This is a genomic window from Streptomyces sp. NPDC008139, assembly GCF_042957025.1.
Classification (GTDB): Bacteria; Actinomycetota; Actinomycetes; order Streptomycetales; family Streptomycetaceae; genus Actinacidiphila.
Genome location: NZ_JBIBHM010000001.1, coordinates 339,104 through 396,774, shown reverse-complemented (window position 1 = coordinate 396,774; position 57,671 = coordinate 339,104). Strand labels below are relative to the sequence as shown.

Below are 57,671 nucleotides of genomic sequence, written 5' to 3'. Positions count from 1 at the left end.
GGACGGGGTGATGGCGACGAGACCGGCGACCGCGCCGGACGCGGCGCCCAGGGTGGTGGCGTGCCCGTCCCTGCGCTTCTCGACCAGCAGCCAGCCGAGCAGCCCGGCGCAGCCCGCCGCCTGGGTGTTGACGAAGGCGGCGGCGGCCAGGCCGTTGGCGCCGAGCGCGGACCCGGCGTTGAAGCCGAACCAGCCGAACCAGAGCAGACCCGCGCCGAGCAGCACCAACGGCAGATTGTGCGGGCGCATCGAGTCCTTGCGGAAGCCGAGCCGGGGCCCGAGCACGATCGCCAGCGCGAGCCCGGAGGAGCCCGAGCACACTTCCACGACGGTGCCGCCCGCGAAGTCGAGCGCGCCCAGTTCGCCGACGATCCACCCGCCGGTGCCGAACACCCAGTGCGCGACGGGTACGTATACGGCCAGCGTCCACACCACGACGAACACCACCCACGCGCCGAACCGCGCGCGGTCCGCGACCGCGCCGCTGATCAGCGCGGCGGTGACGATCGCGAAGGTGAGCTCGAAGGCGGCGAAGAGCAGGGTCGGCACATGGCCGGTGACGGTCGTCGGGGTGATGCCGTGCATCCCGAGGTGGTCCAGGCCGCCGATCAGGCCGAGGCCGCCCGCGTCGGGGCCGAAGGCGAGGGTGTAACCGGCGGTCAGCCAGACCACGGTGACCAGCGCGATCGACACGAAGCTCATCATGAACATGTTGAGGACGCTCTTGCTGCGGACCATGCCGCCGTAGAAGAGCGCGAGGCCGGGGGTCATCAGCAGGACCAGCGCGGTGGCGGCCAGCAGCCAGGCGGTGTCGCCCGCGTCGACCGCGGGTTGACCGGCGGACAGGAGCAGCACGGGGGAGTCCCTTCCATGGACGGCTGGGGAAGAGCGTCACGGGCGCGTATTTCCGGTCGTGGGCATACGTGTTTCCGCCGTGTTTCGTGTTGCGCGAGGGTTTCCGGCAGATCACCGTGCCGTCACCCGCGGGCCGCCGGAGAAGGGCCCCGGCGGGTGCCGTACGGGCGGCGGCGGGCTCAGGCACCCCCGTCTTCGGGGAGAATGGGCGCATGAGCGCTCGTACCCAGCCCGCAGACACCCCGCACCGGTCCGGTTTCGCCTGTTTCGTCGGCCGCCCCAACGCCGGGAAGTCCACCCTCACGAACGCTCTGGTCGGCCAGAAGGTGGCGATCACCTCCAACCGGCCGCAGACCACCCGGCACACCGTGCGCGGCATCGTGCACCGGCCGGACGCCCAGCTCGTGCTGGTCGACACCCCGGGGCTGCACAAGCCGCGCACGCTGCTCGGCGAGCGGCTCAACGACGTGGTGCGCACCACCTGGTCGGAGGTCGACGTGATCGGCTTCTGCCTGCCCGCCGACCAGAAGCTCGGCCCCGGCGACACCTTCATCGCGCGCGAGCTGGCCGGGATCAAGAAGACGCCGAAGGTCGCCATCGTCACCAAGACCGACCTGGTCGACGGACAGACGCTGCGCGAGCAGCTGCTCGCCGTGGACAAGCTCGGCCGCGACATCGGCATCGAGTGGGCCGAGATCGTGCCGGTCTCCGCGACCGGCGGCGACCAGGTCGAGCTGCTGGCCGACCTGCTGGTGCCGCTGCTGCCCGAGGGCCCGCTGCTCTACCCCGAGGGCGACCTCACCGACGAGCCCGAGCAGGTCATGGTCGCCGAGCTGATCCGCGAGGCCGCGCTCGAAGGGGTACGCGACGAACTGCCGCACTCCATCGCGGTCGTCGTCGAGGAGATGCTGCCGCGCGAGGGCCGCCCCGAGAACCGGCCGCTGCTCGACATCCACGCCAACCTCTACATCGAGCGGCCCAGCCAGAAGGGCATCATCATCGGCCCCAAGGGCGCCCGCCTGAAGGAGGTCGGCATGAAGTCCCGCACCCAGATCGAGGCCCTGCTGGGCACCCCGGTCTTCCTCGACCTCCACGTGAAGGTCGCCAAGGACTGGCAGCGCGACCCGAAGCAGCTCCGCAAGCTCGGCTTCTGACCCGCGGCCGGATCGCGGTTCGCCGACGGTACGCCGCCCGCGGCGGTCAGGTGCGGTCGGCGTCTGCCAGGCGGGTCCGGGCGCTGGGGGCGGGCAGGGGGCTCGCGCCCTTGATCGTGCGGTGCAGGGGCGAGGTCTCGGTGCGCCGGATGCCGGGCAGCTCGGCGACGGGCCCGGTCAGATAGCGGTAGAGCGCGCTGGCGTCCTGGCAGTTCACGGAGGCGTAGACGTTGGCCGTGCCGGTGGTCGCCGCCGCGAAGGCGATCTCGTGGTGGCCGGCGAGCGCCGCCCCCACCTCGGCCAGACGGGCGGGCTCGACCTCCAGCCACAGCCCCGTCCGCAGTGCGGGCTGGAGCGCGCGCCGGTCGAAGTCCAGGTCGTAGTAGAGGACCCCGGCCGCCCGCAGCTCCGACATGCGCCGCCGTACCGTCGTCTGCGACCAGCCGGTGACCTCGGCCAGTTCGGCGGCGGGCGTCCGGCCGTCCACCGCGAGCGCGTCGAGCAGCGGCTGGTCGTCGGGGGCCAGCGGATACGGCGCCGTGCTCTCCGGGGCCGGGGCCTGCGCGTCCGCCACGACCAGCGCCCGCGCCTCGTCCGCGCTCAGCCAGCCCGCCTTGGTCACCGGGCTCAGATCCTGCCCGAAGAAGACGTGCAGCATCGCCTGCGCGGTCACCTGCACCACGCGCGGTGTGCGCGGCAGCTTCTGGAGCAGCAGCGAGTCGTCCCCCTGGGGGAGCGCGGCCTGCACCAGGCAGAAGATCTCGGTGCCGCCCGAGATGAGGCTGACCCAGCGGGTGTCCGTACGCCGGGCCAGCGCCTCGCTGACCGAGGCCGCCGCGTCCGGCGTGCAGCGCACCCGTACGAACCACGGCGTCACACCGATCCGGTGCGGGTCGGTCAGGCCCACCACCCGCAGCAGTCCGCTGGTGCGGAGCCGGCCGTAGCGGCGGGCCACGGTCTGGTCGGAGACGCCGAGCACCTCGCCGATCCGGCGGAACGGCGCCCGGCCGTCGATCTGGAGGGCGTGCACGACCCGGTGGTCCAGCTCGTCGAGTCCCTCCAGCATGTCCCATGTCGTGTCGGATTCCATCGGCCAAGGCTAGAGGATGTCGGATTCCACCGCCAAGGCGTCGCTGACTGTGGCGCGGACCGGCCGTCACGGATCGTGGGAACCGCTGCACCCCACGATCCGCACGATCCGCCGGACTCGCGGACCCCATGAGGTCCGCCAGGCCCGCGAGGTCCGCTCCCGAACGGAGTTCCACCCATGCGCAAATGGCTGCCCCTCGTGGCGATCTGCCTGGGCGCCTTCATCCTGCTGGTCGACGTCACCATCGTGAACGTCGCCCTGCCGAGCATGGCGTCCGACCTCGACGCGTCCTTCACCTCCTTGCAGTGGGTGATGGACATCTACGCGCTCGCCCTCGCCGCCCTGCTGATGGTGGCGGGCTCGCTCGCCGACCTCTTCGGACACCGGCGGATCTACGCGGCCGGGCTCGTCGTCTTCGCCCTCGCCTCGCTGGCGGCGGCCCTGTCGCCGAACACCGCCGCGCTGATCACCGCGCGGGCCGTGCAGGGCGTGGGCGGCGCCGCGATGTTCGCCACCTCGGCCGCGCTGGTGTCCGCGACCTACCACGGCCGCGACCGCGGCACCGCCTTCGGCGTCTGGGGCGCGGTCAACGGCGCCGCTGCCGCTGCCGGGCCCATCCTCGGCGGCCTGCTCACCCAGGGCTTCGGCTGGCAGGCGATCTTCCTGGTCAACCTGCCGATCGCGGTCGTCGCCGTCGCCCTCACCCTGAAGGTGCTGCCCGCCGGGCGGCGCGGCGCCGGACGCCTGGACCTGCCGGGCGCCGCCGCCTTCACCCTCGCCGCGGCCTCGCTCACGTACGCGCTGATCCGCGGCGGCGAGCACGGCTGGACCGAGGCGCTGACCCTGACCGCCTTCGCGGTCGCCGCCCTGGCCGTCGTCGGCTTCGTCGTCGCCGAGGCCAGGTCCGCGCATCCCATGCTCGACCTGGCGCTGCTGCGCCGCGCCAGCTTCTCCGGCCTGCTCGGCGGCGCCCTGCTCTACCAGGCGGCGGCCTTCAGCGGCCTGGTCTACCTCTCGCTGTGGCTCCAGAACGTCCTCGGCCTCAGCCCGATCCGCGGCGGTCTGGCCCTGATGCCGCTGGCCGGGGCGTCCTTCCTGGCCGCCGCCGTCGCGGGCCGGCACATGCACCGCGTCGCGCCCCGGCTGCCGATCGCCGGCGGTCTCGTCCTGATCGCGGCGGGCTGCGCGGTGCTGTGCCTGTCCGTGCACGCCTCGTCCGGGCAGTCCGCCCTCTTCGCGGGCCTGGCGATCGTCGGCGTGGGCGCGGGGCTGGCCACCCCGGTCCTGGTCTCGGCCGCCGTGGAGGCCGTGCCCCCGCAGCGCGCGGGCATGGCGGGCGCCGCCGTCAACACCTTCCGCCAGCTCGGAATGACGCTCGGCATCGCGGTCTTCGGCGCCGTCTTCACCTCGCGGCTGCGCGATACGACCGCGGGCGGCGGCTCGCTGCGGGCCGGATACGCCTCGGGCCTGGACCGCATTTCCCTTTACGCGGCGGTCGCCGCTCTGGCCGGAGCCGTGGTCGTCCTGGCCACGCTCCGCCCCGCCGCTGCCGTCTCTGCTCCCGCTCCGGCCGCTGTCGGTGACGCCTCGGTCGAGGCTGAGGGGAAGTCGCAGGTCAGCACGGTGGAGGAGGCCACAACCGGCCTGAAATGACGGCCACCGACCGCTTCATCCGATTCACCCGCTTTTGAGTGACCGGCGCCACATATGGCAGACACACAAAGTGCCCCCTCTTTCACGCACCGCGACAGAGGGGGCACCCCTTTGTGATCCCCTCGATAGGGCGCAGGTCACATACGAAGCCGCTTAGTACGCCGCGCCTCCCGTATTGACGGGAAAACGCCTCCTCCCGACCCCGTCTACGAATGCAATCCGTAGACGGGGTCTTTGACCTCTGAATTGCCCGCCTCTAACAATTCACTGGTCCGCTACGGAGGAAGAGGTAATTCCCGAATGCAGCTCCCCACGATCCCGAAGAAGCTCCCTACGTTCACCGCGTTCAACCGGCTGCCGAAGAAGCACAAGATCACGGCCGCCGGCGCTGTCGCGGCTGCTGCGGTCGTGCTGACCGTGACCGGTCTGGAAGCGACCGCAGGTGCCGGTTCGGCGACCGCGGCGAGCAACCCGGCCGGGTTCTCGGTCTCCACCGGTACGCAGGTCAAGGACCTGAACGCGCAGACCGGCCTCGCGTCGCAGAAGTCCATCAGGGACGCCGCGCAGAAGAAGACCGACCAGGCCAACGCGGCGAAGAAGGCCGAGGCCGCCAAGCAGGCCGACGCCGCGAAGAAGAAGGCGGACGCCGAGGCGGCCAAGAAGAAGGCCGCGGCCGACGCCGCCGACCGCGCGAAGCAGAAGTCCGCCGCGAACCGCTCGACCAAGCGCGCCCCCGTCGCCGCGCCGAAGAAGGCCGCCGCCGCCACGCCCGTGAAGGCCGCCGCCAAGTCCTACTCGAACAACCTCGACGGCTGGATCAAGCAGTCGCTGGACATCCTGCACTCCAAGGGAATTCCCGCCAGCTACAACGGGATTCACAAGAACATCATCCGCGAGTCCAGCGGTAACCCGAAGGCCATCAACAACTGGGACATCAATGCCCGGAACGGCATTCCCTCCAAGGGTCTGCTCCAGGTGATCGACCCGACCTTCAAGACCTACCACGTGTCCGGTACTTCGTGGGACATCTACGACCCGGTAGCCAACATCACCGCCGCCTGCAACTACGCGGCCGACCGCTACGGCTCGATGGACAACGTGAATTCCGCGTACTGATCGCGCACTTCACCCCCACCGCACCCCGGAAGGGCGGCGAGGCCCCACGGCCCCGCCGCCCTTCCGGCGTCCTCAGCCGAGCACCGTGGCGAGCGCGATCCGCTCGGTCCAGCCGATGACATCCGTGACACTCGACTCGGTCACTTCGGCGTCGCGTGGTGGAGTTCTTTGATCGTCACGCTCGTGGCGAATCCGAGAACCGGGTCAGGGGACGGGGAGATGAGACTCTCGTAGAGCGGACGGTAGTGCGCGATCTTCCTTGGCGTCCGGCCGTCGTTGCCGTGCGAGGCGATCAACTCGCCGCCCAGGGCTGCGAAGCCGGTCATCGCGGTGTGGTCGATCCACAGTTCCACACCGGACTCGGCGAACGTCAGGACCGTCTCCTTGCTGCTTGACCCCGTACGCCAGTCGCTGCGCAGCCGGGCCATCCCTGTCGTCCCTCGGGAGTTGTACGAGACGGTGTGCCAGGCGCTGACACCGCCCTCCGACTCCTGGGCGGACGTCAGCGATCCGAGATCGACGAGACGTGCGAGCACGCTCAGTTGGTTGACCCCTGAGTCCATCCAACTGGTCCCGTACGAGTCGAAGGCGTGCTGCCCGAGCAGGATGTACGGGTCGTAGAAGGCCATCGTGACGCCGGTGGCCGGACCCCATTCGGGATGTGCCGTGATCTGACCGGCCGCCCAACGCACCTCGGGGGAGAAGGCGAAGTGGTGCGCGGTGAACACCCGGCCCCGCACATCCACCGTGCCGTCGAGAGCCCGCAGCCGGGCCAGCGAGTCGAGATCGTGTACGAGCGGCTTCTCGACCAGCACGCGGGCCGAAGACCGGGAGAGAGCCTCGATGGCCAGCGCACCATGGGTATGGGTGGGCGTCGCGATCACTGCGAGGTCCGGATCATGCCTCTCCATTGCCGCACTGAGCGTCTCGTAGTGCGGCGGCTGCGCACCCCGGAAGTCGACAGGCTTGCCTGGGTTCGGGTCGACGGTGAACTCCAGGGTGAACCGGTCGTCGTCGGCGAGGACCTGGAGATGCGTCTGCGCGATGACCCCCACACCGACGAGCCCGACCCGTACGCGTTCGCTCACAGTGCACTCCTCACGAGTTGCTCCCAACGCCCCAAGGAAGCCGCGGAGCCGTCGACCCAGTCGACCGCCGGGCGTCGGGCGACGGCCGACTCGGTCCCTTCGATCCACGTGGTGACAATGGGTACCCAGTATGTGTTGCCGCCTGAAGTGCGTGTGCGCTCGTCAAGATCGGTGCGCGTACGGCGTGCGCCGACCGCGTCGCCCGTCAGTGTGCTGATCAGGATCTGTGCCACGTCAGCCAGATTGTGGCCGCCTTTGTAGCCGATGCCGTCCGCCAGTTCCCGTGTGTGCGTTACCGCCGCTCGCGCGGCAGCGGAGTCCCCCGCCATCGCGTGGCAGACGGCCTCGGCGGACCGGATTTTGACCAACTCCACCGGATTGGGCACGACATCGAGCAACTCCCGTCCTTGGGCAGCAGCTTCGGCCACGGTTTCCAGATTCCCCGACCAGCAGGCCGTCTGTGCCAGATTGGCCAGGGCCTTCGCCTCAGCGGCGGCGAGCCCCTCAGCTCTGGCCAGGGCAACGGCCTCCGCGTATGCCTCTGTGGCCTTGTCGAAGCGGGCGCTCACTCGCCAGATGTGCCCGATCAGCCGTAGCCGCTCACCCTCTTCGGCGGCGTCTCGGCCGGGATGCGTCTCCAACGTGGTCAGGGCCGTGGCGAACCGGCCGTTGAGGTAGTCGTAGTCCGCCAGCCAGTATCGTGCGGCGCTGTCGAATTCCCCGCCGAGCAGGTCGCGGTAGATCTCCGCTGCCCTGGTGTAGTCGCCGTGGTTCCGGAGCGCGTGCGCGAGATGCAGCCGTACCATCTGAGCCGTGAGGCTGCCCGGTGCGACAAGGGCGGCCGCGCTGTCCAGGACGGTGATGGCCTGGCGGGCGTGGCCGGTCCTGCGGAGTCGTACTCCCTGTATGGCGGCACGGATCGCACGGAATTCGGCGGTACCGGACTCGTCCAGAGCAGGACCGGCTCCGAGTTCCATCCACTGCCCGGCTTCTGTCAGTCGCTGTGCGGCCCGTGTCATCCAGTCGCCGAAGACGCCGTATTCGCCGGAGAGTTTGAGGCCGGATTCGAGGGCCCGCGCGGTTGCCGTCCGCCCGGCGGACTCCCCGAGCCTTTCACCCAATCGGTGCAGGAGCCGGGCGGCGACCTCCGCACGGTCCCGGTCCGACCAGCCGTCCGGCAGGGCCCGGTCCGCCTCTCGGATGGCGCGGCGGAGTGCGAGATGCAGCGAATAAGGACGGTCGTACGCGTCGTCGTGTGTCAGGAAGGGACGCCGCAGGAATCGCGCCACAAGGCCGTCCGGGAGCGAGGGCTGTCCCGCCCGGAGCAACTCCGCGTCGACACGGTCGATGAGCGCGGCCGTACGGACCAGATCGCGCTCCTCGCGTGGGAGATCCCTGATCGACCGTGTGGCGACCGCGGTGAATGATCCGCCGAAGTCTTCGACGACGGGTTGCCGCCCCCGCGCCAGCAGTTCGGCGAAGTGCGAAACAGACAGGTCCAGGTACAACGGGAGTCCTTGGCCGCCGGAGACGATGCGCTCGCGTACCGCCATCGACATCGCCGGGTCACCGTCTCGGGTGAGGGCTTCTCGCAGATAGCTGTCGGCGTCGGAGTCCGACAGGTAGCCCACGAGGTGCTGGCGCGGCTCGAACGTGTTGTTGCTGAAGTGCAGGTTGGGCCAGCACTCGGCTCCGGTGAAGTCGAGTTCGTCGCCCGTAGCGGTGTCCGCCCAGTCAACTCGGTTACGGCCGGTGAGAACGAACAGAACGTTAGGCATCAGGTATACGCAGCGCTGCAGGAACCGTGCGGCGGAGCGATCAGCACGACTGTCGATCACCTCGAAGGTATCGAGGAACACGCAGATCCGTGGTCGCTCCGCGTGTCGCCGTTGTCGTTCCAAGTCCCAGGCCAGGAGGTACGGGAAGAACGACAGTGTCTCGTAGTCGGGGTCCGCCTCGATCAGTTCGGCGAACAACTCGCACTCGGCCAGGAGCCGGCCCTCACGCACGCGGTCGCGGATCGCCCGGTAGGTCAGCAGCGCGGCACGCTGCGCCAGCCCGGTCAAGCCGCCGAGGTCCGGGACGACCGCACCGACGTTCTCGGTGATCTGGTCGCCGAGACCGATGCTCCGCGATGCCCGGCGGATTGCGGGTGACGAGTCGAGGAACTCCTGCAGCGACTCACCGGGATGAGCACGCGCCCAGTACGATGCCAGCGCCAGATCGAACGCTGGCCAGCGGCTTCCGAGCCGACCGAGCCCAGCGCGCAGTCTCAGCAGCAGGCTCTCGATGTCGCAGGCGCCGTCCTCCGACAGGTCGACTCGTACGGACAGGGCATCGCTGTCGGCTAGAAAGCGTCGCTCCAACTCATGCGAGAGCGTGGTCTTCCCTATGCCGCCGACACCGTAGAACGTCAGAACGTTCCGCCGACCCTGCGCCCGATCCGCTACCGGTGAGATCTCCGCCGCGTCGAGCGACGCGTGTAAGCCCTCTAACGATCGGGTGAACGCGGCCATCTCGTCCGACCGATTGGTGAACACCTGCTGTGCGGCCACGGTTGAGGCCACGCCGCTCATGAACGCGGCGCGTAAGTTGATGCGGGCCATCAGTCTCCTCAGGCGACGTCCGAGGGTCCTCCGGCACCCGCCCGGACCCGGCCGTATAGACCGTAGCGTGATCGCGGTTTATCCCGGAACAGGGCGCTTCAGGCCAGGGCGGAGCCGCCCCTGTTCCGGTGGCCGCTCTTGCCGCGTCCGGCCAGTCATACCCAACCCCGGTGTGGGGCACGCGCGTTGCCGCCGGGTGCACCAGCACGGAAGGGGGATGCCGACCTAGGCGAGAACGGTTGCGATGGCCAGCGCGATCCGCTCGGTCCAGTCAATGGCGTCGGTGACGTCCGCGTCGGTGATTGGGCGGCGCTGCTTGAGGCTGCCATCCACGAGGTCCGCCTCGTGGGCGATCTTGTTGCGGCGGTCGGTGATCGTCAGGTGCTGCTTCTTCACGCTCTGGGCGGTCATCGCGGTACGGCCGTGGTTCCAGGCGTTGATCTGGACGGCCGCCTTGGCCCAGACGTCCTCCTCGGTCACCAGCTTCAGCGCTTCACTGATCTTGCGGGGGTTCTGGAGTGAGGCGTTGGCCCACTTCGCCCTCACATGTTCCGAGACCGCGTCGGCGAGGGTCGTCGTACCCCGCCGCACCTCCTCGACCTTCTCCAGAGGCAGTTCGAACTTCGTGAGCTGATACGGCATCCCAGGACTGTCCTGTCCGGACAGCTCCGCTACCCGCCGGTACAACTCCTCGTGGAACCAGTGGTCGATGGCGCTGACTGCCTGCACCCACGCGGCGCGGTAGAAGTCCCCGATGTCGAACAGCGGCGACTGGAAGGCGGCCAGGCTCTTCCCGGCCACCACCATCTTCCGGGCGTACTCGATGTTGGTCCTGAACGCCTGGAACTCGCGCGTCTGTGGATACGGAACTGCCACGGGCCTTCGCTCCCCCTGCCTCACCAAGATCTGCGCATCAAGGTTCCTGGTGGGAGCCAGGCCAAGTCAACCTGATTGGGGAATGGGCCGTCCCGATCAAGCTGACTCTTGCTCCGCAGGGCGAGGCAATCCAGGTCATCAGGACGTTGGGCCATTACAGCAAGTGGTCGGCCTTGCCCGCTTTGACGTCGCGGATGAGGGTGCGCAGGGCCTCTATGGAGTCCGTGAGGTAACGGTCCTCGTCGCCGGCGACGGCGATGTACGCGTTCCCGTCGGAGTCGGTGCCGAGGCGGAAGCAGTTGTTGCCCTCCGCACAGAAGGGGTCTTCCCAGGTGATGTCGGACATGGGGTTCCTTAGAGTTGACGCGCGATGGCGTGGATGAAGTCACGCGACTTCTCGGGGCTCAGCGAGGCCCCATCCATCCAGTCGAGGTGGGCGCGGTACTTGGCGAGTTGGGTTTCGGCGTAAGTGAACTCGGGTCCGTGTGCGGAGTCGAGTTGCACGGTGTCGAGCTGCGGTACTGGTCCTTCGGCGTAGAGCAGGGCGTGGCCCGCGCCGGGGAAGCCGCCATAGCTCACCGGGATGACTCGCACCGTGATGTGCTCGGACTCGGACACGGCGCAGAGGTGGTCGAGTTGGGTCTGCGTGACCTTGGGACCCCCGAACTGCATGCGAAGGGCGGCCTCGTGGACGTATCCCGTGTAGGGGAGGGGGGTCGGCGCATCGAGGACGCGCTGCCGCTCCAGTCGGTGCTTCACGCGGAGTTCGATCTCCAGCCGGGACATGGGTGGAAGCCCGGCGCTGAACACCGCACGGGCATAGTCCTCAGTGTGGAGCAGCCCCGGCAGGTGCACGATTTGACCGGTGAGCAGGCGTACGGCGTGCCATTCGAGTTCCGCGATGTCGAGGAGGCCTGGTGGGAGGGTGCCTCGGTACTCCTCCCACCAGCCGGTTTCACGCTCGGCGGCCATGGCTGAGAGGGCTTCGATGTAGGCGGGGTCGGTGCAGTCGTAGTTGCTAGCCAGTGTCCGTACCCGCTCCGGGCTGGCGACGCGCGTGCCCGCCTCCATGTTGGAGATCTTCGCGCGGTCCAGCCCCAGCAGTCGGGCCGCGTATTCCGTGGTCTGCCCGGCCGCGATACGGAGCTTGCGCAACTCGGCGCCGAGCCGTTGCTGTCGCGCGGTGGGTTCGCGCATCGGTGTGCCGTCCTTTCTGGCTGATCGAACCCAGTCTGCCGTGTCCCCGTGATCGCGGTCCAACCCTATTGAGGCAACTTGCCAATGAAGTGGTGGCGACGCGCCGCATATGCCGCTAGCTTGAAGTAGCGCGTAGTTCGCATGCGTCAATGTCGGAAGCGCACCGCGCGAGCATGCCCGCCTGCCCTGGGACGGGTGTGCCCGCGACCAGGGCGGTAGGCCACCGGCGCGGCCTCAGCGGCTCGCCACCAACACCCAAACGCTCACAGAGGAGTCAGCCATGCCCGGATTCCCGTATCAGCCGCTGCCGGCCTCCGCCTTACCGTCCATTCCCCCCGTACCGGCCCTGTGGCGGTTTCCTGCGGAAGCCGGCTCCGTACGTCGCGCCCGACATGCCGTGGCCGAAGCTCTGCCCGGTGGCCTGCGGTCCCAACTCGGCCACGACTTGGGGCTGGTGACCAGCGAACTCGTCACCAACGCCCTGCGCTACGGGGCTCGGTCCGAGGACGAGGAACTTGTCGAACTCGTCCTCTGGACAGCCGACAACCACTACTGGATTGCGGTATCGGACCCAGGCGCTGGAACGCCCGCGCTCTCGCCGCCAGGGCCCGACTCCTGCGGGGGAAGGGGCCTGGTGCTTGTCGATGCCCTGACCGCCGCGTGGGCGGTGGTCCCGCGCTCCGCCCAGGGCAAGTCCGTCGTCGCGGGTCTCCCGATCTACGGCGATTGACGAGTCGACTCGCTGAATGGATCAGTCCGGGACGCCGGGCTCGATCACATCGGCATCGGCCAGGACCTCACCGCCGAGAGCCTCCGCGATGGCGGCGAACTCGCTCAGCGCCGCCTGAAGATCCTCGACGATCTCCTTGGCGATCACCTCGGGCGGCAGCAGGCTGTCGGTGTCGTCGAGGGACGGGTCCTTCATCCACGTGATGTCGAGGTTCACCTTGTCGCGGGCGATCAGCTCGTCGTAGGTGAAGGATCTGAACGGGCCGTCCGGCTCGGACTCCTCGCGCTCGACGCGTGGTCGGCCAGGTGCGTACGCCTGGACGAACTCCTCCAAGTCCGCACGGCGGAGCGGATTCTGCTTGAGCGTGAAGTGCTTGCCGGTGCGGAAGTCGTAGACCCAGGTCTTGGTGGTGTTGTGGCCGCCGTCGACCTTCGGGGGCTTCTTCTCGAAGAACAGGACATTGGCCTTGACCCCGCCCGCGTAGAAGATGCCGGTCGGCAGGCGCAGGATCGTGTGCAGGTCGAACTCGTCCAGCAGGCGGCGGCGGATCTTCTCGCCGGCGCCGCCCTCGAACAGGACGTTGTCGGGCAGTACGACGGCAGCGCGGCCGTTCATCTCCAGCGTCGACATGATGTGCTGAAGGAAGTTGAGCTGCTTGTTGGTCGTCGTCGCGCGGAAGTCGTCCCGCTCGTAAGAGATGTCCTCGCGCTCGGCCTTCCCGTCGGTGCCGACGACCGTGATCGCGGACTTCTTGCCGAACGGCGGGTTTGCCAGAACGAGGGAGGCATGCCGGGCGGGCTTGTCGGCGAGGGCGTCGCCGACCGTGATCAGGGAGTCCCCGTCGGCGTCGCCGATGCCGTGCAGCAGCATGTTCATCGCGGCGAGCCGGGCGGTGCCGGTGACCAGTTCGTTGCCCCAGATGCTGCCCGCGCCGAGGCCGAGCCGCTGCTCGCGGGACATCCGCTTGTGGTTCTCACGGATGTAGCTTTGCGCGGCGATCAGGAACCCGCCCGTCCCGCAGGCAGGGTCGGTGATGGTGTCGTCGGGGCCCGGCTGCATCACGTCCACCATCGCGTCGATCAGCGCACGTGGGGTGAAGTACTGACCGGCGCCCGTCTTGGTGTCCTCGGCACCCTTCGCCAACAGGCCCTCGTACGCGTCGCCCTTGAGGTCCGTTCCCTGGATCGTCCAGTCCTCTTTACCGATCAGATCCACGACCAGCTTTTCCAGCAGCGCGGGCTCGGTGATGCGGTTCTGCGACTTCGCGAAGATCGTGCCGAGCGTGGTGCCGGGGTTCTGCGCGAGTGCGCTCAGCGTGTTGCGGTAGTGGACCTCAAGCTCGATGCCCTTCTTCGTGACAAGCGACTGCCAGTCGTACGCGGCCGGTACGACGGCCTTCGCCTCCTCCTCCGTGAAGGGGTCGCTGGCGATCTCGTCTGCCATCTTCAGGAAGAGGAGATACGAAAGCTGCTCGACGTACTCGATCGTCGACAGGCCGTTGTCCCGCAGGACGTTGCAGTAGTTCCAGAGCTTGGCGACCAGGCTGTTCGTGTGAGCAGTTGCCTGATCGTTTGCCTGCGTGGCGGCCTGTTCGGGGGCTTCGGCGGTCACCTAGAACTCCAGCTGTACGGCGTCGGTGGGAATGGGGTTCGCCTTCGCGGCGGGCGCCGGGCCGACGGCGGCCTGCTTCGGTACGGCCCGGCGGGTGCGCTTCGGCTTGCCGCCTTGGGTCTCACGCTCGGCCCGAATCCGGTCGAGAAGCACGGACGCGGGTTCGTCGGCGGGGTCTTGGGGGACGAGGCGCCCAGCGAACGCGCGGTTGAGGAGGGCAGTTCGCAAGTGCTTTGAGCGATGGGTGGCTGTTACTGCCGCAGTTTGAAGGCGAGCCATATGTAGCTCGGAATTCGAGTAGCTATCGGTCAGATAATCCTGCACGGCCCGTGTTGGGATCGGAATCTCAAGGCGGCGCAATTTCTCCTGAGGTAGATGCTTAATTGTCGTGCCAGTGAGCATGCGGGCTGTACGGCCGTTGCGAACGGCTTCCTCGATCATGAGGGCTAGCCATCTAGAACTGACCGTGCCCGTGGGACGCACGCGATGGAGGGCCTTTTGGTATGTCATCGGAGTTTTCGATCCGGGCCAGATAGCGCACCGTCCGGGTTCCCCGCCTTCGCATACGAGCAAATCTCCGGGACGTAGTGAGAATTTTTCTGACTGCTCCGCTGGCATGGGAACTGTTGAGATATCTGCCAACTCGAAGCCGCCCCATCGGACGTTGATATTGCGAAGGTAAGGTGTCTCGGGCCCGGTGTTTCTCTTGGAGTCGAGCATCTTTCCTAGCGACGTGTCAGCTACGGAATCGAGGGATAGGCATGTTGCACCTGAGCGCAGCGCGTGCTGGCGCAAGTTCCAGAGCAGGGACCGGCGGAGCGGAAGAGACCATCCGTTTGCATGCTCAAGGTTCGCGCTGGCCTGATCCAGGCGGGAGAGGTGGTCCTCCAGGGCCTCGACGATGCGGTGCTGTTCGGCGAGGGGTGCGATGGGGAGGCGGATGTTTTTCAGGGAGCTGCCCGAGATCCCGGCCTGGCCTGCGGTGGTTTTCACGTGCTGTCGCAGCTGGGCTTGCGTATCCGCCCATGACCAGACATAGCAGAGGAAATGGCTGTCGATTCCGTCGCGTACTGAAACCCGGATCAATTTATCCGGGTAGGCCACGACGGGTGCATGGTCTGGAACGCGGGCGCAGGCGCCGACGAGGTTGATGTTTCCGTTGTACCGGGTGAACAGAAGATCCCCTGGTCTGGCGATTCCATCCTTCGCCTCGACCTCATCCAAGGACAGTCCGGTGTAGCGAAGATCGTCAGTTCGCAGATGCATGGGGCGCACCGCGCTGATGCGTAGGATCGGCACCCCGTCGGGAACGGTGCCCGGGCGAGATACGTACATTCCGTTCTTGACGGATTGGGCCACCTCTCCAAGCGTTGCCCACTCCCACCCCGCCGGAAGTTCCATATCACTCAAGCCAGTTCCCTGTTCAGCTCATTGACCAACGACCGAGGGTCCCGCTCCGCAAAAGCCGCCGCGAAGCCTCGGCCGCCGCCGCGTGCGCGGAAAGGCTCCGCGTTGAACTCGCGGGTACTGATACCCGCGTCGCTCGCGACGACATCGCGGATGGACCGCAGCCACCACAGTTGCTCTTCGGAGAATCGCGCACCCGCCTGTTCCTGCCGGAGGAGCCACCCTTCGAAGCGGGCCTCCACCGTATCTCGGTATGGACGGAGCTCGGCGTCGACGCCCAGCTCGAAGCGGATCATGGCGATCAGATCGGGTGGTCCGGCTTCGCCGTCCGCGCGGTGGGCTGCCACGCCGAGGTCCTCGTAGTACGTCCAGAGGGACTGCGGGGTCCAGGCGTACTGGGGCCGGTGGATCTCCAGGGCCAGCTCGGACAGGGCGGTGTAGGCCTCGGCGGGGGAGACGGAACGGGGGCTGGTCAGGGCGATGTTGACCGCCGCGATCCGGTCCCGCTCGTCGTGCAGCAGCTTGCGCCACTTGCCGACCTCTTCCTGGGCGCGCTCCTCACGGGGGACTTCCACCACGTCCGTCAGCTTGACGGCGGTGACCTCGTCTATGAGGTAGTCCTTGTCCCGGCGGATCTCGATGATGTGGCGGCGCAGGTCAGGGCTGGCCGTGAGCGGGGCGATGGCGTCCTCGACCAACTGCCGAGCTGCCAAGCGGCCCCCGTCGGCAAGGGCGGCCTCCTGCCGGTCGGGGTCGACCGCCTTGACGATGGCGCCCGCGATCTCGGAGAGCGTGCGTCCGTCCGCAGCCCGGGTGAGGACGTCCCGTTCCTCGGCGGTGAGCTGCTGGTTGAGGCGGGCCAGCCGTCCCGCCAGGATCTCCGCCTCGCTGGCGCTGATGGACCTGGTACCGGACTTGTCCAGCAGCTTGGCCAGCGAGACCTGCCGCTCACCTGCGGGGACGAGCGGTTTCGCGTCGACGAGCGGGGAGTCCGTCACCCCCACCGCGTCCACCAGGACGAAACGGTCCTTCCGTACGGGCACCGACGCGCCGGCCTTTGGATCCTGCGGCGTGACCTCCTGCAACTCCGTCGGATCGATCGTCCGAGCTCCGCGCCCCTTCATCTGCTCGAAGAGCACGGCGCTGCGCACCTCGCGCAGGAAGATCACGCACTCCAGGGCCTTCACGTCCGTCCCTGTGGCGATCATGTCGACGGTGACGGCGACCCGCAGGCTCGGGGAGTTGCGCAGCGCGCGGATCAGATCGTCCGGGTCGTCACCCGCCTGCCGAGACTTGTACGTGATCTTCTTCGCGAAATCGTCGCTCTTGGAGAAGACCTCCTTGACCTGGGCGAGCACGTCCTCGGCGTGGTCCTCGCCGACCGCGAAGATCAGCGTCTTCGGCAGCTCGGCGCGGCCCGGGAACCAGCGCTGCCAGTTGTCGCGGTATGCGGTGAGCACCGCTCGGATCTCGTCCACGGTCACCACGGACCGGCCGATCTGCCGCGTGGAGTAGGAGAAGTCGTCGTCCAGGGCTTCGTAGCGCTGGCGGCGGGTCTTGCGGTCCTTGATCTTGACGGTGGTCCCCGACTCGATGGTCACGGACCCTGCGTCGCGGATGTCGGTGTGCATGCGGACGATGTCGAAGTCGACGTTCACGCCGTCCGCGACGGCCTGCGGGTAGGTGTACTCGGAGACCAGATTCCGGCCGAAGAAGCCCAGGGTCTGGAGCGTCGGGGTGGCGGTGAGCCCGACCAGGTGCGCATCGAAGTATTCGAGCACGCCACGCCACAGTCCGTAGATCGAGCGGTGGCACTCGTCGACGATGATCAGATCGAAGGACTCGATCGGCACGTCCGGGTTGTAGGCGACCTCGATCGGCTTCTCGGTGGCGTAGGAGGCTTCGGTGTCGAGGCTGTCGGCGATGTCGTCCGCCTCGTCGTCATCGACGAGGGGTTCACCCCGGAGTAGCGAGTACATCTTCTGAATGGTGCAGATGACGACGGAGGAGGTGTCCTTCAGGCCGGCGGCGCCTAGCCGGTCCACGTTGTAGATGTCGGAGAGCTTGCGGCCGTCGTCCGGGGTGGTGAACTTCCTGAACTCGTCGAACGCCTGCCTGCCGAGGTTGTTGCGGTCGACGAGGAAGAGTACGCGGCGGGCCTTGGCGTACTTCAGCAGGCGGTAGGTCTGGGCAACGGCGACGAACGTCTTGCCCGCGCCGGTCGCCATCTGGATGAGGGCGCGGGGGCGGTCGTGCGCCAGCGACTCCTCAAGGCCCGAGATCGCCTCGATCTGCGCCAGCCGGAGACCGTTGGGCTCCAGCGTCGGCAGTTGGCGCAGCGCGGCGCGGAAGGTCGGGGCGATGCGCGACTCGTCGGCGCGGCGCATCCAGGCCGCCACGGTCTCCGGCCGGTGGAAGGAGAAGACCTCACGGGAGCGGGCGTCGGGGTCGAGGCGGTTGACGAAGTACGTCTCGGTGCCGGTGGTGGCATAGCGGAACGCGAACGGTTCGGCGTCGTGCCACACGGCGAGGCGGTGTTCCTTGCGGACACCGGCCGCGTACCGGTCGTTCTGCTCGACGGCGCTGGAGAGGTGGTCGCCCTCGCGTTTGGCCTCGATCACTCCGACGATCTTCCCGCCCACATACAGGACGTAGTCGGCGCGGCCGGTGGCCAGGGTGAACTCCCGGACGGCGACGCCCTCGTCGGCGAGCGGATTGACTTCCTGGCGGTCCTGGACGAGCCAGCCGGCGGCGGACAGCATCGCGTCGATGGTGTCGCGTGCCTGCACCTCGTTGAGCGGGGCCGGGCGCTGTGCGCGTTGGATGATCGCGTCGCGACGCTGGGGATCGACCTTGCGCGGCTCGCGGCGGAGGGTCTTGTACGTGATCTGCTGGTCTGTTCGCAGCGCGGCGACCTGGGTGGTGAGCTGCTCGACCTGGGCCTCGAGCTCGGCCCGGTTGGACTCGGCGCTGGCGATCAGATTCTCTGCCTCGGCGCGGGCCTTGCGCTCCGCTTCGAGTGCGTCCGTGGATGCGACGAGCCGGGTACGGGCCTGAGTGAGGGCCTGCCGGTGACCGTTCAACGCCTCTCGCAGCACGGTCAGTTCGGCTGGGTCGGTGACCTGGACACTGTCGCCGGGTTCGGTCGGCGGTACGAACTCGGCGACCGTCCTGCGACCCTCGATGGCGTCGTGGAACCACAGCCCGAGCTTGTAGCAGGTGCGGACGGCTGCGAGCGCTCGTGCTCGGTCGAAGAGGTGGCTGTGCGCGGCTTTGTTCCGGTCGCGGCGGAGCTGGTCGAAGTCGTCGCGGATCTCCGCGACCAGGACGCCTGCGCGGGTCAGCGCGGTGAGCCGGTCGATCTGCCGGTCGCCCTCGACCCGCATGCCGATCTTGCTGATCAGCTCCTCGCTGAGGATCTCGCCGAACTGACCCGCCTGGACGAGAGAGGCGTTGGGGTTGCTGAAGACGGTCGCCTCGGCCAGGGCGCCGTAGAGGGAGAGCAGCGGCTGGTGCTGATACAGCAGCCCGAAGTTCGGCGACGCCTTGGCGAAGTCGCGAAATTGCTGATCCACGCTCGGTCTTCCCCCTACCCGCGCCCATTGCCTGAGCGGAAGGACTCAGTTTACGCGCGAGATCGGTGGGCGACGGGGAATTCCGAGGCAAGGCGGATCAGGCGTCGCGGCCCGTGATACCGCCCGCACCGTATTTACTGCCGGGGTGGCACCGGCGGTCGACCCGACGGATCCAGACCTAGCGCAAGTGCACCAGGACGCGGCCGGTGTTGGTGGCGTCGGTCTCGACGCGGACGTACAGCTTCTTGATGTGCTTCTGGGCGAGGAAGGCCAGGACGCGCTTCTTCAACTGGCCCGACCCCTTGCCGGGGATGATCTGGACGACGTCGACGCCGGTGCGCGCGGCCCTGAAGAGGGTCTCGCGCAGGGCGAGGTCGATGTCGCGGTTGTTGCGGAAGATCGGGTGCAGGTCCAGCGTGAGCAGGGTGATCGCCTCCGATCGATTCGCGGGTCGGCTCCGCCGGTACCCTACGCGCCCTCGCCCAGGACCGTCTGGATGAGTTCGCGCTGGGCGGGGGTCAGGTGGGGGTCGGCGCAGTGGGTGGTGCGGCCGTCGGCGGTGATGGCGTAGGTGAAGCCGTCGGGGACCGGGGGGCCGGAGGGCGGGGGAGCGGCCAGGACGGCCTCGGCCAGGGAGGTGAGGCGGGCCGCGTCGGGGCGGCCCGCCGTGTCGAGGACGGCGTGGCGGGGGATGCCCGCGAAGCCGCCGGAGCGGACCACCTCGATACGCATGGGCTGTGTCACGCCTCCTGCGGCTGGCCGGGCTGCTGGCGGGGGACCTCGGCCGCGGGGACGGCGGCCGGAGCGACGCCCACCTGGGACCAGGACGAGAGCACCGCCTGGTGCTGCTCGCCCTCACCGTAGCGGGCCTTGGCCGCCGCGGCGGTGGCCGCGGCGAAGTCCGCGAACTGGGCGTGCGGCGACAGCGAGCCGCCGGTGAGGGTGTCGTACCAGATCTGCCCGGCCTGCTCCCAGGCGTTGCCGCCCAGTTCGGCCGCCAACAGGTAGAAGGCGTGGTTGGGGATGCCCGAGTTGATGTGCACGCCGCCGTTGTCGCGCGAGGTGGTGACGTAGCCGTCCATCGTGCCGGGCTGCGGGTCCTTGCCGAGCCGCGGGTCGTCGTAGGCGGTGCCGGGCTCCTTCATGGAGCGCAGCGCGTGGCCGTCGACGCCCGGTGCGAGCAGCCCGGCGCCGATCAGCCAGTCGGCCTGCTCCGTGCTCTGCCCGAGCGTGAACTGCTTGATGAGGCTGCCGAAGACATCGGAGACGGACTCGTTGAGCGCGCCGGACTGCCCGAAGTAGTCCAGATTGGCGCTGTACTGGGTGACGCCGTGCGTCAACTCGTGGCCGATCACGTCCAGCGGAAGGGTGAAGTCCAGGAAGATCTCGCCGTCGCCGTCCCCGAAGACCATCTGCTGGCCGTTCCAGAAGGCGTTGTTGTAGCCCTGGAGGTAGTGGACGCTGGCCACCAGCGGCAGGCCCGCGTCGTCGATCGAGTGACGTCCGTACGCCTTCAGATACGTCTCGAAGGTCGCGCCGAGCGCGTCGTACGCCCGGTTGACGCTCGCGTCCTTGGACGGCTTGGCGCCCTCGGCGCGCACCTTGCGGCCCGGCAGCGTGTCCTGGTGCTTGGCGTCGTGAACGGTCCGTCGCGGCTGGTCGGAGGCGGCGGCCCCGGTGACGGCGGTGGCGCCGATCACCGTGGTCAGGCGGCGCCTGGTGCGTTGCAGCGCGTCCTGCTCCAGGGTGCGGCGGGCGGGTCCCGAGACCCCGGAGTCCTCGGAACGGGACAGCTTGTCGAGCACGTGCGGCGGCACGATCGTGCAGAAGACGGCGTTGGGCGCATGCGTGGCAGTCATGGCGGCAATGTGGCACGCGTCACAGTCGCTGTCACGGGTTGCGACGATGATTGACGAAAAGGAGCGAAGGATCATGGTTTGAGTGGACAGAATCGTGCATCTTGCATGCTGAGAGGATCTTCGTACCGGCTACGTGATTCCGTCCGCCTCGGTTATGGTCGTCCCATCATGCGTTTCGGGCTGCTTCTCCTTAGCTGCCGCGGCGAGGGCCTGTAGTCGTAGGCCGACCCCCTCCCCGCGGAGTTCAGGCGTGCCATCGCCGTCGGCCGACACTCAGCCGGACCCCCCGAGGAGCCAGAGCCCCATGACAACCCCCAATCGCGTCGGCCGTCCCACGCCCATCACCACGGCCACCGCGCGCCAGCGCCCCAGCGTGATGCCGGTCCACAAGTACGGCCACTACGAGGCCGTGGACATCGCCGACCGCACCTGGCCGGACGCCCGCATCACCCAGGCGCCCCGCTGGCTCTCCACGGACCTGCGCGACGGCAACCAGGCGCTGATCGACCCCATGTCGCCCACCCGCAAGCGCGAGATGTTCGACCTGCTGGTCCGCATGGGCTACAAGGAGATCGAGATCGGCTTCCCGTCCTCGGGCCAGACCGACTTCGACTTCGTACGCTCCCTGATCGAGGGCGACGCGATCCCCGAGGACGTGACGGTCTCCGTCCTGACCCAGGCGCGCGAGGAACTGATCGAGCGCACCGTCGAGGCCCTGCGCGGCGCCCCCCGCGCCACCGTCCACCTGTACAACGCGACCGCGCCGGTCTTCCGCCGCGTCGTCTTCCGCGGCAGCCGTGACCAGGTCAAGGCGATCGCGGTGGACGGCACCCGGCTGGTGATGGAGTACGCCGAGAAGATCCTGGGCGACGACACGGTCTTCGGCTACCAGTACAGCCCGGAGATCTTCACCGACACCGAGCTGGACTTCGCCCTGGAGGTCTGCGAGGGCGTGATGGACGTCTGGCAGCCCGAGCCGGGTCGCGAGATCATCCTCAACCTGCCCGCCACCGTGGAGCGTTCCACCCCCTCCACGCACGCCGACCGCTTCGAGTGGATGTCGCGGAACCTGTCCCGCCGCGAGTACGTGTGCCTGTCCGTGCACCCGCACAACGACCGCGGTACGGCCGTGGCCGCCGCCGAACTGGCGCTCATGGCCGGCGCGGACCGGGTCGAGGGCTGCCTGTTCGGGCAGGGCGAGCGCACCGGCAACGTCGACCTGGTGACGCTGGGCATGAACCTGTTCAGCCAGGGCGTCGACCCGCAGATCGACTTCTCGCAGATCGACGAGATCCGTCGCACCGCCGAGTACTGCAATCAGATGGAGGTCCACCCGCGCCACCCCTACGCGGGCGACCTGGTCTACACCTCCTTCTCCGGCTCCCACCAGGACGCCATCAAGAAGGGCTTCGAGGCGATGGAGGCCACCGCCGCCGCCGAGGGCAAGACCGTCGACGACATCGAGTGGGCGGTGCCGTACCTGCCGATCGACCCCAAGGACGTCGGCCGCTCGTACGAGGCCGTCATCCGCGTCAACTCGCAGTCCGGCAAGGGCGGCGTCGCGTACGTGCTGAAGAACGGCCACAAGCTGGATCTGCCGCGGCGGATGCAGATCGAGTTCTCCCGGATCATCCAGGCCAAGACCGACACCGAGGGCGGCGAGGTCACCCCCGCGCAGATCTGGTCGGTCTTCCAGGACGAGTACCTGCCCACCAGCGACAACCCGTGGGGCCGGGTCGCCCTGCGCTCCGCCCAGGCGTCCACCTCCAGCGACGGCACCGACGCCCTCACCGTCGAGGCCGTGGTCGACGGCGTCGAGACCACCCTGAGCGGTACGGGCAACGGCCCGATCTCGGCCTTCGTCGACGCGCTGGCCGGGGTGGGCATCGACGCCCGCGTCCTGGACTACTCCGAGCACACCATGAGCGAGGGCGCCTCCGCGCGGGCCGCCTCGTACATCGAGTGCGCGATCGACGGAAAGGTGCTGTGGGGGATCGGCGTCGACCCCAACACCACCCGCGCGTCGTTGCAGGCGCTGGTCTCGGCCGTCAACCGGGCCGCGCGCTGACGGGATTGACCCGGTTCACCCGGTCCGTCCGTGGGGCGAAAACCCCCGGGCGGACCGGTTCGAGCACCCTCGGAAGGCAATTGCCCCTTACGCGGTACTGACTGCGACCGCCGACTGTGGCTAACATCACGGCAGTGCGGCAGCGTTGCCGAACGGCCGGAGGGTGCAGCGTGATGAAGCTGAGGCTGTGTATCTGGGGTGTGCGAACGGCGTGGCACACCGAGGACGACGGTGAGTTCTTCTGCCCTGATTGCGGCGGCGACCGCGCCTACCACCGCAGAACCGGCACCCGCAGACTGACCGTGCTCAATGTGCCGGTCCTGCGCCGGGGCCCCGCCGGCACCGTCATCGAGTGCACCGCCTGCCACCGGCAGTACGCCTCCGACGTCCTGCTGCGGCCCACCACCACCCGCTTCTCCGCGATGCTGCGGGACGCCGTGCACACCATCGCGCTCGCCGTCCTCACCGCGGGCGGCGCCACCGGCCGTCCCGCCCGCGAGGCCGCCGTCGGCGCCGTGCGCTCCGCCGGGTTCTCCGACTGCACCGAGGACCAGTTGCTCGGGCTGCTCGCCGCCATCGTCGCCGACGAGGGCCGGTACGGCGCCTCCGGCTCGGGGGGCGCCCCACTCGGGCCCGACTCCTTCGCCGACGAGGTCGACGGGTGCGGGAGCTGGCTGTCCATCGAGCTCCACGAGGCGCTCGAGCCGCTGGCCGACCACCTCGACCCGCTCGGGCGCGAGCGGGTTCTCCTCCAGGGCGCGCACATCGCCCTCGCCGACGGGCCCTACCTTCCCGCGGAGCGCGAAGTCCTCGAAGCCGTCGGCCGCTGTCTCTCCCTGCCCCTCACCGACATCGACCGCCTCCTCGCCGGAGCCGCCGCGGCCCTCTGACCTGCGGTCCGCCCGCAAGCGGGCGCCCTGGTGCAGGGCCTGCTCTTTTGGGGCCCGGTGCGTTCGCCTTGCGCAGGACGTGTTCTTCAGGGGTGCGGGGCACTGCGCGACAAGCCCCCGCCGGCGGGTGGTCCGGAGACAACCGAATTGCCCCGCCGGGGCGGGTGGTGACCTGCGGGAGCGTTTCGGCCGAGCGCGCAGTTCCTCCCCCAGCTACCGCCGGGAGGTACCCCCAGCGCCCCGAAAACGCGGGCCTGCCGCCCCGGCAAGAGAGCCGCACGGGGGCCGGGGGCCCCGGAGGGGGCGTACTCCTGGGGGAGTAGCCCCCGGATCGGTCCTGGGCGGGACGAGGAAAGCGAGCCCAGCGGAGGAAGCTGACGGTAGGAGAAGACCCCGGCTTTCGGAGGAGCCCATGAACGTCACCACACGTCCGTGGGCGGTACCACGGCTCAGGGCCGTACCGCTGGCCCGCCTGCGCCCCGCCGCGACCCCGTGACCTGTCTCGGCGCACCCCGCGTCCGGGAGGATGGGTCCGTGGCGCTCACCATGGACCTTCTGCGCGCCCCGCGCGTCCCGGCGGCGCCGGGACCGCGGGTCGCCCCCGCCGACGTGGCGTTCGCCGCGCTCGTGTTCGCCGTGGAGGCGCTCCTGGCGTGCTGTCTGCCGGAGGAGCCTGCCAGCGGGCGGCCGGACCTGGCGGGCTGGGCGCTGCTGGTGGGCAGCGCGCTGGTGCTGGTGTGGCGGCGGCGTTCGCCGCTGGTGTGCATGCTCGGGATGCTGGCGTTCGTGGCGCCGTACCACTACCTGGAGAACATCCAGGTGGCGCCGATCCCGTCGAGCATGGTGGCGCTGTACGCGCTGGCGGTCGCGGGGCCGCCGCTGCGTACGTTCCTGCTGCTGCCGACGGTGATCGCGCTGATGGCGGCCATCATGTCGACGATCAGCGCGCCGCACGCGGGCACCGACATGCTCAAGAGCGCCGGCTGGATCGTGGCGGTCGCGGTGGCGGGCGAGGTGGTGCGGATGCACCGCAACTACGTGGCCGCGATCGTCGGGCGGGCCGAGCGCGCCGAGCGCACCCGCGAGGAGGAGGCGGCCCGCCGGGTCGCGGAGGAGCGGCTGCGGATCGCCCGCGACCTGCACGACCTGCTCGCGCACAGCATCACCCTGATCGGCGTGCAGACGTCGGTGGCCGCGCACATCCTGGTCGCGGACCCCGACCGGCTCGACCGTACGGCGGTGGCCGCCGCGCTCGACACGATCGCCGACACCTGCCGGGAGGCCCGCGCCGAGCTGCGGACGACGCTGCGGGTGCTGCGCGCGGACGGCGACGGCCCGCTGCCCGACCTCGCGGGGATACCGGCGCTCGCCAAGGCCGCCGAGGCGGCGGGGGCCAGGGTGGACCTGGGCGACGCCGTGGGCGTCGCGCCGGTGCCGCCCGCGGTGGGCGCCGCGGCCTTCCGGATCGTCCAGGAGTCGCTCACCAACGCGGTACGGCACGCGGGGGTGCCGAGCCCGCTGATCACCGTACGGGTGGACCGCCGGGAGACCGCCCTGCACCTGCTGATCGAGGACGACGGCTCCTGCGGCGGCCCCGCGCCCGCGAACCGCGCCGAGGGGCGTACCGACGGCTTCGGCATCGCCGGGATGCGCGAGCGCGCCCGCAGCGTCGGCGGCACCCTCACCGCGGGGCCGCGCCAGGACCGTACGGGCTTCGCGGTCAGCGCCGTGCTGCCGCTCACCGTCGATCACCAGGGAGACCACAGATGACCTCGCCGCCGCCGATCCGCGTGCTGCTCGCCGACGACCAGACGCTGGTGCGGGCCGCGTTCGCGATGCTGGTGGAGTCCGCCCGCGACATGGAGGTGGTCGGGCAGGCGGCGAACGGCCTGGAGGCGGTCGAGCAGGCCCGCAGCGCCCGCGCCGACGTCATCGTGATGGACATCCGCATGCCGGAGCTCGACGGCATCGAGGCCACCCGGCGGATCGCCGCGGACGACGACCTGGCGGGCGTACGCATCCTCGTACTGACCACCTACGACGACGACCAGCACGTGGTGTCGGCGCTGCGCGCGGGCGCGTCCGGCTTCCTGGTCAAGGACACCAGGCCCGCGGAGCTGCTGGACGCGATCCGTACCGTGGCCGCCGGGGACTCACTGCTGTCGCCCGGCCCCACCGCGCGGCTGATCGCCCGGGTGCTGCGGCTGCCGGACCGGCCGCTGGTCAGCGCCCCGGCCCCGGCCGGGCTCGGCGGGCTGTCCGAGCGCGAGCGCGAAGTCCTCACGCTGGTCGCGCGCGGCCTGAACAACGCGGAGACCGGTGAGGCGCTGGGCCTGAGCCCGCTCACCGCCAAGACGCACGTGAGCCGGATCATGGGCAAGCTCGGCGCCCGCGACCGCGCCCAACTCGTCATCACCGCCTACGAGTCCGGCCTGGTCGCGCCCGGCGCCGACCGCTGAGCCGGGGCCCGGCGGCGGCCGATCGGCCGTCCGTCGCCGTACCGCTCCCGCCGTACGCGAGAATGGGCCCATGAGTCTGTTCCGCGACGACGGCATCGTGCTGCGCACCCAGAAGCTGGGTGAGGCGGACCGGATCATCACGCTGCTCACCCGGCGGCACGGACGGGTACGGGCGGTGGCCCGCGGTGTGCGCAGGACGAAGTCGAAGTTCGGCGCGCGCCTGGAGCCGTTCAGCCACGTCGACGTGCAGTTCTTCGTCCGCGGCGGGGAACTGGTCGGCCGCGGTCTGCCGCTGTGCACACAGGGCGAGACGATCGCGCCGTACGGCGGCTCGATCGTCACCGACTACGACCGCTACACCGCGGGCACCGCGATGCTGGAGACCGCGGAGCGCTTCACCGACCACGAGGGCGAGCCCGCCGTGCAGCAGTATCTGCTGCTGGTGGGCGCGCTGCGGACGCTGGCGGCGGGCGACCACGAGCCGCGGCTGGTGCTGGACGCCTTCCTGCTGCGGTCGCTGGCCGTCAACGGATACGCGCCCAGCTTCGACGACTGTGCCAAATGTGGTATGACCGGTCCCAACCGGTTCTTTTCGGTCGGTGCGGGAGGAGTCGTCTGCGGCGACTGCCGGGTGCCGGGAAGCGTCGTACCCTCACGGGAGTCACTGGAACTGCTCGGCGCGCTGCTGGGCGGCGACTGGGAGACCGCGGACGCCTGCGAGCCGCGCCACTGCCGTGAGGGCAGCGGGCTGGTGGCGGCCTACCTCCAGTGGCACCTGGAGCGCGGACTGCGCTCCCTGCGGTTCGTCGAGAAGGCCTGAGCCGAGAAGGCATGAGGAGAAGTACCACCATGGCACGTCACGGGATTCTGGCCCGTTCCCGAAGCTCGTACCGGACACCCGACCCGCACCCGTCGGGGGCGCGTCCGCCGAAGCTCCAGAGCGAGCTGGTGCCCAAGCACGTGGCCGTCGTCATGGACGGCAACGGCCGCTGGGCCAAGGAGCGCGGCCTGCCGCGCACCGAGGGCCACCGGGTCGGCGAGGGCGTCGTCCTGGACGTGCTGAAGGGCTGCCTGGAGATCGGCGTCAAGAACCTCTCGCTGTACGCCTTCTCGACCGAGAACTGGAAGCGCTCGCCCGAGGAGGTGCGCTTCCTGATGAACTTCAACCGGGACGTGATCCGGCGGCGCCGCGACGAGATGGACGAACTCGGCATCCGCATCCGGTGGGTCGGGCGCATGCCCAAGATGTGGAAGTCCGTCGTCCAGGAGCTCCAGGTCGCCCAGGAGCAGACCGTCGACAATGACGCGATGACGCTGTATTTCTGCGTCAACTACGGGGGGCGTGCCGAGATCGCCGATGCGGCGCAGGCCATCGCCCGTGATGTCGCCGACGGGCGGCTCGACCCGTCCAAGGTCAACGAGAAGACCTTCGCCAAGTATCTCTACTACGCCGACATGCCCGACGTGGATCTCTTCCTGCGTCCCAGTGGTGAGCAGCGCACCTCCAACTACCTGCTCTGGCAGAGCAGTTACGCCGAGATGGTTTTCCAGGACGTGCTGTGGCCCGATTTCGACCGGCGCGATCTGTGGCGGGCCTGCGTCGAATACGCCTCCCGCGACCGTCGCTTCGGCGGGGCCATCCCCAACGAGGCCCAGCTCGCCGGCGACCAACGCGCCTAGCCCCTCCCGGGCGGGGTGACCCGATCCTTCCCGGGCCCGCCCCCGGACGGTTCCTCCGCCCCGGACGGCGGCCCGACCTTCCCGGCCGCCGGGTGCCCTTGCGCAGGGCCTGCTGTGAGGGGCGCGGGGAACTGCGCGACCAGCCCCCACCGGGCTTTCAGCCCGACAACACACAGCAACTGCCCCGCTGGGGCCGGTTCTTCAAGGCGCGCCACGACCGTGGCTGAGCGCGCAGTTCCCCGCGCCCCTCAAAAGATCGGCCTACCGCCCCGGTAGAAGAACCGCCTAAGGGCCGTGCCCCTAAAAACACGTGGCCGGCGCCCCGGCAGAAGAGCCGCCCGGGGGTCGCGCCCCGGGGAAGACCGCTTACCGCACCGGTACAAGAGCCCTTCCGGGCGGGGCCGGGAAAGACCGGGTGAGGCCCTTGGCGGAGGGCTAGGGCTGGGGGTGCTCGACGCAGTCGGAGCAGGTGCCGAAGATCTCCATGGTGTGGGCGACATCGGCGAAGCCGTGCTCGGCGGCGACGGCGTCGGCCCACTTCTCGACGGCGGGCCCCTCGACCTCGACGGCCTTGCCGCAGACGCGGCAGACGAGGTGGTGGTGGTGGCCGCCGCCGGAACAGCGGCGGTAGACGGACTCGCCCTCACCGGTCCGGAGGACATCGATCTCGCCCGCGTCGGCCAGCGACTGAAGGGTCCGGTAGACCGTGGTGAGCCCGACGGAGTCGCCGCGGTGCTTCAGGATGTCGTGCAGATCCTGCGCGCTGCGGAATTCGTCGACCTCCGAGAGAGCGGCCGACACGGCGGCCCGTTGCCGGGTGGAGCGGCCACGTACGGGATGGGTGGTCACCGGTGCCTCCTTCTGGGTCGCTTCGTGCACCTGTCCGGACGGCCCATTGTGCCAGGCCGTGCCGTTCAGGCGGGTACCTCGTCGGCGGCGCCGCGGGCGGCGGGCACCTCCACCTCCAGGGTGCACTGTTCCCGCTCCGCCGCCGCCCTCCTGGCGCGTTTCCTGGCCAGCGGAGTGGCGAGCGCGGTGAGCACGATGAAGAGCCCGATGGTGATCAGGACGATCGTCGCACCGGACGGCACGTCCACGTAGTACGAGGTGACGGTGCCGGACAGCGTCACGGTGACGCCGATGGCCACCGCGCTGACGAAGGTGACCAGGAAGCTGCGGGTGACCTGCTGCGCCGCCGCGACCGGGATCACCATCAGCGCGCTGACCAGCAGCAGCCCGACCACGCGCATCGCGACCGTGACGGTGAGCGCGGCCGTGACCGCGACCAGCAGATTCAGCAGCCGCACCGGCAGCCCGGTGACCCGCGCGAACTCCTCGTCCTGCGACACCGCGAAGAGCTGCCGCCGCAGACCCACGGTCACCAGCATGACGAAGCCCGCCAGCAGGCACATCGTGGTGATGTCGGACGGCGAGACGGTGGTGATCGAGCCGAACAGGTACGTCTCCAGGTTGGCGTTGGAGCCGTTCGGCGCGAGGCTGGTCAGCAGCACACCGCCCGCCATGCCGCCGTAGAAGAGCATGGCCAGCGCGATGTCGCCGCGCGTCTTGCCGTACCAGCGGATCAGCTCCATCGCGACGGCGCCCGCCACCGAGACGGCGGTGGCCATCCAGACCGGGTTGGACTGGAGGAGGAAGCCGAGGCCGACGCCGGTCAGCGCGACATGGCCGATACCGTCGCCCATCAGGGCCTGCCGTCGCTGCACGAGGTAGATCCCGATGGCCGGCGCGGTGAGGCCGACCAGCGCGGCGGCGATCAGGGCCCGCTGCATGAAGGCGTAGTCGAGGAATTCCATCAGCTCAGCAGTCCCGTCCTGACCGGCGCGGCCGAGGTGTCCGCGTGCGGGTGTACGTGGTCGTGGCCCGGCAGGGCGTGCTGTCCCAGCGCCTGCGGCGGCGCGCCCTCGTACGTCACGCAGCCGTCGCGCAGCACGACCGCGCGGTCGATCAGCGGTTCCAGCGGCCCCAGTTCGTGCAGGACCAGCAGGACGGTGGTGCCCGCCGCGACCTGGTCGCGAAGGGTCGCCGCGAGGATGCGCTGGCTGTCGAGGTCCACGCCCGCCATCGGCTCGTCCATGATGAGCAGGTCCGGCTCCCCGGCCAGCGCGCGGGCGATCAGCACCCGCTGGTGCTGGCCGCCGGAGAGCGCGTCCACGGAGTCGCCCGCGCGGTCGGTGAGGTCCACGACGGCGATGGCCCGGTCCACGGCCGCCCGGTCGGCGCGGCGCATCGGCCGCAGCCGGGTACGGGCCAGCCGCCCGGCCGAGACCACCTCGCGTACGGTCGCGGGCACGCCGCCGGCCGCCGTGGTGCGCTGCGGCACGTACCCGATCCGCGCCCACTGCCGAAAGCGGCGCAGCGGCGTACCGAACAGCTCCAGCGAGCCGCCGGTCAGCGGCACCTGGCCGATGACCGCGCGCACCGCCGTGGACTTGCCCGAGCCGTTGGCGCCGAGGAGCGCCACGACCTCGCCGCGCCCGACGGTCAGGTCGATGCCGCGCAGTACGGGGCGAGCGCCGAGGGTGGCGGTGGCGCCGCTGAGCGCGATGACCGGGTCCGTGACCGCGCCGGCGTCCCCGGCCGCTTCGACGGCTTGCTGGTCCATGGCGGTGACCTCCATCACTTCGCGCCGAGCGCCGCGCGCAGGGCCGTCAGATTGCTCCGCTGCACCTGGAAGTAGTCGGTGCCCTTGGACTTGTCGGTGATGCCCTCGATCGGGTCGAGGACGTCGGTGCGCAGCCTCAGGTCGCCCGCGAGGGTCTTCGCGGTGGCGTCGCTGACCAGCGTCTCGAAGAAGACGGTCGACACGTGCTTGCTCTTCACCAGGTCGTGCAGCGCCTTGACCCGCGCCGCGCTGGGCTCGCTCTCCGGGTCGATGCCGTTGATGGCCTCCTCGACCAGCCCGTACCGCTCGGCGAGGTAGCCGAAGGCGGCGTGCGTGGTGACGAAGGTGTCGGAGGCGCGGTTCTTCAGGCCGTCGCGGAATTCGGTGTCCAGGGCGGTGAGCCGGGCGACCAGCGCGTCGGTGTTCTTGCCGTACGCCGCCGCGTTCGCCGGGTCGGCCTGCTCCAGCGCCTTGCCGACGCCCTTGGCGACCTCGGCGTACTTCACCGGGTCCAGCCAGATGTGCGGGTCGGCGCCCGCCTCGCTGCCGCCGCCGGTGCCGTTGTCGCCGGTCGTGTGGTGCGTGCCGTCCACCTCGGTGCCGTGGGACTCCAGCGGGGTCAGCGACGCGGCGTCGACCTTGTGCTTGACGCCGGAGAGCTTCACGGCGTCGTCCACGGCGGGCTGGAGGCCCCTGAGGTAGACGATCACATCGGACTGGCCGAGCCTGCCGGTCTCCTTCGGCGTCAGCTCCAGGTCGTGCGGCTCCACGCCCGGCTTGGTGAGGTCGGTCACCGCGACATGGTCGGCGCCGATCTGCGCCGCCAGGTACTCCAGCGGGTAGAAAGCGGCCGTGACCTTGAGTTTTCCGCCGCTCTTGGAGTCACCAGAGGTGTTCTCCGAGGCGTCGGCGCCGGAGCAGGCGGACAGTGCCAGCAGGCCGAGCACGGCGGCGGCGGCGACGGAGACGGCGGATATCGGGCGGCGATGGATGTTCATGACTGTCATTTTCATCTGATGTGGAAACGATTGTCAATTGCCATAGGGCGGGGTCCGCGATCCGCTCCCGGCCGGGTTCCTGGAGCCGGGTTCCGGAACGGATTTGATAAGGGGACCGCACCCGCCGGTAATCTGAGGCAACTGACCGCTTCGTCGTACTGAAGAGAGCACCGTGGCCGCCGACAAGATCGACACCATCGTCAGCCTGAGCAAGCGCCGTGGCTTCGTTTTCCCGAGCAGTGAGATCTACGGCGGCTCCAAGGCCGCCTGGGACTACGGGCCGCTGGGCGTCGAGCTGAAGGAGAACATCAAGCGCCAGTGGTGGCGCGCCATGGTGACCTCCCGTGAGGACGTGGTGGGAATCGACTCGTCGGTGATCCTCGCCCCCGAGGTCTGGGTGGCCTCCGGCCACGTCGCCACGTTCTCCGACCCGCTCACCGAGTGCACCTCCTGTCACAAGCGCTACCGCGCGGACCACCTGGAGGAGGCGTACGAGGCCAAGCACGGCAAGCCGCCGGCCAACGGCCTCGCCGACATCAACTGCCCGCACTGCGGCACCAAGGGCGCCTTCACCGAGCCCAAGCAGTTCTCCGGCATGCTCCAGACCCACCTCGGCCCGACCCAGGACGCGGGCTCGGTGGCGTACCTGCGGCCCGAGACCGCGCAGGGCATCTTCACCAACTTCGCCCAGGTGCAGACCACTTCGCGCAAGAAGCCGCCGTTCGGCATCGCCCAGATGGGCAAGTCGTTCCGCAACGAGATCACGCCGGGCAACTTCATCTTCCGCACCCGCGAGTTCGAGCAGATGGAGATGGAGTTCTTCGTCAAGCCCGGCGAGGACGAGAAGTGGCACGAGTACTGGATGCAGGAGCGCTGGAACTGGTACACGGGCCTGGGCATCCGGGAGGAGAACATCCGGTGGTTCGACCACCCCAAGGAGAAGCTCTCCCACTACTCCAAGCGCACCGCCGACATCGAGTACCGCTTCAACTTCGGCGGCCAGGAGTTCAGTGAGCTGGAGGGCGTCGCCAACCGCACCGACTACGACCTCTCCTCGCACTCCAAGGCGTCCGGCCAGGACCTCTCCTACTTCGACCAGGAGGCGGGCGAGCGCTGGTTCCCGTACGTCATCGAGCCCGCGGCCGGTGTCAACCGCGCGATGCTGGCCTTCATGCTCGACGCGTACAACGAGGACGAGGCGCCCAACGCCAAGGGCGTCATGGAGAAGCGCACCGTGATGCGGCTCGACCCGCGCCTCGCGCCGGTCAAGGTCGCCGTCCTGCCGCTCTCCCGCAACCCCGAGCTGTCCCCGAAGGCCAAGGGCCTGGCCACCGCCCTGCGCGCCAACTGGAACATCGAGTTCGACGACGCGGGCGCCATCGGCCGCCGCTACCGCCGCCAGGACGAGATCGGCACGCCGTTCTGCGTGACCGTCGACTTCGACACGCTTGAGGACAACGCGGTGACGGTCCGCGAGCGCGACACGATGAAGCAGGAGCGCGTGTCGCTCGACCAGGTGGAGACCTACCTGGGCAGCCGACTGCTGGGCTGCTGACGCCGGTTACACACGGGCGGGGCCGCGCGAGCCGGACGGACCGGCGCGCGCGGCCCCGCCCTCGTCGTCCCGTGCGTCAGTCCGCGCGCAGGCCGCGCAGCACCAGCTCGCACACCGCCGTGAACTCGGCGTCGACGCCCGGCAGGGTCCACTCGGCCGCGTGTGCCGGGTCGTGGAAGCGGCAGGTGGCGTCCCAGACGGCGCGGGCGGTGGCCGCCCGGTCGCAGGGGGCGAACTCACCGCGCCTGACGCCGTCCGCGACGATCCCGGCGAGCTGGTCGATCGTCTCCTGCACGTGGCGGCTGACGGCGCCGCTGTTGTCGCGCGCCAACATCTGGAACGTGGCGAAGAGTTCCGGGTCGAGCCCGGCCTTGCGCCGCTTGGCCGCGAAGAGTTCGGTGAGCCAGCGCGGCAGCCGCTCGGGCGCCGGCCCGTCCTCCGCGGCGATGTCCGCGAGCGCCGCGTGCGCCTCGGCCAGCCACTTCTGGGTGACCGCCTCGCGCAGCTCCGCCTTGCTGCGGAAGTGCCGGTAGACGCTGCCGTGGCTGACCCCGAGCGCCCGCGCCACATCGACCACCGTGGCCTTCGCGGGGCCGTAGCGGCGCAGCACGTCCTCGGTGGCTTCGAGGACGCGGTCACGGGTCAGGGGCTCCGGCGGCATGGGAGAGGCGGCCTTTCGGCGGGTCGGGACACGGCTTCTGCGACGGCGACGGCCGCCGTGATCGCCGGGGCCGTCGCCGTCCAGTGTGCGGCAGGGCGCCGCCGGCTCAGCGCTCGCTGTCCAGATGCGTCATCTGCCGGGGGTCGTAGCGGGCGCCCGCGACCTCCGCGGCCGGGACGGCCCGCTCGATGTCGGCGATGTCGGCGGCGCCCAGCGTCAGGTCGAGCGCGGAGAGCGCCTCCGTGAGCCGGTCCCTGCGGCGGGCGCCGATCAGCGGCACGATGTCGTCGCCGCGGGACAGCACCCAGGCGATGGCGGCCTGCGCGACTGTGACGCCCTTGCCGTCCGCGACCTCGCGCAGCGCCTCGACCAGGCCGAGGTTGCGCTCCAGATTCTCCCCGGAGAAGCGCGGGTTGTAGCTGCGGAAGTCGCCCGCCTCCGTGCCGCTGCCCCGGGTCCAGTGCCCGCTGAGCAGCCCGCGGGAGAGCACGCCGTACGCCGTCACGCCGATGCCGAGATTGCGGGCCGTGGGCAGGATCCGGTCCTCGATGCCGCGCGAGAAGAGGCTGTACTCGATCTGGAGGTCGGCGATCGGGGCGACGGAGGCGGCCCTGCGCAGCGTCTCCGCGCCGACCTCGGACAGCCCGATGTGCCGGACGTGCCCGGCCTGGACCAGCTCGGCGATGGCGCCGACGGTCTCCTCGATCGGCACGTCCGGGTCGACGCGGGCGATCCGGTAGATGTCGATGTGGTCGGTGCCGAGCCGGTTCAGGGAGTACGCGAGGAAGTTGCGGATCGCGACCGGGCGGCCGTCGTAGCCGCCGAAGCCGCCCTCGACATCGCGCAGCGCGCCGAATTTGACGCTGATGACGGCCTGGTCGCGGCTGCCGGGGCGGGCCCGCAGGGCGTCGCGGATCAGCAGTTCGTTCAGGCCCATGCCGTAGAAGTCGCCGGTGTCGAGCAGGGTCACGCCCGCGTCCAGCGCGGCGTGGATGGTGGCGACGGACTCGGCGTCGTCGGAGGCGCCGTACGCGCCGGACATGCCCATGCAGCCGAGGCCGAGGGCGGAGACGGCGGGTCCTGTGGTGCCGAGGGTGCGGGTGCGCATCGGTGGGGGTCCCCTTCGGGGTCGTCGGCGGGACAGGTGTGCGTTCCCACCGTCACATGTGGACTGACAGATATCAACATCTGTCAGTCCACATGTCGTGCGACCGTGCCCCTGGCGGGGCGGTCCTCGGCCCGGGGCGGTGGGCCGGTCTCCTCGGGGGCGCGGGCCCGGCGCCCGGGTCGGGGCGGGGACCTCGGGCCGGGGTGCCCGCCGCTAGACGATTCTGCGCGGCAGCCGGGTGCTCAGCGCGACCGTCGCGACCACCGCCGCGAGCTGCGCGACCAGCGCCCAGACCAGGGCGTCCCGTACACCGATCGAACCGGACAGGGTCAGGAACAGGGTGCCGAGAGTGGCCACGCCCAGCGCGAGGCTGGACTGCTGGGTGGTCGCCATCGCGCCGCTGCCGACCCCGGCCTGCGCGGCCGGCACCTCGCTGAGCACGATCCGGAGCACCACCGGCAGGACGAAGCCCTGGCCGAAGCCGATCACGGCCATGCTCGGCGCCAGCTCCGCGATGCTCAGACCCGTACCGCCGTAGTGGAAGGTCGCGGCGAGCGCGACCAGTCCGACGCCCTGGACCAGCGAGCCCGCGGTCACCACATTGCGGCCGAAGCGGGCCACCATCCGCGGACCGAGCAGCGAGGCGGCGAAGAAGGCGGCGCACAGCGGGGCCAGCGCGGCCCCCGCCTCCAGCGCCCCGAAGCGCAGCCCGTCCTGCATGGCCACCGCCACGACGAACATGAAGCCCCCGAAGCCGAGGCAGAAGGGCACGATGAGCAGCAGACCGCTGCGCACGCTGTGGATGCGCAGCAGCGACGGCGGGATCAGCGGGTTGCCGCCGTCGCGCTCACCGCGCCGCTCGACCGCCACGAAGGCCGCCGCCGCGAGCGGGAAGACCGCGAGCAGCACCCACGACCACAGCGGCCAGCCGGCCGCCCGGCCCTCGGTGAGCGGCAGCAGCAGGGTGATCAGCGTGACCGCGAGCAGGACGGTGCCGGGCTTGTCGATACGGGCCGGGTGCGCGGACCGCGTCTCCGGCACCGACTTCAGCGCCAGCGCCAGCGCGACGGCCGCCACCGGCACGTTGACCAGGAAGATCGCCCGCCAGCCGCTGCCCGCGATGTCCGCGGAGACCAGCACACCGCCGAGCACCTGGCCGACGACGCTGGCGATGCCCGCGGTCGCGCCGTAGTAGCTCAGTGCCTTGCCGCGGGCGCCGCCCGAGGTCGCGGACTGGATGGTGGCCAGCGCCTGCGGGAGCAGCAGTGCCGAGGCGGCGCCCTGGGCGACGCGGGCCGCCACCAGGGTCCAGGCGGAGGGGGCGACACCGCAGGCCAGCGAGGTCACGGCGAACAGGCCGAGGCCCCACAGGAAGAGATTGCGGCGGCCGAACATGTCGCCGAGCCGCCCGCCGAGCACGAGCAGCACCGCGTAGGCGACGCCGTAGCCCGCGACGACCATCTCCAGGACCGCGGGTCCGGCGTGCAGGTCGCGGTCGATGGTGGGCAGGGCCACGTTGACGATGAAGAAGTCCACCATCGGCAGCGCCGCGCCGAGCAGCACGGTCAGCAGGCCGAGGGAGCTCAGGCCGGGGGCCGGGGCGGGGGAGTGCGAGCGGGTGGGGACGGAAGAGTTCCGGGCGGGCGCCCCGATGCGGGTCACGCGGGGGAGCACCTGAGCCCGGGAGGTCATGGCGGGTTCCATTCGGTCGGTCACATGGTTCACACTGGACCTCTTCTCAGGGTGGTACCAGAGAGCGTTTATCCAGGTATACGCACCACCTGGCAACCGGCTGCCGGATCGGGCACTCTGGGAATATGACCGCAGACGCCAGCGCTTTCCCGCCGAGCACCGTGACCCCGGGGCCGGGCGCCGTTTCCCCGGATTCGGGCGCCGTTTCCCCGGATTCGGGCGCCGTCCCCGCAGGGACGGGGACCGTGTCGCCGGGCTCGGCCGCGGCCCCGCTGGGCCAGGGGAACGTCTCACTGGACGTCTCCGGGGCCGATGTGCCCGAGGCCGCCGCCGCGGAGAGCCGCCGCCAGGAGCTGGCGTCCTTTCTGCGCAGCCGCCGGGAGCGGATCTCGCCGGACCAGGTCGGGCTGCCGCCCGGCCGTCGGCGCCGGACGCCCGGACTGCGCCGCGAGGAGGTCGCACAGCTCGCCGCGGTCGGGGTCACCTGGTACACGTGGCTGGAGCAGGCGCGGGAGATCCAGGTCTCCGGGCAGGTCGCCGACGCCATCGCGCGCGCCCTGATGCTCGACCACAACGAGCGCAAGCACCTGTTCACCCTCGCCGGGACCGCCGACCCGCACCCGCACCTGGAATGCCCCGGCATGTCACCCGCGCTGCTCGCCATGGTCGACCAGCTCGCGCCGCTGCCCGCCGCGGTCGTCAACAGCCGGTACGACGTGATCGCGTACAACCGCACCTACGGCCGGCTGGTCAGCGACCTGGACGCGCTGCCCGTCGAGGACCGCAACGTCATGTGGCTGTCGTTCACCGACCCGCTGTGGCGCGAGCGGATGGTCGACCGCGAGGAGAGCATCCGGCTGATGGCCGCCAAATTCCGGGTCTCGATGGCCCAGCACCTGGCGGAGCCCGCATGGCGGGAACTGCTCAAGCGGCTCCAGCAGAGCTCGCCCGACTTCCGCGAGATGTGGGAACGGCACGAGGTGCTCCAGCCCGACGGCCACATCAAGCGCTATCTGAACCCCGAAGTCGGCCTGCTCTCCTTCGACTTCACCCACCTGTGGCTCGGCCCGCAGCAGGGCCCGCGCCTGACCACGTACACCCCGGCCGACGACCTCACCCGTGAGCGCCTCAACCGGCTGCACGCGCTGGTCTCCGCGCAGGAGCGGCAGCCGATCGCGGGCTGATCCGCGAGCGAACCCCGGCTTCCGGCCGTCGGCGGACCCACCTTCCGGCCCGCCCTCCGGCTCACCTTCCGGCCCCCCGTGCCTCCTCGGCGCGGGGGGCCGGACGCGTCTGCGGATTTGGAATATCCACACAGACCCATGGTGGATGTGGCTTTTCCATAGGGAGTCCATGGGAGAGAATGCCCGCTTCTTGCGCCTCTGGGTGATCAACTCGTCACCCTGCGGTCATATATGGTCGCTCATCAGCCATGGAATGTCTCATTCGGACACTCTTCCTCGCGCAATCTCTTGTGGCATTGCGTGGATACAGGTATGAATTCCACACGAAGCAAAAGTGAGGTTGATACGGAAGGGCCCGCGATGAGCGTTAACGGCACATCCGCGCACTTCGCGGAGGAACGTCGGCGAGCGCTGCTCGACCAGCTCAAGGCCAACGGGCGGCTCGAAGTCGTCGCCGCGGCCGACCGGCTGGAGGTGACGTCGGAGACGATCCGCCGCGATCTGGTGCTGCTGGAGCGCCGCGGTCTCGTCCAGCGGGTGCACGGCGGAGCGATCCTCCTCGACCGTGAACACCTCGTCCCCGACCTCCAGTCGCGCAGGCGGCTGATGGCGGTGGCGAAGGACCTGATCGCCCACGCCGCGGTCAAGCACATGCCCGACGAGGGCGCGGTGATCATCGACGCCGGGACCACCACCGGCCGGATGGCCGAGATATTCCCCGGCGGTCCCTCGCTGGTCGTCATGACCAACAGCCTCCAGGCGGCGATCGCGCTCGCGGGCAAACAAGGACTCAGCGTCCACACCCTCGGTGGCCGGGTCCGGGCCAACACCCTGGCCGAGGTCGACGCCCCCGCGCTCGGCGCCATCGCGCGCGTCCACGTCGACGTCGCCTTCATCGGCACCTACGGGGTCTCGCCCCGGCACGGCTTCTCCACCCCCGACCCGGCCGAGGCCGCGGTCAAGGAGGCGATGATCCGCGCCGCCAAGCGGACCGTCGTCCTCTGCGACAGCAGCAAGATCGGCAAGGACCACTTCGCCCGGTTCGCCGACACCTCCCAGCCCGATCTCCTGATCACCGACGCCGACGCCCCACCGGAACTGCTGCGGGCCCTGGAGACCTCCGGGCTGGCGATCGAAGTGGTTCCGATCCCATGACAAGCGATCCCGCAGACACCGCCACCACGGCGACGTGTACCACCGCAAAGGAGCGAGGTATGCCTTCCACAGTCCTTACGTCAGGGGCGCGGGCAGCGGTCATCGCTGCCGCGTGCATCGGGCTCGGGTTCGCCACCGCGTGCGCGCCCTCCAACGACGGCTCCGGCGGTGACAGCGGCGCGGCCGACTCCGGGCAGAGCCAGGACGTCAGCCAGTTCGTCACCGCGGTGCAGGCCGCGCAGAAGGGTCCCGAGTCCTTCGCGGGACCGACCGACAAGCCGGTCACCGTGCCCAAGAACATCAAGGTCGCGATCATCCCGTGCGGTGTCGCCATCGGCGGCTGCAACACCCCCGCCGAATCGGTCAAGGGCATCGTGAAGACCCTCGGCTGGAAGCCCACCATCTACGACGGCCAGTCCAACGCCCGTACCCAGAACAACATGATCCTCAACGCCGTCTCCAACCGGGCCGATGTGATCGCCACGGTCTCCATCGACTCCAAGCTCGTCCAGCAGGGCCTGGAGGCAGCCAAGAAGGCCGGGATTCCGGTGATCTCGATGAACAACGGCACCGGCTCCCCCAACCCCAAGCCCGAACTGGAGCCCGGCCAGATCGACTTCGACCTCGACGTGGCGCCCGACTACGGCGCCAACGGCCGGATGCAGGCGGACTGGGTGATCGCCGACTCCAAGGGCACGGCCGTGGTCCAGCCGGTCATCACCAGCGAGTACCTGTCCAACACGGTCACGTACAACGCCTTCGTCGCCGAGATGAAGAAGTGCGCGGCGTGCAAGGTGCTCAAGCCGGTCAACTTCACCACCGACGAGATCGCCTCGGGCGCCCTGGGCACCCGTACCGTCTCGACCCTCCAGCAGCACGCGAACGCCACCTACGTCTACACCGGCTTCGACGCCGCCGCCGCGGCGGAGGTCAACGCGATCAGGCAGGCCGGTCTCGGCAACAGGGTCAAGCTGGTCAGCGCGGTCGGCGACCCGATCAACCGGCAGTTCATCCGCGAGGGCGACATCCAGGGCGCGACCGTCATCGAGATCCCCTCGCTGTACGGCTACGCGACCGTCGACCAGATGATCCGCACGGTGCAGAAGCAACCCGCCATCGAACCGGCCAACGAGGGCGCGATCACGGTCCTGCTCACCAAGGACAACATGATCGGCAACAACGACCAGTGGAAGCTGCCGTTCGACGTCGCCGCCGAGTACCACAAGCTCTGGGGCACGAAGTGACCACCCAGGCAACCGATGAGGTCATGGCGGCGCGCTCGCTGTGCAAGACCTTCGGTGCCACCCAGGCCCTGTGGGACGTCTCACTCGGCCTGGTCCCCGGCGCGGTGCACGCGCTGGCCGGGGCGAACGGCTCGGGCAAGTCCACCCTGATCAAGATCATGAGCGGTGTGTTCGGCCCGGACAGCGGCCACCTGCTGGTGGACGGCGCCCCGCAGGAGTGGTCGTCGCCGATGGACTCCCGCGCGGCGGGCGTCGGCGTCGTCCACCAGGAGGCGCCGCTGGTCGACACGCTCAGGGTCGCGGACTGCGTCGCGCTGCTCGGCGGCTTCGAGGGCGTCCCCGCCCTCGGGCTCAGCCACCGGGCGCTGGTACGGCGTGCGCAGCGGCTGCTCGACGAGCACGAGGTGCCGGTCGACGCCCGTACCACGTGCGCCGAACTCGGCCCCGCCGACCGGGCGATGGTGTCCCTCGCCGTCGCCACCGGACAGGGCAGCCGCATCCTCATCCTCGACGAGGTCACCGCCTCGCTGCGGCAGGACGACGCGGAACAGGTCCTCGGCCTGGTCCGCAGGCTCGCCGACCGGGGCACGGCGGTCCTCATGGTCACCCACCGGATCGGCGAGATCACCCAGTACGCCGACCGCCTCACCGTGCTGGCGGCCGGTCGTACGCAGTACGAGGGGCCGTCCGCCGAGGTCAGCGCGGCCCGGATCATCGAGTACATGCTCCCGGAGCAGCGGCTGGCCGCCGAGCAGGCGGCCGGGACCGGGCCCCGCAAGGAGCCCGCCGACCCCGACTCCTTCGAGGCGTACGGCGAAGGGACGCCGCTCGTGGACGGCGCGGACCGGACTCTGATGGAGATCCGCGGGCTGACCGGTCACCGGCTCGACCCGCTGGACCTCGACATCCGCGCGGGCGAGATCGTCGGAGTCACCGGCTTGCCCGACTCCGGCGTGGACGAACTGCCGTATCTCCTCGCGGGCGGCGTGCCGCCCCGCTCGGGCACCGTCCGCTTGCGGGGGTTCGAACCCACCCGCGCCTGGACCGCTTCCACCGCCCGCAGGCAGGGCGTGGCGCTGCTGCCCAGGGACCGGCTCTCGCACGGCGGCGTCGCCGTCCTGAGCGTCGCCGACAACATCGCGCTCCCTTCGCTGCGCCGCTTCTGGCACCGCAGGTCAGCGCTGCGCGAGGCGATCGGCCGGGTGATCCGCGAACTCGACGTACGGCCGCGCGATCCCTCCGCCTCCCTCGGCAGCCTCAGCGGCGGCAACCAGCAGAAGGTGCTGCTCGGCAAGTGGCTGTCGACCGACCCGAAGGTCCTGGTGCTCGACGAACCGACCAACGGCGTCGACCCGGGCGCGCGGCTCCTGATGTTCGAAGCGGTCAGGAAACGCGTGGACCAGGGCATGGGGGCGGTCCTGTTCTCCTCGGAGTTCGAGCAGCTCACCGCGTACTGCGACCGGATGGTGGTGCTGCGCCCCGGAGCCGGGGCGCAGGAGATCCCCGTCCCCGACAACCCCGTCAAGCTGGCCAGGATCGTGGCGAGTCCACAGGAGGACGGTCCGAGATGAGCAGAGAAGATCTCGACACAGTGAAGCCCGACGCGCTGGCCGGGGGCGCCGTGACCGCCGACCGGCAACCGACCGCCGACCGGCAACCGACCGCCGACCGGCAACCGACCGCCGGGCGGTCCCACGGCGCCGGCCTCCTGCGTACGATCGGCGAAGCCCTCATCCAGCGCTACGCCCAGATCGTGCTGCTGGTGGTGCTGATCGTGGTGTTCAGCATGGCCACCCCCAACTTCGCCACCCGGCAGAACTGGACCTCGCTGCTGGTCAGCCAGTCCGTGATCGCGCTGATGACGCTGGCGGTGCTCTTCCCGCTGATCGTCGGCGAGTTCGACCTGTCGGTCGGCTATCTGCTCGGCTTCTGCGCGATGCTCGGCGCCTATCTGACCGGCCAGGGCTGGCCGGTGACCGCGGTGTTCCTCGCGATGGCCGGCTGCGGGGTGGTGGCCGGTGCCTGGAACGGTGTGCTCAACGTGGTGTTCGGCATCAACTCGTTCATCGCGACCCTGGGCATGGGAATCGTGCTCTCCGCGATGACCCTGATGCTCAGCAACGGCGCCATCCTCACCACCGTTCCCGGCCTGGCCAAGACCCTCGGTCGCGGCTACGCGGTGCAGGTCGCCTGGGCGGTGTGGATCGTCGCGATCGTGGCCGTCATCTGCTTCTACCTGCTCCAGCACACCCCGGTCGGCGCCCGGCTGTACGCGATCGGCGGCTCCGAGCGCGTGGCGTTCCTGGCCGGTGTGCGCACCGGCCGGTACAAGATCCTCGCCTTCGGCTGCGCCGGCGGGCTGGTCTCGCTGGCCGCCGTGCTCCAGCTCGGCCAGGCCGGTTCCGTGACCCCCAGTCTCGGCCCCGACCTGCTGCTGCCCGCCTACGCCGCCGCGTTCCTGGGCGTCACCACCTACCGTCCGGGCTTCTACAACGTGCCCGGTGTGATCGTCGCGATCCTGCTGCTCGCCGTCGGTTTCAACGGCTTGAGCCTGCTCGGCGTCCCGTTCTGGGTGCAGCCGCTCTTCAACGGCCTCGCCCTGCTGGTCGCCGTCCTCGCCGCGCGCTTCGTCGCCCGCCGCAGGACCGGTGAACGCCGGGGTCCGGCATGACCCGCCCGTCCGGTCGGCCGCTGCCCCACCCACTCTCGAAAGGACACACGATGACTGACGTCCCCCATCCGCTCCTGGTCCTGGCCATGGACCATCGGGCGGTGATGCGCGGGCTGTTCGGTGACGCGGTGCCGGCCGCCGAACGTCAGGAGGCGTTCGGCCGGGTGAAGGACCTGGCCTTCGACGCGCTGGTCCGCACGATCGCCGAAGGCGGCACCGCCCCGGCCAACCTCGGGGTGCTGATAGACGAGGAGTACGGCGAACGGACCATTCCCCGCGTACGGGAGGCCGGTTGCTGCCTGGTGCTGCCCGTCGAGGAGAGCCGGTCCTCGGTCTTCGACATCAACACCGGCGAGTTCGTCCTCACCGGCGGCGACGACTTCGCCGCCCGCCTGGACGCGCTCGGCCCGGACATGGTCAAGGCGCTCATCGTGCACAACCCCGAACTGCCCGCCGGGCGCAGGGCCCGGCAGACCGCCCGCGCCCGCCAGGTGCTCGACTGGTGCCTGGCCAACCGGCGGCCCTTCATGCTGGAGATGCTGGTCCCGCCGACCGACGCGCAGCTCGCCGCGGAAGGCGGCGACAAGGAGCGCTGGCAGCGCGCGCACCACACAAACCTGCTGCTGCGGACGGTCTCGGAGTACCAGGACGCCGGCGTGTGGCCGCACGTGTGGAAGCTGGAGCCGCTGGCAGCCGAGGCCGACTACGCGGTGGTCGCCGACCACTGCCGGGCCGGGGCGCCGTACCCGACCTCCCTGGTGCTGCTCGGCGGCGGCGCGGACATGGACGCGGTCGAGGAGTGGGTGCGGCAGATCCGCGGGGTGGACGGCTACATCGGCTTCGCCATCGGCCGCAGCCTGTGGATCGACGCCTTCGACGGCTATCTCCGCGGGGACCTCGACGAGGAGCAGGTGGTCGCCTCGATCGCCGGCCGGCTGCGACGGCTGGTCACCGCTTACTCCCTCGGCGAGGACGTGCCGAGCGCGGCGCGCTGACCGGACCGTGCCGTGGCCGTACGGACGGGCGCGCGACCGGTAGACAGGACAAAGCGGCGGATTCCGGATCTTCGGCTGAGGAGGCTGTGATGGCAAGGACGGCATGCGTCGTCGGCGTGGACATCGGCACCACCACGGTGAAGGTGTGCGCCACCGACGAGCGCGGCCACGAGCTGGCGGTGGTCAGGGCCGACACCCCCTGGCGGCTCGCCGCCGGGACGACGGTGCTCGGGCACGAGGACCTGTCCGGCACGCTCGACGGCCTCTTCCGGCAGCTCGCCGACCGGCTCCCCGGCCGCCACGCCCTCGCCGTCGGCTTCGCGGGCATGGCCGAGGCGGGGTACGCGCTCGCCGCCGACGGCACACCCGTCGCACCGGCCGTGGCCTGGTTCGACACCAGCGGGGCGGACGAACTGGCCGCTCTCCTCGCCGAACAGGGCGACGGCTTCACCGCCACCACCGGCCTGCGGCCCACCACCCGCGCCTCGGCCGTCAAGGTGGCGTGGCTGCTGCCCCGACTGGACGGACGGTCGGCGTCGTCCGCCGGGCCCCGGACGCGTACGGCCGCTTCCGGTACGAGGTCCGGCCCGACCGGGAAGGCCGTGAGCTGGCTGAACGTACCGGAGTGGGCCGCCCATTGGGCGGGCGGCCGGGCCACCGCCGAGTGGTCGCTCGCCGCGCGCAGCGGCTTCATGGACGTGACCGCCCGCGAGTGGTGGAAGCACGGCGTGGACCGGGTGGGGCTCGACCCCGCCGCGATGCCGGAACTGCTGCCCGCCGGATCGCCCACCGGCACCGCGCGGGCCGGTCTGCCGCTGGTCGGCGGCGCGGTCGTCACCGTCGCGGGCCACGACCACCTGGCGGGCGCGATCGGCGCCGGGGCCGTACACCCCGACGACTGCTTCGACAGCCTCGGCACCGGGGAGGCGCTGATCCGCTCCCGGCCCGCCACCAAGAACCCCGGCCTGCTGACCCAAGCGGTGGCCGCCGGATTCGAGCGCGGCCCGCACATCGTCCCCGGCCGCGACTACCTCTTCGGCGTCCTCGGCACCGGACGCCTGCTGCGCGCCCTGCTCGACGACCGGCTCGGCGCCGAACGGACCCTCGCCGACGTCGACGCGCTCGGCAGGGCCGCGGCCCTGCTGTCCGCGACCGGCCGCGCGGCCGAATGCGCCGTCACCCTCGGCAGCGCGGCCCGGCCGATGGCCCCGCTCGACCCGGCCGCCGTGGTGGCCGCCCTCCACGGACTGCCGGACGCCGAGGCGTGGGCCGTACTGGTCGAACTGACCTCCTGGCGCTGCCGCGACGCGATCGGCCTGCTCGACGCGCTCGGCGGTCCCGGCAACGCGCTGATCGCCGCGGGCGGCTGGTACACGTCCGGCTACATCAGGGCCGTCCGCGCCCGGGTGCTCGGCTCGGTCCGGCTGCCCGTCGGCGCCGAGGCCGGCGCCTGCGGCGCCGCCCGGATGGCGGCGCTGGCCTGCGGACTCATCCCCGACCTCGGCACCTGGATCGACGACTGGACGGAGTTCACCGCATCATGACGTCCCACCCCATCACCGGGCACACCCGGATCTACGCGCACTTCGCCGACCCGGTGGCCCATGTGCGCACACCCGAGGTGATGAACCGCTTCTTCCGCCAGCGCGGCATCGACGCGGCCGTGGTGCCGTACCAGGTCGGCGTCGAGGATCTGGCGCAGGCGGTCGCCGCGGCGCGCTCCTGGAAGAACCTGGCGGGCATCGGGGTCACCATGCCGCACAAGGAGCACATCGCCGGGCTGCTCGACGACCTCACCGAGGACGCCGTCAGGGCCGGTGCGAGCAACGTCATCCGCAGGCTGCCCGACGGGCGGCTGCTCGGCGGGCAGTACGACGGCCCCGGCCTGGTCGCGGGGCTGCGCGCGCACGGGGTGCGGCTGGAGGGCGCGCGGGTCCTGCTGCTCGGCGCGGGCGGCAGCGCGCGCGCCGTCGCCATGGCGCTCGCCGCCGCGGGCGTCTCGCACCTGGCCGTCCGCAACCGGACCACCGACCGCGCCGTCGCCCTGGCCGAGCAGGTCGGCCGCCACTACCCGGCCGTGCGCTGCGAGGTGCGCGAGCGGGACTCCGTCGCCGACGTCGACGTCCTGGTCAACACCACCTCGGTCGGCATGCGCGCCGCCGATCCGCTGCCCGTCGACCTCGCCGCACTCAGCCCGGCCACGGCCGTCAGCGACATCATCATGAAGCCCGCCAGGACCCGGCTGCTCGACCACGCGCGGCGCGCGGGATGCACGGTCGTGCCCGGCGTCCACATGCTCCTCCACCAACTCGGGCCGACCGCGGACTTCCTCGGCCTCGAACCGACACTCGAACCCTCCGGCGAACCCGATCCGCCGGACCTCACCGATCCGCTCGCGCACGCGAGCGACGCCGCAGAGGTGGCGTGATGCGTGCTCTCACCCTGCGAGGCGCCCATGACGCGGCGATCGGCGAGACCGACGAGGAAGCGCTCGGCGCCGACGACGTACGCGTCGCGGTCGCGCGGGTCGGCCTCTGCGGCTCGGACACCCACTTCTACGCGCACGGACGGATCGGCGCCTTCCGGCTCACCGGGCCCCACGTGCTCGGCCACGAGGCGTCCGGCACCGTCCTGGAGACCGGTGACCGGGTGACCGACCTCGCCCCCGGCGACCTGGTCGCCGTCGAACCCGGCCTGTGGTGCGGCCGGTGCCGCGAGTGCCTGGCCGGTACGTACAACCTCTGCGCGCGGATGCGCTTCCTCGGGATGCCGCCGCACGCCGGGCTGGCGCGCGAGCGCGTGGTGCTGCCGCGCCGCGCGGTGCACGCCGTCCCCGCCGTGATGACCGCGACCCGGGCGGCCCTGCTCGAACCGCTGTCGGTGGCCGTATGGGCCGTCGGCCGGGCCGCCGTGCTCCCCGGCGAGCAGGTGCTCATCGCGGGCGCGGGCCCGATCGGCACCCTGGTGGCGCGGGTGGCCCTGGCCGAGAAGGCGGGCCGGGTGATCGTCGCGGACGTCGACGAGCGCCGACTGGCCCGGCTCGCGCACTCCACGCCCGGCGTGGAGACCGCTCGCGTCGGCGCCGAACCCGGCACCGGCTTCCAGGACGTGGCGGCCGACCTCGACTGCTACCTGGAGTGCTCGGGCGCGCCCACCGCGCTGGACGACGGGATGACGCGGCTGCGGCCGCGCGGCCGTGCCGTACTGGTCGGAGTGCCCGCCGCGCCGACGATCACGCTGTCGTCCACCCTGATCCGCTACCGCGAACTCACCCTCACCACCGTCCACCGCTACGCCCACACCTGGCCGCGCGCCATCGAGCTGGTCTCCAGCGGCGCGGTCGAGGTCGACGACCTGGTCTCCGACCACTACGCGCTGGAGGAGGGGCCGAAGGCCCTGGCCGACGCGGCGGCGGGCAAGGTGGCCATGAAGGCCATGATCTCGGTGGACGCGTCATGACCGGCACGCGGGGCGAGGAGCCCGACGGGGGCCGCGAGGACGGGACGTACGGTGCGGCCTCGTCTTCGACGGCCGGGGTTTCCGGTACGTCGGCCGCGTACGACTCGGCTTCCGGTACGTCGGCCGCGTACGACCCGGTTTCCGGTACGTCGGCCCTCACCGGCACCGCCGGCACCACCGCCACCACCGGGGCCGTCGTCGGCGAACTGGGCGCCGTGGCGCGGCAGACGCCCGAGCGGGTCAGGGACGCCGCCGCGCTGGTGACCCGTGGCCGGGTCTTCTCGCTCAACTGGGACCTGGCCCTGCCCGACCCGCCGATCCTCGGCAGGGGCAGCCACACGCACACCCGTATCGACCTCGGCAACGGCTTCGACGACCGCCTCGACTCCTTCTACCCGCAGGGGTCCTCGCAGTGGGACGGGCTGGCGCACGTGCGCGGCCCCGACGACACCTATTACGGCGGCCACCGGACCGCCGCCATCGCGGCGGCGGCGGGGCCGCTGGGCATCGAGCACTGGGCGCGGCGCGGCATCGCGGGCCGCTTCGTCCTGGCCGACCTGGTCGGACATGGGCGGCACGGCGGCGACTGCTCCCGCCGGGTCGCCTACACCGCGGCCGACGTGACGGCCGCGCTCACCGCGCAGGGCACACAACTGCGGCCCGGCGACGTCCTGTTGCTGCACTTCGGCTGGACGCGCTGGTACGAGGGGCTGGACCGGGCGGCGCGCGAGGCGCTGGCGGCGGAGGGCTTCTTCGCCTCGCCGGGCCTGGCCGTCGATCAGGAGACCAGGCGGTGGCTGCGCGGCCTGGAGCTGTCCGCGGTCGCGGCCGACTGCCCCGCGGTGGAGGCCATGCCGTTCGACATGAGCGGGCCCGAGACTTTCCTGCATCACACGCTGATCGCCGAACTGGGCCTCGCGGTGGGCGAATTGTTCGACCTCGCGGCCCTGGCCGAGGACTGCGCACAGGACGGCGTCCACGAGGGGCTGTTCACCGCGGCCCCGCTCCACCTCACCGGCGCGGCGGGCTCCACCGCCAACGCCCTCGCGCTGAAGTGACGCGGGGACCCGTACGACCCGAAGGAGCTGACGGCGCCGGGGCCTCCGACGCCACCGAGGACCCGACGCCACCGACGACTCCGACGGAACCGACGACTTCCGACGGCCCCTCGCCACCGGGGCCTCCGACGCCACCGACGACTCCGACGGAACCGACGACTTCCGACGGCCCCAACGGCCTTGAGAACCACAGGAGATGACCGACAGCATGGACGTCCTGGAGATTCAGTCCCTGGTGGGCGGGCGATGGACCGGCGCCCCGACGGCGGTACGGGAAAATCCGGCCGTCCCCGGTCAGCGGGTCAGCCTCAGCGCGGACCTCGACGCCGCCACCGTGGAGCGCGCGCTGGACGCCGCCCACGCCGCCGCCCGCGATTGGGGACGCACCCCGGCTCCCGCCCGCGGCCGGATCCTGGAGCGAGCCGCCGCGCTCCTCGACGACCGCGCGGACGAGGCCGCCCGGGACATCACCCGCGAGGAGGGCAAGACCCTCGCGGAGGCGCGCGGCGAGGTCGCGCGGGCCGCCGACATCCTGCGCTTCTACGGCAGCGAGGGCTGGCGGCTCGGCGGCACGACATACCCCTCGGCGGCGGGCACCGATCTGGTCTACAGCCGCCGCGAACCGCTGGGCGCGGTCGCGGTCATCACCCCCTGGAACTTCCCGATCGCCATCCCCGCCTGGAAGTCCGCGCCCGCCCTGGTCAGCGGCAACGCGGTGGTGCTCAAGCCCGCCCAGATCGCCCCCGCGGGCGCCTGGCACCTGGCCAGGGTGCTCCAGGAAGCCGGCCTGCCCGACGGGGTGTTCACCCTGCTGACCGGCTCCGGCGCCCGGATCGGCGCCCAACTCGTCGCGTCGCCGCGGATCGACGCGGTCACCTTCACCGGCTCGGTGGGCGTCGGCGCGGGCATCTACACCGCCGCCGCGCCGCGCCGCATCCGGGTGCAGCTCGAACTCGGCGGCAAGAACGCCGTCGTGGTCTGCGACGACGCCGACGCCGCGGTGGCCGCGCGCATCGTCGCGGCGGGCGGCTTCGGCCTCACCGGCCAGGCGTGCACCGCGACCAGCCGGGTGATCTGCCTGCCGGGCGTCAAGGACGCCTTCCTCGACGCCCTGCGGGAGGAGGCCGCGGCCTACCGGCCCGGCGACGGACTGACCGACGGCGTACGGATGGGTCCTGTGGTCAGCGGCGCCCAACTCGCCACCGATCTGGGCTACGTGGACAAGGCCCTGGCCGAGGGCGCCAGGACCGTGGTCGGCGGCGCGGACCCTGACGGCCTGCTGTTCGGCCCCACGGTGCTGACCGGCGTGCGGCCCGCCGACACCGTCGCCCAGGAGGAGGTCTTCGGCCCGGTGGTCGCGGTGCTCGACGCCACCAACCTCGACCAGGCCATCGACCTGGTCAACGACTCCCGCTTCGGCCTGACGGCCGGTGTGGTCACCAACGACCTGGACACCGTGCACCGGTTCAGCTCCGAGGTGCGGGCCGGAGTGATCAAGGTGAACCGGCCGACCAGCGGGGTCGAGCTGAACGTCCCCTTCGGCGGGGTCGGCGACTCCTCCACCAACACCTACCGCGAGCAGGGACAGACCGCTGTGGACTTCTTCACCTGGACCAAGAGCGTGTACCAGGCGTCAGCGCCCGGCAGCGTGTCATGACCGGCCCGCGGGCGGACGCGGAGGGGAAGCCGCCACGCCCGCGGGCCCGGGGGGAGGCCGACCGGCCGCACCAAGGGGGGAGCGGCCGGTCGGCCGAATGTCCTGGCCAACGAGTGACCGGACGCGCGTGCGCCGCCGCGCCCGACACGGCGCGCACCGGCGAAAACGCCCGGCCGACCACGCCGGCGACGGTGCGCGGACGCTGTACATCCACCCGGACGAGCGGGTGGACCGCGGCGCGTGGGAGCCGGTCTGCCCGGCCGAGGCGGTCTACTACGAGGACGGCCCGCCCGACGACCGGCGCGGGCACCTCGCCGCCGACCGGGACTCCGCCGCGTGCCGGGACAGCGGGCGGCGCCGGAGAGGTGGGCGGGACCGGTACCGACGCCCCACCGGCCGCGGGGTGCGGCCGTCGTGGTGACGGCGGCGGGACACGATCTCGCGGCGACGACCTCGTGGCCCCGCCGTCCGGACGCGGCGGGGAAGCGACGACAGGAACGGAACGAACGCGATGGACAAGCCGAACGCACCCCACGGGCCGGGCGACGCGGCGGGCGGCGCCCGCCGCCTGCGCGAACTGCTCGGCCCCAGCGTGCGGTTGGACGCGGGCACCCGTGCGCTGTACTCCTCCGACGCGTCCAACTACCGGGTGCCCCCGGTCGCCGTGGTGCGCGCGGAGTCGGCGGCGCACGCCGTCGACACCGTCGCCCACTGCCACCGGCTCGGGCTGTCCGTGGTGGCGCGCGGCGCCGGAACCTCGGTCGCGGGCAACGCGATCGGCCCCGGCGTCGTCCTCGACCTCACCGCGCTCGACGCGGTCGCCGAGATCGACCCCGAGCGCCGTACCGCGACCGTGGGCGCCGGTACCGTCCAGGCCCGCCTCCAGCGCGAGGCCGCGCCGCACGGCCTGCTGCTCGGGCCCGACCCGTCGACCGCGGACCGCTGCACCATCGGCGGGATGATCGGCAACAACGCCTGCGGCGCGCACGCCGTGGCCTGGGGCAACACCCGTGACAATGTGGTGTCCGCCCGGCTGCTGCTGGCCGACGGCCGCCAGGTGACGGCCGATCAGCACGGCACGTCGGACGCGGAGTTGAACACCCGGCTGCGGCAGGCGGCCGACGCGCACCTGGCCGTCCTGCGGACCGAGTACGGCCGCTTCCCGCGCCAGGCGTCCGGCTACGCGCTGGACGCGCTGCTGCCCGAGCGCGGCTTCGACGTGATGAGTTCGCTGGTCGGCTCGGAAGGCACCCTGGCGCTGGTGCTCGACGCCACCGTACGGCTGGTGCCCAGGCCCGCCGCCCGCGCGCTCGCGGTGCTCGGCTTCCCCGACATGCCCGCCGCCGCCGACGCGACCCCGGCGCTGGTGGCCCTGGGCCCGCTGGCCGTCGAGGGCATGGACCGGCGGCTGGTCGAGGTCGTGGTCCGCCGTAAGGGAGCCGCCGCCGTGCCCGCGCTGCCGCGCGGCGCGGGCTGGCTGCTCGTGGAGACCGGCGGCGCCGACCTCGCGGAGGCGGAGCACGCGGCCCGCGCCGTACTGGCCGCGTCCGGCGCGGTGGACGGCCAGGTGGTGACCGACCCCGGCCGGATCGCCGCGCTGTGGCGGATCCGTACCGACGGGGTGGGCCTGGCGGGCCGCACACCCGGCGGGGCCGACGCCTGGCCCGGCTGGGAGGACGCCGCCGTACCGCCGGAACGGCTCGGGGCCTACCTGCGGGACCTGGACGCGCTGCTCGGGCAGCACCACTACGACGGCCTGCTGTACGGGCACTTCGGCGACGGCTGTGTGCACGGCCGCTTCGACTTCGGTCTGCGGGACGAGGGCGGCGCGGCCCGGATGCGGGCGTTCCTTGAGGACGCCGCCGACCTGGTGGCCGCGCACGGCGGCTCGATGTCGGGCGAGCACGGCGACGGCCGCGCCCGCGGCGAATTGCTCGCCCGGATGTACTCGCCCGCCGCGCTGGGCGCCGCCGCCGCGGTCAAGGCGGTCTGGGACCCCGGCGCCCTGCTCAACCCCGGTGTGCTGGTCGACCCGGCGCCGCTCGACGCCGACCTGCGGGTCCGGCCGCAACTGCCCGTCGTGACCGGCGCGTTCGCCTACCCGCACGACTCCGGCGACCTCACCCGCGCCGTCCACCGCTGCGTCGGGGTCGGCAAGTGCCGCGCCGACCTCACGACCTCGGGCGATGCGATGTGCCCGTCGTATCTCGCGACGGGGGAGGAGCGGCACTCCACCCGCGGCCGGGCCCGGCTGCTCCAGGAGATGATCAGGGGCGACCTGGTGGACGGCGGCTGGGCCGACCCGGCGGTGCACGAGGCACTGGACCTGTGCCTGTCGTGCAAGGCGTGTTCGAGCGACTGCCCGGCGGGCGTCGACATGGCCACGTACAAGGCGGAGGTGCTGCACCAGCGCTACCGGCGCAGGCTCCGCCCGGTGACGCACTACTCGCTGGGCTGGCTGCCGCGCACCGCCGGGCTCGCCACCCGGCTGGCCGGTGCCAGCAACGCGCTGCTCGGCAACCGTTGGGTCGGCGCGCTGGTCAAGCGGCTCGGCGGGATCGACGGACGGCGCGGGCTGCCCCGCTTCGCCCGCCCCACCTTCCGGGCGTCCTTCCGCGCGGACCGCGCCGCCCGCGACCCGCGCCCGTCCCGCCCCCGCGTGCTGCTGTGGGTGGACAGCTTCACCCAGTCGTTCTCGCCCGAGGTCGGCACGGCCGCCGTACGGGTACTGGAACATGCCGGATACACCGTCGAGTTGACCGGCCGTCAGGTCTGCTGCGGGCTGACCTGGATCTCCACCGGCCAGCTCGACGGCGCACGCCGACAACTGCGCCGTACGTACACGGCACTTGAACCGGCCGTCGCCGACGGTGTGCCCATCGTCGGCCTCGAACCGTCGTGCACGTCCGTGCTGCGCAGGGACGGCGTCGAGCTGCTGCCCGACGACCCCAGGGCGCGGCGGGTGGCCGATCTCACCGTCACCCTGGCCGAGTTGCTGAGCCGTACGCCCGGCTGGAGCCCGCCTGACCTGTCGGGCGTCCGGACCGTCGCCCAACCGCACTGCCACCAGCGGGCCGTGATGGGCTGGCGGGCGGACGAGGAACTGCTGCGCATGGCGGGCGCCGACGTCGCCGCGGTCGGCGGCTGCTGCGGACTCGCGGGCAACTTCGGTGTGGAGCGCGGCCATTACGACGTCTCGGTGGCCGTCGCGCGGACCGCCCTGCTGCCCGCGCTGGAGACGGCGGAGCGCACCGGCCCGGTGCTGGCCGACGGATTCTCCTGCCGCACCCAGATCGACGACCTCGCGGCCGGGGCCGGAGCGGTCCACCTGGCCCAACTGCTCGCGTCCGCGCTCGACGAGTCCGACGGCCGGGCGGTGAAGGACGGCGACGACGGTTAAGGGGGACGGTCAAGGGGGCCACGGTTGAGGAGGCGACGGTTGAGCGGGCGACGCCGTGACGACGTCAGACCGGCTCGGCCACCTGCACCTCAAGGCCGGCGCCGCGCAGTTCCGCGAGCTGCGTGGCGCTGATCCCCGAGTCGGTGATCAGCAGGTCAGGGCCGTCCACGGGCGCGAAACGGGAGAACAGCGCGGTGCCGATCTTCGAGTGGTCGCACAGCACCACGACCCGACGGGCGGAGGCCATCATCGTCCGCTTGACGGCGCTCTCCGAGACGTCCGAGGTGGAGAAGCCGTGGTCCACCGTTATCCCCGAGGTGCCCAGGAACGCGACGTCGACCTTGACCTCGTCCAGCGCCCGCAGCGTCAGCATCTCGACCTCGGCGAGCGTGTCGTTGCGGACGCGCCCGCCGGTCGTGTAGACGGCCGCGCCCGGCTTGCCGGTCATCGTGACGGCGATGGGCAGGGAGTTGGTCATCACCACCAACTGCGGCCCGCCGGGGTAGAGATCGGCGAGCCGTCCGGTGGTGCTGCCCGCGTCGATGAGGACCGCGCCGCCGGTCGGCATGTGCGCGAGCGCCGCCGCGCCGATCGCCGTCTTCTCCTCGGCCATGATCCGGGTGCGCTGGGCGAGACCGGGGATGCCGTGCTCGTTGTCCAGCAGGATCGCGCCGCCGTGCACCCGGCGCAGCGCGCCGGTCTGCTCCAGCTCCACCAGGTCCCTGCGCACCGTCTCCGCGGTGACCTGGAACCGCTCCGAGATCTCGACGACGGTCAGCCTGCGCCGCTCCCTGAGCAGCTCCACCAGGGCCCGTCGGCGCTCGGTGGGGAACGCGGGCCTGGCCTCCTCGGCAGCGCGGTCATCGGCTTCTGGCGTCACCGTCCAGACCTTAGACCATCACCCCCTCGGGGACGGGGACAGTCGGCCGGTCGAGGCGGTGGCGGATGCGGTGGTCGAGGCGGCGGCTGGGGCGGTGGTCGAAGCGGTGGTCGAGGCGGGCTCAGTCCTGGGCCGCCAGGGCCGCCACGATGCGGTCGAGCGCCGTCAGATCGGCGGCCGACAGGGCGCTCAGCGACTCCGGCGGGGCGCCCATGATGGCGTTGGCGCGGCCCGCGGCGGCGTGGCCCTCGGCGGTGGCCGTCACGATCTTGGAGCGCCGGTCCGTGGGGTGTTCGTGCCGCTCGACCAGACCGCGCTTGGCGAGGTCGTCCACCACCAGCGTCGTGTACGGGCGGTCGGAGGAGAGCTCGGCCGCCAACTCGCTGAGCCGGGCGGGAGAAGCGGCGACCCGGCGCAGCACCTTGACCCGGAAGAAGCTCATGCCCAGCGCTTCCGAGGTCTCCTTGCGGCGCTCGTTGCGCTCCAGTACGTAGGTGCGCAGATTGCGCCAGATCCGCTCCGCGGTGGCATCGGCCGTGTCCGCCGGGCCGATCGCGTCGGCCGCGTCGAAGGCGTCCGTACGGCCGGTTTCCCCGCCGCCGGAGACAGCGTCAACGGAGACAGCGTCGGCGGAGGCCGTACGACCGGAGGCCGTGGGACCGGAGACCGTACCGACGGAACTCGTTGCTTCTGGCGTCGTCGTCATGAGGTGCTCACCGGGATTCGGGGGGTGTCGTCTTCTTCGGGCACGAGCAGATCGGCCGCGCGTTCGGCCGTACCGCGGGCCCAGCGTCCGGTGGTGAGCGTACCGATGAGCAGGACGGAGGCGCCGCAGCCCGAGATGATCCACCAGGCGGTGGTCTGCATTCCGGCGGCCAGCGCGGCGCCGATCACGGCGACGCCCAGCGACTGGCCGATCTGGCGGCTGGTGGACGCCACGGCCGCCGCGACCCCGGCCTGGGCGCGGGGCATGCCGGACACGGCGGTGTTGGTGATGGGGGCGTTGACCAGGCCGAAGCCGATGCCGAACAGGACGTAGGAGGTGAAGAGCAGGGCGTTGGACGACTCGGCGTCCAGCACCGCGAAGATCACGCCGCTGGCCGTCATGGTGAGACCGGCGAGCACCAGCGGCAGGCGCGGGCCGCGCGAGGCGACCAGCCGCCCGGACAGCGGCGCGAAGATCAGGCACATCACGGCCATCGGCAGCATGTAGAGCCCGGCGTCGAGGGCGGACAGGCCCCGGTCGTCCTGGAGGTAGAGGGTGTTGAGGAAGAGGAAGCCGCCGAGCGCGGCGAAGCCGCTGACCGCGATGAGGGTCGCGCCGCTGAAGGGCGCGCTGCGGAAGAAGCGCACGTCGATCAGCGGGTCGGTGCGCCGCTTCTCGTACCGCGTCAGGCCGAGCAGCGCGAGCACCGTGACGACGAAGCAGCCGACGATCAGCGGGGAGGTCCAGCCCGCGCCCGAGCCCTCGATGATGCCGTAGGTGAGCGAGCCCAGCAGCGCGATGACCAGCACCTGGCCGACCGGGTCGACGCGGCGCGGCCGGGGCGCGCGGGACTCGGGGATGTAGCGCGAGGTGAGGATCAGGGCGAGCACGCCCACCGGCAGGTTGATCCAGAAGATCGACCGCCAGCCGACGGTCTCCACCAGCGCGCCGCCGACGATCGGTCCGGCCGCCATGCTGATCCCGACGACGCCGCCCCACACGCCGATGGCGCGGGCCCGTTCGCGGGCGTCGGTGAAGGTGTTGGTGATGATCGACATCGCCACCGGGTTGAGCATCGAGCCGCCGACCGCCTGGATCATCCGGAAGGCGATCAGCCAGCCGAGACCGGGCGCGAGGCTGCACAGCAGCGAACCGAGCGTGAAGAAGACCAGTCCGATCCGGAAGATCTTCTTCCGGCCGAGCCGGTCGGCCGTGGAGCCGGAGAGCAGCAGCAGTGAGGCGATCACCACCAGATACGCGTCGATCGTCCACTGGAGGCCGGAGACGGAGGCCTGGAAGTCCCGCCTCATCGACGGCAGCGCCACGTTCAGGATCGTGTTGTCCAGGCTGACGATCAGCAGGCTCATGCAGCAGATCCCCAGGATGAGCATCCGACGCCGGTGCGTCAGCTCAGGCATGCGTCCGGGCTCCTCTTGTCGGTTCTTGTCGGTTCTCGGCGCTCGTCGCCGGTACGGGGCGGCGTCATAGGTGCTGGCGCCAACGATTGTACGACCAGAATCATTTTGATCGTACAATCAATCTCGGCCGAGGGTCGTGCGCGAGTACGCGACAATGGACGGCATGACCGCTGACGCCGCCACGCTCACCCGCCCGGAAACCCTCCGGATCGGCCCGCACGCCGTGTGGCCGCCGGTCGTGCTCGCCCCGATGGCGGGCATCACCAACGCGCCCTTCCGCACGCTCTGCCGTGAATTCGCCGAAGGCGGGCGGGGGTTCGGGGGCCGCCCCCCGACGGATCGCAGCAGCGGCGGCAAGGGGCTGTTCGTCAGCGAGATGATCACGACGCGGGCGCTGGTCGAGCGCAATGAGAAGACCATGCACCTCATCCACTTCGACGCCTCGGAGACGCCGCGCTCCATCCAGCTCTACGGTGTCGACCCGGCGACCGTCGGCAAGGCCGTGCGGATGATCGTGGACGAGGACCTGGCCGACCACATCGACCTCAACTTCGGCTGCCCGGTGCCGAAGGTGACCCGCAAGGGCGGCGGGTCCGCGCTGCCGTTCAAGCGCAATCTGCTGCGGGCGATCCTGCGCGAGGCGGTCGGCAACGCGGGCGACCTGCCGGTCACCATCAAGATGCGCAAGGGCATCGACGACGACCACCTCACGTATCTCGACGCGGGCCGGATCGCGGTCGAGGAGGGCGTGACGGCGGTCGCGCTGCACGGCCGCACCGCCGCCCAGCACTACGGCGGCACCGCCGACTGGGACGCCATCGCGCGGCTCAAGGAGCACGTGCCCGAGATCCCGGTGCTCGGCAACGGCGACATCTGGTGCGCGGACGACGCGGTACGGATGATGCGGGAGACCGGCTGCGACGGCGTCGTGGTCGGCCGGGGGTGCCTCGGGCGGCCCTGGCTCTTCGGCGACCTGGTCGCCGCCTTCGAGGGCGGCGCCGCGCCCGCCACCCCCGACTTCGGGCAGGTCGCGCGGGTGATGCGGCGGCACGCGGAGCTGCTGGGGGAGTGGATCGGGGACGAGGCACGCGGTGTCGTCGACTTCCGCAAGCACGTGCCGTGGTACACCAAGGGCTTCTCGGTCGGCTCGGACGCGCGCCGCGCGCTGGCCACGGCCTCGTCGCTGGCCGAGATGGACGAGCACCTCGGCGGCCTCGACCTCACCCAGCCGTGGCCCGCGCACGCCGACGGCCCGCGCGGCCGTACCGCCCCCGGCAAGCGGGTCGTCCTCCC

The 57,671-nt window shown here is 71.0% G+C and carries 47 protein-coding genes (2 of these 47 running past the window's edge); 24 read left to right on the top strand and 23 right to left on the bottom strand.

What is annotated here, in order from left to right; translation table 11 throughout:
- On the bottom strand, positions 1-855 hold the 5' portion of the coding sequence (locus tag ACFZBB_RS01750; protein WP_391116751.1) for an ammonium transporter. Its footprint begins 471 nt before the window's first position; the window shows 855 of its 1,326 coding nt (coding positions 1-855); it begins with the start codon at positions 853-855; the stop codon falls past the left edge of the window.
- A 212-nt stretch (positions 856-1,067) separates the two neighbouring features.
- Between ACFZBB_RS01750 and era the strand changes: the two genes are divergently transcribed.
- Positions 1,068-2,009 (top strand): GTPase Era, encoded by a 942-nt coding sequence (gene era, locus ACFZBB_RS01745; protein ID WP_355344525.1) that lies wholly within the window; start codon positions 1,068-1,070, stop codon positions 2,007-2,009.
- 46 nt (positions 2,010-2,055) lie between these two features.
- On the opposite strand, the gene ACFZBB_RS01740 is transcribed toward era, so the two are convergent.
- Positions 2,056-3,099 (bottom strand): AsnC family transcriptional regulator, encoded by a 1,044-nt coding sequence (locus ACFZBB_RS01740; protein WP_391116749.1) that lies wholly within the window; start codon positions 3,097-3,099, stop codon positions 2,056-2,058.
- A gap of 177 nt (positions 3,100-3,276) precedes the next feature.
- Here ACFZBB_RS01740 and ACFZBB_RS01735 point away from each other — a divergent pair, with 177 nt between their 5' ends.
- Both ACFZBB_RS01735 and ACFZBB_RS01730 read left to right on the top strand, forming a co-directional pair.
- Complete coding sequence (locus ACFZBB_RS01735; RefSeq protein ID WP_391116747.1) at positions 3,277-4,752, top strand: DHA2 family efflux MFS transporter permease subunit; 1,476 nt, start codon at positions 3,277-3,279, stop codon at positions 4,750-4,752.
- A 300-nt stretch (positions 4,753-5,052) separates the two neighbouring features.
- Positions 5,053-5,868 carry a transglycosylase SLT domain-containing protein gene (locus ACFZBB_RS01730; protein WP_391116745.1) on the top strand — a complete coding sequence of 272 codons (816 nt, stop codon included), beginning with the start codon at positions 5,053-5,055 and terminating at the stop codon, positions 5,866-5,868.
- Positions 5,869-6,008: 140 nt separating this feature from the next.
- Here ACFZBB_RS01730 and ACFZBB_RS01725 read toward each other — a convergent pair whose 3' ends face one another.
- The 5 genes from ACFZBB_RS01725 to ACFZBB_RS01705 form a co-directional block, all read right to left on the bottom strand.
- A complete protein-coding gene (locus tag ACFZBB_RS01725) occupies positions 6,009-6,956 on the bottom strand; it encodes a Gfo/Idh/MocA family oxidoreductase (RefSeq protein ID WP_391116743.1) in 948 nt (315 codons plus the stop codon).
- On the bottom strand, positions 6,953-9,562 hold the full coding sequence (locus ACFZBB_RS01720) for a tol-pal system YbgF family protein (RefSeq protein ID WP_391116741.1): 2,610 nt from the start codon (positions 9,560-9,562) through the stop codon (positions 6,953-6,955). Before ACFZBB_RS01720 ends, ACFZBB_RS01725 begins: the two co-directional genes overlap by 4 nt.
- 225 nt (positions 9,563-9,787) lie before the next feature.
- A complete protein-coding gene (locus ACFZBB_RS01715) occupies positions 9,788-10,438 on the bottom strand; it encodes a hypothetical protein (protein WP_391116739.1) in 651 nt (216 codons plus the stop codon).
- Positions 10,439-10,592: 154 nt separating this feature from the next.
- Entirely contained in the window at positions 10,593-10,784 is a 192-nt protein-coding gene (locus tag ACFZBB_RS01710; RefSeq protein WP_391116737.1) for a hypothetical protein, read from the bottom strand.
- Positions 10,785-10,792: 8 nt separating this feature from the next.
- Positions 10,793-11,635 (bottom strand): Scr1 family TA system antitoxin-like transcriptional regulator, encoded by an 843-nt coding sequence (locus ACFZBB_RS01705; protein WP_391116735.1) that lies wholly within the window; start codon positions 11,633-11,635, stop codon positions 10,793-10,795.
- A gap of 280 nt (positions 11,636-11,915) precedes the next feature.
- Between ACFZBB_RS01705 and ACFZBB_RS01700 the strand changes: the two genes are divergently transcribed.
- A complete protein-coding gene (locus ACFZBB_RS01700; RefSeq protein WP_391116733.1) occupies positions 11,916-12,365 on the top strand; it encodes an ATP-binding protein in 450 nt (149 codons plus the stop codon).
- Positions 12,366-12,386: 21 nt separating this feature from the next.
- Here the strand turns inward: ACFZBB_RS01700 and ACFZBB_RS01695 are convergent, their stop codons facing one another.
- From ACFZBB_RS01695 to ACFZBB_RS01670, 6 genes are all read right to left on the bottom strand, one after another.
- Entirely contained in the window at positions 12,387-13,976 is a 1,590-nt protein-coding gene (locus ACFZBB_RS01695; protein WP_391116731.1) for an N-6 DNA methylase, read from the bottom strand.
- Positions 13,977-15,377, bottom strand: a complete 1,401-nt coding sequence (locus ACFZBB_RS01690; RefSeq protein WP_391117482.1) for a restriction endonuclease subunit S — start codon at positions 15,375-15,377, stop codon at positions 13,977-13,979.
- Between the two features lie 5 nt (positions 15,378-15,382).
- Positions 15,383-18,958, bottom strand: a complete 3,576-nt coding sequence (locus ACFZBB_RS01685) for a DEAD/DEAH box helicase family protein (RefSeq protein WP_391116729.1) — start codon at positions 18,956-18,958, stop codon at positions 15,383-15,385.
- A gap of 178 nt (positions 18,959-19,136) precedes the next feature.
- Positions 19,137-19,367, bottom strand: coding sequence for a Smr/MutS family protein (locus tag ACFZBB_RS01680; RefSeq protein ID WP_391117480.1), 231 nt, complete (start codon positions 19,365-19,367; stop codon positions 19,137-19,139).
- A 59-nt stretch (positions 19,368-19,426) separates the two neighbouring features.
- On the bottom strand, positions 19,427-19,690 hold the full coding sequence (locus tag ACFZBB_RS01675) for a protealysin inhibitor emfourin (RefSeq protein ID WP_391117478.1): 264 nt from the start codon (positions 19,688-19,690) through the stop codon (positions 19,427-19,429).
- An 8-nt stretch (positions 19,691-19,698) separates the two neighbouring features.
- Entirely contained in the window at positions 19,699-20,817 is a 1,119-nt protein-coding gene (locus tag ACFZBB_RS01670) for a M4 family metallopeptidase (protein ID WP_391116727.1), read from the bottom strand.
- A gap of 304 nt (positions 20,818-21,121) precedes the next feature.
- Between ACFZBB_RS01670 and leuA the strand changes: the two genes are divergently transcribed.
- From leuA to ACFZBB_RS01640, 6 genes are all read left to right on the top strand, one after another.
- Positions 21,122-22,885: a 2-isopropylmalate synthase gene (gene leuA, locus ACFZBB_RS01665; RefSeq protein WP_391116725.1), complete on the top strand. Its 1,764-nt coding sequence runs from the start codon at positions 21,122-21,124 to the stop codon at positions 22,883-22,885.
- A gap of 173 nt (positions 22,886-23,058) precedes the next feature.
- Positions 23,059-23,775 (top strand): TerB family tellurite resistance protein, encoded by a 717-nt coding sequence (locus ACFZBB_RS01660; protein WP_355344543.1) that lies wholly within the window; start codon positions 23,059-23,061, stop codon positions 23,773-23,775.
- Between the two features lie 546 nt (positions 23,776-24,321).
- Positions 24,322-25,545 carry a histidine kinase gene (locus ACFZBB_RS01655; protein ID WP_391117476.1) on the top strand — a complete coding sequence of 408 codons (1,224 nt, stop codon included), beginning with the start codon at positions 24,322-24,324 and terminating at the stop codon, positions 25,543-25,545.
- Positions 25,542-26,234: a response regulator transcription factor gene (locus ACFZBB_RS01650; RefSeq protein ID WP_355344548.1), complete on the top strand. Its 693-nt coding sequence runs from the start codon at positions 25,542-25,544 to the stop codon at positions 26,232-26,234. The genes ACFZBB_RS01655 and ACFZBB_RS01650 overlap by 4 nt, the downstream gene beginning before the upstream one ends.
- 70 nt (positions 26,235-26,304) lie before the next feature.
- The gene (gene recO, locus ACFZBB_RS01645) at positions 26,305-27,054 is read left to right on the top strand and encodes a DNA repair protein RecO (protein ID WP_188280783.1); all 750 of its coding nucleotides are present in this window, start codon (positions 26,305-26,307) and stop codon (positions 27,052-27,054) included.
- Between the two features lie 29 nt (positions 27,055-27,083).
- A complete protein-coding gene (locus ACFZBB_RS01640; RefSeq protein ID WP_188280782.1) occupies positions 27,084-27,914 on the top strand; it encodes an isoprenyl transferase in 831 nt (276 codons plus the stop codon).
- A 435-nt stretch (positions 27,915-28,349) separates the two neighbouring features.
- Here the strand turns inward: ACFZBB_RS01640 and ACFZBB_RS01635 are convergent, their stop codons facing one another.
- The 4 genes from ACFZBB_RS01635 to ACFZBB_RS01620 form a co-directional block, all read right to left on the bottom strand.
- Entirely contained in the window at positions 28,350-28,763 is a 414-nt protein-coding gene (locus ACFZBB_RS01635; protein ID WP_355344554.1) for a Fur family transcriptional regulator, read from the bottom strand.
- A 65-nt stretch (positions 28,764-28,828) separates the two neighbouring features.
- Complete coding sequence (locus ACFZBB_RS01630; RefSeq protein ID WP_391116722.1) at positions 28,829-29,728, bottom strand: iron chelate uptake ABC transporter family permease subunit; 900 nt, start codon at positions 29,726-29,728, stop codon at positions 28,829-28,831.
- On the bottom strand, positions 29,728-30,537 hold the full coding sequence (locus tag ACFZBB_RS01625; RefSeq protein WP_391116720.1) for an ATP-binding cassette domain-containing protein: 810 nt from the start codon (positions 30,535-30,537) through the stop codon (positions 29,728-29,730). The genes ACFZBB_RS01630 and ACFZBB_RS01625 overlap by 1 nt, the downstream gene beginning before the upstream one ends.
- Positions 30,538-30,551: 14 nt before the next feature.
- Entirely contained in the window at positions 30,552-31,535 is a 984-nt protein-coding gene (locus ACFZBB_RS01620; protein ID WP_391116718.1) for a metal ABC transporter solute-binding protein, Zn/Mn family, read from the bottom strand.
- 172 nt (positions 31,536-31,707) lie between these two features.
- Here ACFZBB_RS01620 and ACFZBB_RS01615 point away from each other — a divergent pair, with 172 nt between their 5' ends.
- Positions 31,708-33,090, top strand: a complete 1,383-nt coding sequence (locus ACFZBB_RS01615) for a glycine--tRNA ligase (RefSeq protein ID WP_355344566.1) — start codon at positions 31,708-31,710, stop codon at positions 33,088-33,090.
- 76 nt (positions 33,091-33,166) lie between these two features.
- Here ACFZBB_RS01615 and ACFZBB_RS01610 read toward each other — a convergent pair whose 3' ends face one another.
- The 3 genes from ACFZBB_RS01610 to ACFZBB_RS01600 form a co-directional block, all read right to left on the bottom strand.
- Positions 33,167-33,751, bottom strand: coding sequence for a TetR family transcriptional regulator (locus ACFZBB_RS01610; RefSeq protein ID WP_391116716.1), 585 nt, complete (start codon positions 33,749-33,751; stop codon positions 33,167-33,169).
- A 106-nt stretch (positions 33,752-33,857) separates the two neighbouring features.
- Positions 33,858-34,859, bottom strand: a complete 1,002-nt coding sequence (locus tag ACFZBB_RS01605) for an aldo/keto reductase (RefSeq protein ID WP_391116714.1) — start codon at positions 34,857-34,859, stop codon at positions 33,858-33,860.
- A 213-nt stretch (positions 34,860-35,072) separates the two neighbouring features.
- A complete protein-coding gene (locus ACFZBB_RS01600) occupies positions 35,073-36,551 on the bottom strand; it encodes an MFS transporter (RefSeq protein WP_391116711.1) in 1,479 nt (492 codons plus the stop codon).
- A gap of 245 nt (positions 36,552-36,796) precedes the next feature.
- On the opposite strand from ACFZBB_RS01600, the gene ACFZBB_RS01595 reads away from it, so the two are divergent.
- The 12 genes from ACFZBB_RS01595 (at position 36,797) to ACFZBB_RS01540 (ending at position 53,374) form a co-directional block, all read left to right on the top strand.
- Complete coding sequence (locus ACFZBB_RS01595; protein WP_391116709.1) at positions 36,797-37,735, top strand: helix-turn-helix domain-containing protein; 939 nt, start codon at positions 36,797-36,799, stop codon at positions 37,733-37,735.
- A gap of 360 nt (positions 37,736-38,095) precedes the next feature.
- Positions 38,096-38,890 carry a DeoR/GlpR family DNA-binding transcription regulator gene (locus ACFZBB_RS01590; protein WP_355344578.1) on the top strand — a complete coding sequence of 265 codons (795 nt, stop codon included), beginning with the start codon at positions 38,096-38,098 and terminating at the stop codon, positions 38,888-38,890.
- A gap of 59 nt (positions 38,891-38,949) precedes the next feature.
- Positions 38,950-40,134, top strand: coding sequence for a substrate-binding domain-containing protein (locus tag ACFZBB_RS01585; RefSeq protein ID WP_391116706.1), 1,185 nt, complete (start codon positions 38,950-38,952; stop codon positions 40,132-40,134).
- Positions 40,131-41,705, top strand: a complete 1,575-nt coding sequence (locus ACFZBB_RS01580) for an ATP-binding cassette domain-containing protein (RefSeq protein ID WP_391116704.1) — start codon at positions 40,131-40,133, stop codon at positions 41,703-41,705. The genes ACFZBB_RS01585 and ACFZBB_RS01580 overlap by 4 nt, the downstream gene beginning before the upstream one ends.
- Positions 41,702-42,805 (top strand): ABC transporter permease, encoded by a 1,104-nt coding sequence (locus ACFZBB_RS01575; RefSeq protein WP_391116702.1) that lies wholly within the window; start codon positions 41,702-41,704, stop codon positions 42,803-42,805. The genes ACFZBB_RS01580 and ACFZBB_RS01575 overlap by 4 nt, the downstream gene beginning before the upstream one ends.
- A gap of 50 nt (positions 42,806-42,855) precedes the next feature.
- Positions 42,856-43,800 (top strand): 2-deoxy-5-keto-D-gluconate 6-phosphate aldolase domain-containing protein, encoded by a 945-nt coding sequence (locus ACFZBB_RS01570; protein WP_391116700.1) that lies wholly within the window; start codon positions 42,856-42,858, stop codon positions 43,798-43,800.
- An 89-nt stretch (positions 43,801-43,889) separates the two neighbouring features.
- Positions 43,890-45,344, top strand: a complete 1,455-nt coding sequence (locus tag ACFZBB_RS01565) for an FGGY family carbohydrate kinase (RefSeq protein ID WP_391116698.1) — start codon at positions 43,890-43,892, stop codon at positions 45,342-45,344.
- Positions 45,341-46,228, top strand: a complete 888-nt coding sequence (locus ACFZBB_RS01560; RefSeq protein WP_391116696.1) for a shikimate dehydrogenase family protein — start codon at positions 45,341-45,343, stop codon at positions 46,226-46,228. The genes ACFZBB_RS01565 and ACFZBB_RS01560 overlap by 4 nt, the downstream gene beginning before the upstream one ends.
- Positions 46,228-47,259, top strand: a complete 1,032-nt coding sequence (locus tag ACFZBB_RS01555; RefSeq protein ID WP_391116694.1) for an alcohol dehydrogenase catalytic domain-containing protein — start codon at positions 46,228-46,230, stop codon at positions 47,257-47,259. Before ACFZBB_RS01560 ends, ACFZBB_RS01555 begins: the two co-directional genes overlap by 1 nt.
- Entirely contained in the window at positions 47,256-48,317 is a 1,062-nt protein-coding gene (locus ACFZBB_RS01550; protein ID WP_391116692.1) for a cyclase family protein, read from the top strand. Before ACFZBB_RS01555 ends, ACFZBB_RS01550 begins: the two co-directional genes overlap by 4 nt.
- A gap of 196 nt (positions 48,318-48,513) precedes the next feature.
- On the top strand, positions 48,514-49,974 hold the full coding sequence (locus ACFZBB_RS01545) for an aldehyde dehydrogenase family protein (RefSeq protein ID WP_391116690.1): 1,461 nt from the start codon (positions 48,514-48,516) through the stop codon (positions 49,972-49,974).
- 511 nt (positions 49,975-50,485) lie between these two features.
- On the top strand, positions 50,486-53,374 hold the full coding sequence (locus ACFZBB_RS01540) for an FAD-linked oxidase C-terminal domain-containing protein (RefSeq protein ID WP_391116688.1): 2,889 nt from the start codon (positions 50,486-50,488) through the stop codon (positions 53,372-53,374).
- Between the two features lie 64 nt (positions 53,375-53,438).
- On the opposite strand, the gene ACFZBB_RS01535 is transcribed toward ACFZBB_RS01540, so the two are convergent.
- From ACFZBB_RS01535 to ACFZBB_RS01525, 3 genes are all read right to left on the bottom strand, one after another.
- Positions 53,439-54,254, bottom strand: coding sequence for a DeoR family transcriptional regulator (locus ACFZBB_RS01535; RefSeq protein WP_391116686.1), 816 nt, complete (start codon positions 54,252-54,254; stop codon positions 53,439-53,441).
- 121 nt (positions 54,255-54,375) lie between these two features.
- Positions 54,376-54,960 carry a MarR family transcriptional regulator gene (locus tag ACFZBB_RS01530; RefSeq protein WP_391116684.1) on the bottom strand — a complete coding sequence of 195 codons (585 nt, stop codon included), beginning with the start codon at positions 54,958-54,960 and terminating at the stop codon, positions 54,376-54,378.
- Positions 54,957-56,378, bottom strand: a complete 1,422-nt coding sequence (locus ACFZBB_RS01525) for a DHA2 family efflux MFS transporter permease subunit (protein WP_391116682.1) — start codon at positions 56,376-56,378, stop codon at positions 54,957-54,959. Before ACFZBB_RS01525 ends, ACFZBB_RS01530 begins: the two co-directional genes overlap by 4 nt.
- Positions 56,379-56,541: 163 nt before the next feature.
- On the opposite strand from ACFZBB_RS01525, the gene dusB reads away from it, so the two are divergent.
- Positions 56,542-57,671: the 5' portion of a tRNA dihydrouridine synthase DusB gene (dusB, locus tag ACFZBB_RS01520; RefSeq protein WP_391116680.1), read on the top strand. The gene runs 76 nt beyond the window's last position; 1,130 of the gene's 1,206 nt are visible here — the first part of the coding sequence; its start codon is at positions 56,542-56,544; the stop codon falls past the right edge of the window.

Excerpts from the sequence above, each read along its gene's own strand:
- ACFZBB_RS01740 (WP_391116749.1), bottom strand. The coding sequence starts at position 3,099 with ATGGAATCCGACACGACATGGGACATGCTGGAGGGACTCGACGAGCTG.
- ACFZBB_RS01530 (WP_391116684.1), bottom strand. The coding sequence starts at position 54,960 with ATGACGACGACGCCAGAAGCAACGAGTTCCGTCGGTACGGTCTCCGGT.
- era (WP_355344525.1), top strand. The coding sequence starts at position 1,068 with ATGAGCGCTCGTACCCAGCCCGCAGACACCCCGCACCGGTCCGGTTTC.
- ACFZBB_RS01650 (WP_355344548.1), top strand. The coding sequence starts at position 25,542 with ATGACCTCGCCGCCGCCGATCCGCGTGCTGCTCGCCGACGACCAGACG.
- ACFZBB_RS01555 (WP_391116694.1), top strand. The coding sequence starts at position 46,228 with ATGCGTGCTCTCACCCTGCGAGGCGCCCATGACGCGGCGATCGGCGAG.
- ACFZBB_RS01620 (WP_391116718.1), bottom strand. The coding sequence starts at position 31,535 with ATGAACATCCATCGCCGCCCGATATCCGCCGTCTCCGTCGCCGCCGCC.
- ACFZBB_RS01605 (WP_391116714.1), bottom strand. The coding sequence starts at position 34,859 with ATGCGCACCCGCACCCTCGGCACCACAGGACCCGCCGTCTCCGCCCTC.
- ACFZBB_RS01730 (WP_391116745.1), top strand. The coding sequence starts at position 5,053 with ATGCAGCTCCCCACGATCCCGAAGAAGCTCCCTACGTTCACCGCGTTC.
- ACFZBB_RS01585 (WP_391116706.1), top strand. The coding sequence starts at position 38,950 with ATGCCTTCCACAGTCCTTACGTCAGGGGCGCGGGCAGCGGTCATCGCT.
- ACFZBB_RS01660 (WP_355344543.1), top strand. The coding sequence starts at position 23,059 with ATGAAGCTGAGGCTGTGTATCTGGGGTGTGCGAACGGCGTGGCACACC.
- ACFZBB_RS01670 (WP_391116727.1), bottom strand. The coding sequence starts at position 20,817 with ATGACTGCCACGCATGCGCCCAACGCCGTCTTCTGCACGATCGTGCCG.
- ACFZBB_RS01625 (WP_391116720.1), bottom strand. The coding sequence starts at position 30,537 with ATGGACCAGCAAGCCGTCGAAGCGGCCGGGGACGCCGGCGCGGTCACG.
- ACFZBB_RS01550 (WP_391116692.1), top strand. The coding sequence starts at position 47,256 with ATGACCGGCACGCGGGGCGAGGAGCCCGACGGGGGCCGCGAGGACGGG.
- ACFZBB_RS01630 (WP_391116722.1), bottom strand. The coding sequence starts at position 29,728 with ATGGAATTCCTCGACTACGCCTTCATGCAGCGGGCCCTGATCGCCGCC.
- ACFZBB_RS01675 (WP_391117478.1), bottom strand. The coding sequence starts at position 19,690 with ATGCGTATCGAGGTGGTCCGCTCCGGCGGCTTCGCGGGCATCCCCCGC.
- ACFZBB_RS01720 (WP_391116741.1), bottom strand. The coding sequence starts at position 9,562 with ATGGCCCGCATCAACTTACGCGCCGCGTTCATGAGCGGCGTGGCCTCA.
- ACFZBB_RS01570 (WP_391116700.1), top strand. The coding sequence starts at position 42,856 with ATGACTGACGTCCCCCATCCGCTCCTGGTCCTGGCCATGGACCATCGG.
- ACFZBB_RS01545 (WP_391116690.1), top strand. The coding sequence starts at position 48,514 with ATGACCGACAGCATGGACGTCCTGGAGATTCAGTCCCTGGTGGGCGGG.
- ACFZBB_RS01565 (WP_391116698.1), top strand. The coding sequence starts at position 43,890 with ATGGCAAGGACGGCATGCGTCGTCGGCGTGGACATCGGCACCACCACG.
- ACFZBB_RS01525 (WP_391116682.1), bottom strand. The coding sequence starts at position 56,378 with ATGCCTGAGCTGACGCACCGGCGTCGGATGCTCATCCTGGGGATCTGC.
- ACFZBB_RS01690 (WP_391117482.1), bottom strand. The coding sequence starts at position 15,377 with ATGGAACTTCCGGCGGGGTGGGAGTGGGCAACGCTTGGAGAGGTGGCC.
- ACFZBB_RS01640 (WP_188280782.1), top strand. The coding sequence starts at position 27,084 with ATGGCACGTCACGGGATTCTGGCCCGTTCCCGAAGCTCGTACCGGACA.
- ACFZBB_RS01655 (WP_391117476.1), top strand. The coding sequence starts at position 24,322 with ATGGACCTTCTGCGCGCCCCGCGCGTCCCGGCGGCGCCGGGACCGCGG.
- ACFZBB_RS01705 (WP_391116735.1), bottom strand. The coding sequence starts at position 11,635 with ATGCGCGAACCCACCGCGCGACAGCAACGGCTCGGCGCCGAGTTGCGC.
- ACFZBB_RS01710 (WP_391116737.1), bottom strand. The coding sequence starts at position 10,784 with ATGTCCGACATCACCTGGGAAGACCCCTTCTGTGCGGAGGGCAACAAC.
- ACFZBB_RS01600 (WP_391116711.1), bottom strand. The coding sequence starts at position 36,551 with ATGACCTCCCGGGCTCAGGTGCTCCCCCGCGTGACCCGCATCGGGGCG.
- ACFZBB_RS01590 (WP_355344578.1), top strand. The coding sequence starts at position 38,096 with ATGAGCGTTAACGGCACATCCGCGCACTTCGCGGAGGAACGTCGGCGA.
- leuA (WP_391116725.1), top strand. The coding sequence starts at position 21,122 with ATGACAACCCCCAATCGCGTCGGCCGTCCCACGCCCATCACCACGGCC.
- recO (WP_188280783.1), top strand. The coding sequence starts at position 26,305 with ATGAGTCTGTTCCGCGACGACGGCATCGTGCTGCGCACCCAGAAGCTG.
- ACFZBB_RS01700 (WP_391116733.1), top strand. The coding sequence starts at position 11,916 with ATGCCCGGATTCCCGTATCAGCCGCTGCCGGCCTCCGCCTTACCGTCC.
- ACFZBB_RS01540 (WP_391116688.1), top strand. The coding sequence starts at position 50,486 with ATGGACAAGCCGAACGCACCCCACGGGCCGGGCGACGCGGCGGGCGGC.
- ACFZBB_RS01610 (WP_391116716.1), bottom strand. The coding sequence starts at position 33,751 with ATGCCGCCGGAGCCCCTGACCCGTGACCGCGTCCTCGAAGCCACCGAG.
- ACFZBB_RS01735 (WP_391116747.1), top strand. The coding sequence starts at position 3,277 with ATGCGCAAATGGCTGCCCCTCGTGGCGATCTGCCTGGGCGCCTTCATC.
- ACFZBB_RS01560 (WP_391116696.1), top strand. The coding sequence starts at position 45,341 with ATGACGTCCCACCCCATCACCGGGCACACCCGGATCTACGCGCACTTC.
- ACFZBB_RS01575 (WP_391116702.1), top strand. The coding sequence starts at position 41,702 with ATGAGCAGAGAAGATCTCGACACAGTGAAGCCCGACGCGCTGGCCGGG.